Annotated in this window: 39 protein-coding genes and 4 pseudogenes; 29 read left to right on the top strand and 14 right to left on the bottom strand. The window is 58.3% G+C overall.

Features of this window, described 5'->3' with window-relative positions; all coding sequences use genetic code 11:
* Positions 1–745 precede the first annotated feature (745 nt).
* Positions 746–1,000, bottom strand: a pseudogene (locus P0D70_RS28325) (ISKra4-like element ISBugl3 family transposase); the annotation flags it as partial.
* 328 nt (positions 1,001–1,328) lie between these two features.
* The gene (locus P0D70_RS28320) at positions 1,329–2,228 is read right to left on the bottom strand and encodes a LysR substrate-binding domain-containing protein (RefSeq protein WP_408186891.1); all 900 of its coding nucleotides are present in this window, start codon (positions 2,226–2,228) and stop codon (positions 1,329–1,331) included.
* A 171-nt stretch (positions 2,229–2,399) separates the two neighbouring features.
* On the opposite strand from P0D70_RS28320, the gene P0D70_RS28315 reads away from it, so the two are divergent.
* From P0D70_RS28315 to P0D70_RS28300, 4 genes are all read left to right on the top strand, one after another.
* The gene (locus P0D70_RS28315; RefSeq protein ID WP_408186890.1) at positions 2,400–3,509 is read left to right on the top strand and encodes an enolase C-terminal domain-like protein; all 1,110 of its coding nucleotides are present in this window, start codon (positions 2,400–2,402) and stop codon (positions 3,507–3,509) included.
* 131 nt (positions 3,510–3,640) lie between these two features.
* A complete protein-coding gene (locus tag P0D70_RS28310) occupies positions 3,641–3,943 on the top strand; it encodes a hypothetical protein (protein ID WP_408186889.1) in 303 nt (100 codons plus the stop codon).
* Between the two features lie 11 nt (positions 3,944–3,954).
* On the top strand, positions 3,955–5,487 hold the full coding sequence (locus P0D70_RS28305) for a solute symporter family protein (protein WP_408186888.1): 1,533 nt from the start codon (positions 3,955–3,957) through the stop codon (positions 5,485–5,487).
* Positions 5,488–5,561: 74 nt separating this feature from the next.
* On the top strand, positions 5,562–6,629 hold the full coding sequence (locus P0D70_RS28300) for a carbon-nitrogen hydrolase family protein (protein ID WP_408186887.1): 1,068 nt from the start codon (positions 5,562–5,564) through the stop codon (positions 6,627–6,629).
* A 618-nt stretch (positions 6,630–7,247) separates the two neighbouring features.
* Here P0D70_RS28300 and P0D70_RS28295 read toward each other — a convergent pair.
* Both P0D70_RS28295 and P0D70_RS28290 read right to left on the bottom strand, forming a co-directional pair.
* The gene (locus P0D70_RS28295) at positions 7,248–8,219 is read right to left on the bottom strand and encodes a GlxA family transcriptional regulator (protein WP_408186896.1); all 972 of its coding nucleotides are present in this window, start codon (positions 8,217–8,219) and stop codon (positions 7,248–7,250) included.
* Positions 8,219–8,497, bottom strand: a complete 279-nt coding sequence (locus P0D70_RS28290) for a hypothetical protein (RefSeq protein WP_408186886.1) — start codon at positions 8,495–8,497, stop codon at positions 8,219–8,221. The genes P0D70_RS28295 and P0D70_RS28290 overlap by 1 nt, the downstream gene beginning before the upstream one ends.
* A 654-nt stretch (positions 8,498–9,151) precedes the next feature.
* Here P0D70_RS28290 and P0D70_RS28285 point away from each other — a divergent pair.
* Entirely contained in the window at positions 9,152–10,801 is a 1,650-nt protein-coding gene (locus tag P0D70_RS28285) for an FAD-dependent oxidoreductase (RefSeq protein ID WP_408186885.1), read from the top strand.
* 107 nt (positions 10,802–10,908) lie between these two features.
* Entirely contained in the window at positions 10,909–11,238 is a 330-nt protein-coding gene (locus tag P0D70_RS28280) for a hypothetical protein (protein ID WP_408186897.1), read from the top strand.
* On the opposite strand, the pseudogene P0D70_RS28275 reads toward P0D70_RS28280, so the two are convergent.
* Positions 11,202–11,841, bottom strand: a pseudogene (locus P0D70_RS28275) (IS3 family transposase); the annotation flags it as partial. The gene P0D70_RS28280 and the pseudogene P0D70_RS28275 sit on opposite strands and share 37 nt — an antisense overlap.
* 107 nt (positions 11,842–11,948) lie before the next feature.
* On the opposite strand from P0D70_RS28275, the gene P0D70_RS28270 reads away from it, so the two are divergent.
* Together P0D70_RS28270 and P0D70_RS28265 are read left to right on the top strand one after the other, a co-directional pair.
* Positions 11,949–12,623, top strand: coding sequence for a response regulator transcription factor (locus P0D70_RS28270; protein WP_408186895.1), 675 nt, complete (start codon positions 11,949–11,951; stop codon positions 12,621–12,623).
* Between the two features lie 2 nt (positions 12,624–12,625).
* The gene (locus tag P0D70_RS28265; protein ID WP_408186884.1) at positions 12,626–13,981 is read left to right on the top strand and encodes an MFS transporter; all 1,356 of its coding nucleotides are present in this window, start codon (positions 12,626–12,628) and stop codon (positions 13,979–13,981) included.
* Here the strand turns inward: P0D70_RS28265 and P0D70_RS28260 are convergent.
* A complete protein-coding gene (locus tag P0D70_RS28260; RefSeq protein WP_408186883.1) occupies positions 13,970–15,286 on the bottom strand; it encodes a sensor histidine kinase in 1,317 nt (438 codons plus the stop codon). The genes P0D70_RS28265 and P0D70_RS28260 overlap by 12 nt on opposite strands.
* A gap of 277 nt (positions 15,287–15,563) precedes the next feature.
* Between P0D70_RS28260 and P0D70_RS28255 the strand changes: the two genes are divergently transcribed.
* From P0D70_RS28255 to P0D70_RS28225, 7 genes and pseudogenes are all read left to right on the top strand, one after another.
* On the top strand, positions 15,564–16,538 hold the full coding sequence (locus tag P0D70_RS28255; protein WP_408186882.1) for a LysR family transcriptional regulator: 975 nt from the start codon (positions 15,564–15,566) through the stop codon (positions 16,536–16,538).
* A complete protein-coding gene (locus P0D70_RS28250) occupies positions 16,496–17,071 on the top strand; it encodes a DUF3331 domain-containing protein (RefSeq protein WP_408186881.1) in 576 nt (191 codons plus the stop codon). Before P0D70_RS28255 ends, P0D70_RS28250 begins: the two co-directional genes overlap by 43 nt.
* Before the next feature lie 162 nt (positions 17,072–17,233).
* Positions 17,234–17,593: a response regulator transcription factor gene (locus tag P0D70_RS28245; protein WP_408186894.1), complete on the top strand. Its 360-nt coding sequence runs from the start codon at positions 17,234–17,236 to the stop codon at positions 17,591–17,593.
* A 143-nt stretch (positions 17,594–17,736) separates the two neighbouring features.
* The gene (locus P0D70_RS28240; protein WP_408186880.1) at positions 17,737–18,600 is read left to right on the top strand and encodes an alpha/beta fold hydrolase; all 864 of its coding nucleotides are present in this window, start codon (positions 17,737–17,739) and stop codon (positions 18,598–18,600) included.
* 51 nt (positions 18,601–18,651) lie between these two features.
* Positions 18,652–19,698, top strand: a complete 1,047-nt coding sequence (locus P0D70_RS28235) for an alcohol dehydrogenase (protein ID WP_408186879.1) — start codon at positions 18,652–18,654, stop codon at positions 19,696–19,698.
* Positions 19,695–20,414, top strand: a complete 720-nt coding sequence (locus tag P0D70_RS28230) for a hypothetical protein (RefSeq protein WP_408186878.1) — start codon at positions 19,695–19,697, stop codon at positions 20,412–20,414. Before P0D70_RS28235 ends, P0D70_RS28230 begins: the two co-directional genes overlap by 4 nt.
* Before the next feature lie 160 nt (positions 20,415–20,574).
* Positions 20,575–20,688 (top strand): annotated as a pseudogene (locus P0D70_RS28225) (zinc-binding alcohol dehydrogenase family protein); the annotation flags it as partial.
* 221 nt (positions 20,689–20,909) lie between these two features.
* Here the strand turns inward: P0D70_RS28225 and P0D70_RS28220 are convergent.
* The 3 genes from P0D70_RS28220 to P0D70_RS28210 form a co-directional block, all read right to left on the bottom strand.
* Positions 20,910–22,604 (bottom strand): FAD-dependent oxidoreductase, encoded by a 1,695-nt coding sequence (locus P0D70_RS28220; RefSeq protein ID WP_408186877.1) that lies wholly within the window; start codon positions 22,602–22,604, stop codon positions 20,910–20,912.
* A 5-nt stretch (positions 22,605–22,609) separates the two neighbouring features.
* The gene (locus P0D70_RS28215) at positions 22,610–23,974 is read right to left on the bottom strand and encodes an FAD-dependent oxidoreductase (RefSeq protein ID WP_408186876.1); all 1,365 of its coding nucleotides are present in this window, start codon (positions 23,972–23,974) and stop codon (positions 22,610–22,612) included.
* 86 nt (positions 23,975–24,060) lie between these two features.
* Positions 24,061–25,500, bottom strand: coding sequence for a catalase (locus P0D70_RS28210; protein ID WP_408186893.1), 1,440 nt, complete (start codon positions 25,498–25,500; stop codon positions 24,061–24,063).
* 394 nt (positions 25,501–25,894) lie between these two features.
* Between P0D70_RS28210 and P0D70_RS28205 the strand changes: the two genes are divergently transcribed.
* The 8 genes from P0D70_RS28205 (at position 25,895) to P0D70_RS28170 (ending at position 33,515) form a co-directional block, all read left to right on the top strand.
* On the top strand, positions 25,895–26,263 hold the full coding sequence (locus P0D70_RS28205) for a BON domain-containing protein (RefSeq protein ID WP_408186875.1): 369 nt from the start codon (positions 25,895–25,897) through the stop codon (positions 26,261–26,263).
* A 51-nt stretch (positions 26,264–26,314) separates the two neighbouring features.
* On the top strand, positions 26,315–27,334 hold the full coding sequence (locus P0D70_RS28200; protein WP_408186892.1) for an alpha/beta hydrolase: 1,020 nt from the start codon (positions 26,315–26,317) through the stop codon (positions 27,332–27,334).
* 540 nt (positions 27,335–27,874) lie between these two features.
* On the top strand, positions 27,875–28,927 hold the full coding sequence (locus P0D70_RS28195) for a fumarylacetoacetate hydrolase family protein (protein WP_408186874.1): 1,053 nt from the start codon (positions 27,875–27,877) through the stop codon (positions 28,925–28,927).
* Positions 28,928–29,048: 121 nt separating this feature from the next.
* Positions 29,049–30,128, top strand: a complete 1,080-nt coding sequence (locus tag P0D70_RS28190) for a porin (protein ID WP_408186873.1) — start codon at positions 29,049–29,051, stop codon at positions 30,126–30,128.
* Positions 30,129–30,230: 102 nt separating this feature from the next.
* Positions 30,231–30,584 (top strand): BON domain-containing protein, encoded by a 354-nt coding sequence (locus P0D70_RS28185; RefSeq protein ID WP_408186872.1) that lies wholly within the window; start codon positions 30,231–30,233, stop codon positions 30,582–30,584.
* Positions 30,585–30,881: 297 nt separating this feature from the next.
* Complete coding sequence (locus P0D70_RS28180; RefSeq protein ID WP_408186871.1) at positions 30,882–31,517, top strand: YitT family protein; 636 nt, start codon at positions 30,882–30,884, stop codon at positions 31,515–31,517.
* 274 nt (positions 31,518–31,791) lie between these two features.
* Complete coding sequence (locus P0D70_RS28175; RefSeq protein WP_408186870.1) at positions 31,792–33,048, top strand: MFS transporter; 1,257 nt, start codon at positions 31,792–31,794, stop codon at positions 33,046–33,048.
* Positions 33,045–33,515 carry a VOC family protein gene (locus P0D70_RS28170; RefSeq protein WP_408186869.1) on the top strand — a complete coding sequence of 157 codons (471 nt, stop codon included), beginning with the start codon at positions 33,045–33,047 and terminating at the stop codon, positions 33,513–33,515. The genes P0D70_RS28175 and P0D70_RS28170 overlap by 4 nt, the downstream gene beginning before the upstream one ends.
* 85 nt (positions 33,516–33,600) lie before the next feature.
* On the opposite strand, the gene P0D70_RS28165 is transcribed toward P0D70_RS28170, so the two are convergent.
* Together P0D70_RS28165 and P0D70_RS28160 are read right to left on the bottom strand one after the other, a co-directional pair.
* Positions 33,601–34,107, bottom strand: a complete 507-nt coding sequence (locus tag P0D70_RS28165; protein WP_408186868.1) for a flavin reductase family protein — start codon at positions 34,105–34,107, stop codon at positions 33,601–33,603.
* 90 nt (positions 34,108–34,197) lie between these two features.
* On the bottom strand, positions 34,198–35,547 hold the full coding sequence (locus tag P0D70_RS28160) for an LLM class flavin-dependent oxidoreductase (RefSeq protein WP_408186867.1): 1,350 nt from the start codon (positions 35,545–35,547) through the stop codon (positions 34,198–34,200).
* A 436-nt stretch (positions 35,548–35,983) separates the two neighbouring features.
* Between P0D70_RS28160 and P0D70_RS28155 the strand changes: the two genes are divergently transcribed.
* Positions 35,984–36,262, top strand: coding sequence for a DUF4148 domain-containing protein (locus P0D70_RS28155; RefSeq protein WP_408186866.1), 279 nt, complete (start codon positions 35,984–35,986; stop codon positions 36,260–36,262).
* Positions 36,263–36,283: 21 nt separating this feature from the next.
* On the opposite strand, the gene P0D70_RS28150 is transcribed toward P0D70_RS28155, so the two are convergent.
* Positions 36,284–37,174 carry a LysR family transcriptional regulator gene (locus tag P0D70_RS28150; protein ID WP_408186865.1) on the bottom strand — a complete coding sequence of 297 codons (891 nt, stop codon included), beginning with the start codon at positions 37,172–37,174 and terminating at the stop codon, positions 36,284–36,286.
* Between the two features lie 98 nt (positions 37,175–37,272).
* Here P0D70_RS28150 and P0D70_RS28145 point away from each other — a divergent pair, with 98 nt between their 5' ends.
* Entirely contained in the window at positions 37,273–37,809 is a 537-nt protein-coding gene (locus P0D70_RS28145) for a MarR family winged helix-turn-helix transcriptional regulator (RefSeq protein WP_408186864.1), read from the top strand.
* A 91-nt stretch (positions 37,810–37,900) separates the two neighbouring features.
* Here the strand turns inward: P0D70_RS28145 and P0D70_RS28140 are convergent, their stop codons facing one another.
* On the bottom strand, positions 37,901–38,224 hold the full coding sequence (locus tag P0D70_RS28140) for a helix-turn-helix transcriptional regulator (protein ID WP_408186863.1): 324 nt from the start codon (positions 38,222–38,224) through the stop codon (positions 37,901–37,903).
* 1,280 nt (positions 38,225–39,504) lie between these two features.
* A pseudogene (locus tag P0D70_RS28135) lies at positions 39,505–39,789 on the bottom strand (catalase); the annotation flags it as partial.
* A 314-nt stretch (positions 39,790–40,103) separates the two neighbouring features.
* Here P0D70_RS28135 and P0D70_RS28130 point away from each other — a divergent pair.
* The 4 genes from P0D70_RS28130 to P0D70_RS28115 form a co-directional block, all read left to right on the top strand.
* Positions 40,104–40,904, top strand: coding sequence for an SDR family NAD(P)-dependent oxidoreductase (locus tag P0D70_RS28130; protein WP_408186862.1), 801 nt, complete (start codon positions 40,104–40,106; stop codon positions 40,902–40,904).
* Between the two features lie 37 nt (positions 40,905–40,941).
* A complete protein-coding gene (locus P0D70_RS28125; RefSeq protein WP_408186861.1) occupies positions 40,942–41,703 on the top strand; it encodes an SDR family oxidoreductase in 762 nt (253 codons plus the stop codon).
* A gap of 364 nt (positions 41,704–42,067) precedes the next feature.
* Positions 42,068–43,273, top strand: a complete 1,206-nt coding sequence (locus tag P0D70_RS28120; protein WP_408186860.1) for an MFS transporter — start codon at positions 42,068–42,070, stop codon at positions 43,271–43,273.
* A gap of 347 nt (positions 43,274–43,620) precedes the next feature.
* Positions 43,621–43,848, top strand: a 228-nt coding sequence (locus tag P0D70_RS28115) for a (2Fe-2S)-binding protein (protein WP_408186859.1), incomplete at its 3' end; no start/stop codon positions are given.

Here is a 43,848-nt window from a genome sequence, read left to right as displayed (position 1 = left end):
GATCCGAAATAATAAAGTCCGTCATGCGAGAATAAAGTCAGTCACGGGTTTTCCACCATGTGGACTCGCTTGGGACTGACTCGTGATCGGAAGAAATAAAGTCGGTCGGAGTGAAATATAGACGGTCGAGGTGATCCGAGAGAATAGAGTCAGTCGTGGCGCCTCGCTGCCCGGGCGGAAGTAAGAGGCTGACGGGACGGCGTGGAGAATCGACGGAATCTGACGAAGTCGGTGACGGTCGATGTTGCCTCATGTGGTGGCTTACGGACGTGTGTTCGCACCAAATGAAAGCGTTCCGTGACCTCGCGTAAATGCGTTCTGGGTAGGGGCAGAATCCCGTCAAACCCTTGCCGGACGTGGCGCGGAACGCTTCTACTGTGCGCTGTGTAATCGGCAAAAAATCAGGGCCTTCGACCCCCGGTTTTGAGAACAATCGCGGGGCTGTAGCGCACACGGAACGCTTATGCTTCCAGGTATAGGCGTGATTCAACTCCTGCAGCGGATTTGCCCGAAAATAGCCGGGACGCGAACCGGTAGACTGGAACCTCCACAACTTTCCGAGAATCTTGCGCATACAGCTCTTTCGGCAAGCTGGTGTCCCACTTCCGTTGCAACAGCCTAGCGGCTATCGTCAGCGCCGCGACTGCTGAGATGCGTTATTTTCGGTTACGTGGCTCTTCCGGGCCGCCGAGCCTTCCTTGGCAAGCGGTAACCAGAATTAATACCCAAGGGGCAGGCTGATAGAGTCCCCGTTGTCATTGTACGGCTCAGGCGTGCACAAGCAGGATACGACTCGCGGCACTTTAACCTGCACTCTGCCAAGTGCCGTCGAAAAGCAGCGGGGACGCCAATCTCTGATGCGCCGATATCGGCCACATTCTCGACAGTTCCGACGAAGCTTGTCGTAGGCATTAATCTGGTCGTGCGTCACGAGTTGTTGCAGCGTAGCCGGTAGTTGACGAGCTTCGGCGAGGGACAACCTAAAATCCACTGGGGTAGCACCATTCACTGGTCGCTTAACCGAACAAATCGGGACCGGCTGGTCCGTTCTCCCCGTTGCAGAAGGATTTTCCACTGCAATTCCATGGCTGTCTCCAAGGTAGGTCAACTGCTGCAGTTTAGACCAGAGTTGCCTCCCCCAGATTTCGTCCACTCCCGCCAATTTTGGGCGCCAACAGATGTGGTGCTTCAGAAATGACCGGTCGATGCCCGTGGGTGCTGCCGGTAAGCTAAAGGAGATGAGTACATCTCGGTCCGCGGCGGTTCTCGGCAGCTCAGGCCCGAGCTTCTTGCCATCATTGCCGGATGTCGCTTCGACGCGAGAAAAATCAATCGGCTTTTTCTCTTGCCAGGTCGGCCTTCAACCACTTCACGAAGTTTTCGACGTGGACATACTGAGGCGAGACACTCGACCATGTGGCGTAGTAGGCATGCAGACCTTTAGCTGTCGTTGGGAAGAGCGTTATTAGCATCCCCGCGTTTAGCCACGTTTTTATCATGTTGCGACGGGCAAGAGCGAGACCGTGTCCGCTTATCGCGGCCTCAACGAGGAGACCTAAGTCTACGTATTGGGGGCCGTTCCTAGGTTCGGCAAGATCCAAATCGGCAGCTTTGAACCACGGCCGCCATGGCTCTATGGGACAACGGAGCAAATTGGCCTTCGCAATGTCCGACGGAGCAAGAAACGGCCCAGCCTTTTCTAAGTAAGCAGGGCTGCAGATTGGTGTGACTGGCTCGTCCAAGACCGTCTCAACTGTAAGGCCGGGATATTCTCCGCTGCCGAAACGAATCTCAACATCCGCGTCATCCGCCTTCAATCCGACAAAGGGAACGGAGAGTTGCAGAACGACTTCGATATCCGGATGCTGTTCCTGGAACGTCGGAAGCCTTGGGACAATTATCTGTCGAGCGAACGTCGGAGGAGACGAAATCCGTAACATCGTTCGCTCCTCGTCAAGCAGGCCGCGAGTCGGGTACTGACTTAGCGATTCGAGGCACTCGCGAACCACCGGGAGATACTCGAGCCCCGCCGAAGAAAGGTTCAGTTCGTTCTGCGTTCGCGTGAACATGCTCACTCCCAACAACTCTTCGAGTTGCCGAATGCGATGACTGACGGCGCTAGGTGTGATCGAGAGTTCAGAAGCGGCGAGCGAGCCATTGCGAAGTCGTGCAAGCGCCTCGAAGGTGACGAGGCATTGAAGCGGTGGGATGCGGGCAAAGCGTTTCATGGTGTTCCAGTGACCAGCATACGAAACGTGAACACATCGGCGTCGCGGGGAAACCCCACGTTTGAATTTTCGTACAGTCGCCGGCTAAATAATTTCATTTACCTAACTTGATCAATTGCGAGCGTACCGGAAGAAAATGTTGAGATCAAACATGACTTCAAGGAGACGCCGGTGAATTCAAAAAACCAGATGTCAGAGCAGCATCCCACTGTCACACGGGTCAGTCTTCGTCCCGTTCTGGTGCCGCTCGATCCTCCTCTGCGCACCGCTAGCGGAGTCATGGCAAGCGCACCGCTCGTTTTGGTCGACGTAGAAACGGAGGCCGGCGTTACAGGCCACGCGTACTTCTTCACCTACTCCCCGACGGTACTACCGGCCGCAACTCGTCTCGCTTCAGACGTGGCGAAGCTTGTGGAAGGTCAGCTCCTTCGTCCCCGCGAGCTGATGCACTCCGTGCGTCGGAAGTTTGTACTGTTGGGCACACCAGGGCTGCTTGATATGGCTCTTGCTGGGCTCGACATGGCATTGTGGGATGCGCACGCTCGCATCGCGGGGCTGCCGCTGTCGAGGCTGTTGGGCGGCGAGCCGAAGCCAATCAAGGCTTATGCAAGCTTTGGCATGGACGGTTTGCAGAGAGCGATAACCGCTGCAGAGAAAAGCGTCGCGTCGGGGTTTCTCGCAGTCAAGATCAAAATTGGTTACCCGACCCTTCGTGAAGACCTGGAGGTGGTGAACGGCGTGTTGAAAGCCTTGGACGATAAGGCCGAACTGATGATTGACTACAACCAGGCCTTGTCCGTTCCTGAGGCTCTGCGACGAACGCGCGCTTTGGATGACCTGGGCTTGGCCTGGATCGAGGAGCCGGTGGCATGTGACGACCTCGTCGGGCATTCTCAAATTCGTTCGGAGCTACGCACATTGGTGCAGTTGGGCGAGAACTGTTGGGGACCGCGAGGAGTGCTAGCGATGATTCGTCACGGTGCATCGGATCTAGCAATGCCCGACCTGATGAAGGTGGGCGGAGTGAGCGGGTGGCTAGACGCGGCAGCCCTATGTGAGGCGCACGGCATGCCGATCTCCAATCACTTTTATCAAGAAGCGAGCGCTCATCTCCTTGCCCTGTCCCCATGCGCCCACTACCTGGAGTACTTCGGTATAGCCGATGGCGTCCTTGCCGAACCCCTTCGAGTTGAGGGAGGTTTCGCTGTTGCGACCAGTGCGCCTGGGAGCGGTATCACATGGGACGAAGGCGCCGTCAATAAATATGCTGTTGGCAAGTGAGATAAATTAAACGAGGCGACGAAATAATTTCAACTCTAATGAGTGGGCTGGTTTTTTTGGTTTGCCAATAATGAATTTATTGGCTGCATGGTGCCTAAAGCCGCGGCAAGATCCATTCATTGGAGGATAGTGTGATAAATGAGTCAGCTCTGGAGAGAGGCTTCGAAGATGGTGTTCAGGTAAATCGAGGCAGAGTCGCACTAGCTAAATATTTTTCGGCCTGTATTTTCATGTTGGTCGCAGTATTTTTTGGAATATTCTGCTTTAATCCTGAAATCATGGCAGTTCAAACCCACGTCGAAGTGCCGGTTAGCATTCTGATGTTTGTAGGGCTTATTGCCATGTCACTCGTTTTCAGCTCGCTCTTTGTGCTTTGCGCGGAAAAGAGCGACTCGCAGCTTTATCGCGTAGATGTCGCGGGGGTGGAAGAATGAGTCATTCGCCAATGAATAGCCCGATATCGGTCGGATGCTTTTTCGCTTTTTTGCTTGTGACTGTTTTTATAACTTGGTCAGCATCCCGTCGAAGCAAGTCGGCCAGTGAGTTTTTTACTGCTGGAGGTCGCGTCGGCGCTGCGCAAAACGGTTTGGCGCTCGCTGGAGAATATCTAAGCGCTGCTGCGTTGTTGGGCATGACTGGAGCGATTTCGCTTAAGGGTTTTGATGGTGTTGTTTATAGCATCGGCGTTTTCGCAGGCTGGCCGCTAATCCTGTTTCTCGTTTCGGGTCCGGTCAAGCGATTGGGGAAGTTCACCCTTGCCGACGTGATCGCGTGGAGACTCTCGTCGAAGCCCGTGCGGGTTGCCGTTGCGCTTTCCAGTCTGCCAATCGTGCTTCTCTATCTGATTACTCAATTGGTCGCAGCTGGCGGGTTGATCAAGTTGATGTTTGGGTTGTCATACGTGCCGGCGGTTGTATTGGTCGGCGTGGTGATGCTCTGCTACGTGTTCTTCGGCGGAATGCTCGGAACAACTTGGGTGCAGATCATTAAGGCCGTGCTTCTTTTCAGCGGAACAATTGTTCTTGCTGGTCTCTTGCTCGCAAAGTTTGGATTTCACCCTTCCGGACTTTTCAAAGCGGCGATAAGCAGTGCCGATGCGAGTGTGGTGGCACCGCATATACTTTCTTCGCTTGATCGATGGGACACGCTTTCGCTGGCAATTGCTCTGGTCTTCGGTGCGTTGGGCATGCCTCAGATTCTTACACGGTTCCTGACGGTTGGGAATGCAAAAGACGCGCGACGCTCAGCTTTGTACGCCACTTTTCTCGTCGGCTTCTTCCACGTATTCGTTCTCTTGCTCGGATTTGGCTCGATGGCGTTGATTGGGCGCGCGGCAATTCTCGGCGCCGGAGGAGCGGGAAACATGGCTGTTCCTTTGCTAGCGAAACTCCTGGGCGGGGATGCCTTCTTTGGATTTATCTGTGCGGTCTCCTTCGCAACAATGCTTGCTGTCGTGGCGGGTCTGACGTTGACGGCTGCAACGACTTTTGCACATGACATCTGGGCTGGCGTAATTATGGCGCGTCGGTCGACCGCGGGTGGCAAGCAGCCGCGCGTTGCCCGTATTGCATCAATCGTAGTTGCCACTGCCGCGGTGATTCTCGCGTTGCGCTTTGAAGGACAGAACGTGGCCTTCATGGTCGGGCTGAGCTACTCGATTGCAGCTTCCGCCAATTTCCCGGTTCTGATGCTTGCCTTGTATTGGCGACGACTCACGACGGCCGGCGCAGTGTGCGGCCTGTTGACTGGCGCTGCCGCCGCCGTCTTGCTGATCGTGCTTTCGCCCACGATTCAGGTAGATGTGTTGCATCGTGCATTGGGTGATGTCCAAAACCAATGGTGGTTTATGCCGCTGCGCAATCCCTCAATCTTTTCGTTACCGCTGTCGCTGTTTGTTGCCATTACGGTGTCATTGTTGAAGTCTAGTCCCGCAGAGCAACGTGGCTTTTCGGAAATGCACACCGTCCTTGAAAACTAATTTGCACCTAGCCGGGGTGTCCACGTGTCGGACGCAAGGAGCAGTCTGTCCAAGTCCATACCAAGGAGATGTTGATGAAGCAATACCCGAAGTACAAAGCCGCCGTTTGCCATATCGCACCTGTCTATTTTGACGCTGAGGCGTGCGTCGAAAAGGCCTGCGACTGGATTAAAGAAGCTGCTAACAACGGCGCAGAACTGATTGCATTTCCCGAGGCGTATCTTTCATCGTTCCCGGTGTGGTGTGGCGTTTGGGCACCGGTGCAAACGCACGAGTTCTTCGTAAAGATGGTCAGCAGTTCGGTCCTGATCGACGGTCCGGAAATTCAGCGCCTGCGTGATACCGCTCGCAAATACAATGTGTTTGTTTCGATCGGTATCAATGAAGCGACGCGGAACAGCTTTGGCTGCGTGTACGACACGAACGTGTTGATCGGAGATGACGGGGCGGTGCTTAACGTGCATCGCAAACTGATGCCTACGTATTGGGAAAAGCTGGCTTGGGCGATGGGCGATGGTAGTGGTCTGCGCGTGAACGACACTCGCATCGGCCGAATCGGCGCGCTGGTGTGTGGTGAAAACACGAATGCATTGGCCCGATTTGCTCTGCTCGCTCAAGGCGAAAACGTACACATCTCGTCGTTCTCCCCACGTTGGCCGACCCATCCGCTCGGCGAAGGCGGATACGACCTTGAGGCAGCTATTCGCCTGCGCGCAGGCGCGCACGCGTTTGAGGGCAAGCTGTTCAATCTGGTCGCGTCTGGCTTCCTGCCACCCGGGGCAATCGAGATGGTGTCTCGTGGGAACAAGGAAGTCCGCGATCTTCTTGAAACATCGCCCAAGAGCGTATCGATGATTCTCGGCCCGGATGGTCAGCCGATCAGCGAGGTAATCCGCGAAGACGAAGGGATCGCTTATGCGGAGTTGGATCTGGCGAAAACCATCGTCCCGAAGCAGTTCCAAGATGTCGTTGGTTACTACAACCGCTTCGACGTTTTCGAATTCAAGGTGAATCGTCGCGCGCACCGTCCGGCGCATTTCCACGGCGAAATCGATGACGACGACACCCGTGCAGATTTTGCCAAGCAGCGTGCTGGCAATCTCGACGCTATGGAAGTTCCGCCTATGACCTTGGCCTCATAAGCAAAGGCATGGCGAAGTAACTCGCACGCGCTGCCGTCATAGATTGCATAGGGCTCTGCGGATACTCGCATCGGTGTGCATAAAAGGCGTCTCGAAGGTCGGACGTGCGAAACCTCAAATGCTACGAGTTCAGACTCGGAGGAGCTTCGTGGTTTGGCCCCCTCACAAATCGTCGAGCCTTGCAGAGATTAAGTCTAACGCTCCGCTCAAGCTGAGTGGGAGAAGTAGAGTATTTGCGTGAAAGGCGTACTCTCGCACATACAGAGAGTACGGCTACTTCTCTCACTAACTGCTCTACGTTTAGCGCTCGTATTTCCCAACTGCGAAGACGAAGGTCTCTCCTGCACGGAACCGGATTTGGGGAAGACCATCGTTCCGAAACAGTTTCAGGACGTGGTCGGCTATTACAGCCGCTTCGACGTCTTCGAATTCAAAGTGAATCATCGGGCACATCGACGCACCATATTCATGGAGAAATCGTCGAGGACGACAGGGTTGCACATTCTTCGCGGTAGCTTGCTGGTGAGCTCGACGCTATCGAAATTCCGCCTGGTAAGCTGACCTCATGAAGAAAGGCACGGATAGTCACGCTCTCTGCGGCGATACTTCCACAACGCACTATTCGTCGAACTCACTTTTATCAACGGTCACATTGCGAGACTCTCTCCTTAACGACTGTGGAGTCGTCCGATAGGCCCGCGTAAAAACGTCTCGCAGGTGCCGCCTGTCACGAAATCCCGTTTCCCGAGCGATTGTTTCGAGCGAATGACGGCCACGCTCAATCAGGTTTCTTGCCGCTTCGAGACGCAAGCGTTCTATTGCCCTAGCGGGAGATTCGCCGGTTTCGGAAAGGAAAATACGCGTAAATTGTCGGCTGCTGAGATTTGCCGCCTTAGCAAGATCGTCGACGCGCAGGGGTTTGGATAAATTAAGGCGTGCATGCTCAAGCGCCATCTGGATCCGATCCGACTTCGGTGCAAGGGCCAACATTTCAGAGTGCTGCGACTGTCCGCCTGAGCGTCGATGAGGCATGACCATCGCACGCGCCACCGAGATTGCGAAGTCTGCACCGAAATCCTTCTCTACCAAGCCAAGGGCCAAGTCCATCGCCGCCGTCAACCCGGCTGACGTCCATATTTTGCCATCGACAATAAAGATGCGGTCGGCTTCGACCTGAATCAGTGGCCAACGGGCTTGCAAGGCGTTTGCGAACGCCCAATGTGTGGTTGCGCGCTTGCCGTCGAGAAGCCCCGCTTCGGCGAGAACGAACGCGCCTGTGCAAAGGCCTGCTGTGCGCCGCGAGCGTGCTGACGCATCGCTGATGAACCTGAGTTCTTCAGCGGAAGTGGTGCGGCCGGTCGGATTGGCCACGCCGCTGATCATCCATGTGTCCGCGGTCGCGTTCGAATCGGCCCGCTTTGTCATGACAGAGACGCCAAGCGACGAGCGAATTTCACCCCCTTGGAGTGAGTAATTCGTCACATGATAAAGAGGCTCGCGCGCGACGATGCTGGCGATTTCGAACACTGTCTGGGTTCCAATGGCCATGACCTGGAAGTCTTCCGTCAAAAAGTAGCCAACTCGATACATCAATTCCACCAGCCGTCATGTCCGAAAAGGTGATTATAAATGTCGTTGAAAAAAGCGTGTGTGGCGCGGATGATGAGCCTGTAGGTCGCGCCGAAGAGGTTCCATAAGCCGGGGCCTGTATCGAGACGATTGGGAGCGTTCCGGACTGGCTGGGGCGTCGAAAATTTCGTTAGCTCAACACAAACGGAAAAAATAGGTTCGTCGATGAAAAGTGCGGCGTCGTCGAAACTCAGGCCATGCGGATGTACAACGCCATCAGTACCGTCGACATTGACCAACTGCGACTCCAGCCCTGTCTACTAACCCATTACCAACCAGCGGCAGGTTTTAGCTTATGTAAACGTTGACTTGTATAGCGGCTTGTGCGTCGGACGGCGGTCAGAGTATCGACCGGGCGAGGATGAGTTTTGTTTCGTGCGACGCCTCCTTTACTCGTACTCCGCTTTTGGAGTCGTCGCTCGAAAAGAAGGGGGGCAGGGCAGACCGCGAGCTGTGCGGATGATCGCTACGTCGAATGGATCCTGCTGCCAGCCCGAAATGCCGCGCAAGAAATACTATGCGTCCAAACGCTCAGTATCTGCTGAAGCGATTCCGATCCCGGACATCGCGTAGATCAGAACCGGCGCCTGCGTCTACCGCGGGATGACAGGTTGCGCGGCCCCTGCGGTCGCCGTATTTTGACAAGCGACCAAGTGCTTTACCGCTGACGCCGAATGAGACTCGTCCCGGCGAACCGGCGCCGCATGATTCGCGCGTCGGCGTGATCTCGGCATTCGCTTCTACGCAGTTCGGGTAAGCCGCCGATAACGTCATGCGGCTTTGCGTAAGTGTTGCCCGTGCGTTCGGCACAACAGCGCTCGGTGTTGACGCAACGGATAGTCCTATCATCAGCGTGGATCTTTGCCATCGCTTACGTAACCGCAGGAATGCAAATGACCAACTCGACATGGTTAGCGCCAGCTACCGACCGTCATGAACAGAAGTATCCACAGCTGACCGATGGCGAGATAGCACGAGTGCGTGAATACGGCACCGTTCGTTCCTGGACATCGGAACGGATTTTTGAAGTCGGTGCGCCAGGATTTGGGATGTGCGTAGTATTGCGCGGGATGATTCGCGTGACTAGCCGCGACGCGTTCGGGCGTCATGCCGTCGTTAGCGAAAATGGTCCGGGACAATTTGTTGCGGAAGTCGGGCAGCTATCTGGAGGACGATGCATAGTGGACGGTGATGCGGTCGGCGCCGTGTCGGCAATTCACATCCTCCCTGAGCAACTCCGAGCGCTTCTAATCGCCGAAGCGGAGTTGGGCGAGCGCATTATGCGGGCTCTCATCCTTCGACGGGTCGCTCTCATCGAGCGCGGCGATGGGATCGTTATAGTGAGCAAGCCACATAACGCTCGCCTCCACGCTTTGCAAAGCTTCCTGCGCCGTAACAACGTTCCCCATGCGGTCATCGGCGCCTCGTCGGAGGATGACGAGACCGCCAGCTACGTAGCAAAGTGGGTACGAGATGACTCGGACTACCCGCTCGTGTTGCATCCAAACGGCACTATCTTACGAGCGCCTGATGAAGTGGATCTTGCCAAAGCTTTAGGGTGGCTGCCTGATCTCGATCCGGTTTATGTTTATGACGTTGCAATCGTTGGAGCTGGTCCAGCGGGTTTGGCGACGGCCGTCTACGCCGCGTCCGAAGGGTTGCGAGTCATAGTGCTCGATCATAGTGCTCCAGGAGGACAGGCAGGCGCCAGTGCTCGCATCGAAAATTTCTTTGGGTTCCCGACAGGGATTTCCGGACACGCGCTCACCGGACGCGCATACGTACAGGCACAAAAATTTGGAGCCGACGTAGCAATTCCTGCTCAGGTGGAGAGTCTTGATTGCGGCACGACGCCGTTCACGCTGCGCTTATCCTCCGCCGTCACCATCCGCTCGAGAACTATTGTTATCGCCTCGGGCGCTGCGTACCGCAAGCCGGACATTCAGGGCCTGGAACGCTTCGAGGGAAGAGGGACGTATTATTGGGCTTCGCCCGTCGAGGCAAAGCTCTGTGCAGGGCAAGACGTATTGTTGGTCGGCGGCGGGAATTCCGCGGGGCAGGCCGCCGTGTTCCTCGCGTCGCGGGCGCGGCGAGTCTCTATGCTAGTACGCGGAAAAAGCCTTAAAGCCAGTATGTCGCAGTATCTAATCGATCGCATTGCCGCTTTGGACAATGTCGTTGTGATGCATGGCAGTCAAATTACCGCCCTTAGGGGTGGTAAGACGATCAACGAAGTGGAGGTCTTAACCGGGACTCAGCGATCAACCTTACTTGCAGAACACGTGTTCTTATTTACGGGTGCTTCTCCTAACACCGCGTGGCTTGGCGGCTGCGGCGTCGTCGTCGATGAGAACGGCTTCGTGCGTACAGGTGAGGCCGCCAGACCTGGGGCGCAAGAGCACGAAACAAGTGTGCCTGGTGTGTTCTGCGCGGGAGATGTCCGATCCGGCTCGACCAAACGAGTTGCTGCGGCTGTGGGCGATGGTGCTGCCGTTGTTGCGCAGATTCATCGTCATCTGGAGCGCGCGGTCGCTCAAGCATAGGCGCCGCCAGCGAGGGTTTGGCGTGCAATACGCGGGGCTACTATTCCGCACTTTCAAGGTGCTGCCCTACCGGGCGATTTCAATTGACGGAAAAAGGGAAATTCGCGATGGCAACGATCGAGCACTTCGAGCATGTATTTTTTGGCTGTGGCAAGGGCGGAAAGACTCTGGCTATGGAACTAGCGCAGGAGGGCCGCAAGGCTGCAGTGATTGACCGAGGCGTGATCGGCGGTTCGTGCATCAAGGTTGCGTGCATACCGGGCAAGACGTCGACCCAAACAGCGCGCACTGAACACATCCCTCATCAACAGGATGGTGCGTCCGCAATCATGGCGAACGTATCGTCGCGTATAAAAGCCGTGGTCGACGGTGCGGTGGAGATCAATCGCAATGCCTTTCGCGACTTCGGCCTTGAACTTGTGCAAGGTTGGGGGTAGATACCCATTCCTTTTTTTCCTGGTCCGTTCGCCTTCGTGAGGATGTCGCGCTCGAGCCGCAACCATTGCATGTCGGGTCGAAGCAATTCCACCTGTCGTTCCAGTTCAGCACGCCCAATGTCCGGTGCTGGATTCTTCTGGCGTTTCATGGACGCTGGAACCTCTCGACCGAGTAGCTGATTCTTGAAGTTGTACAGCATCGGCCCGCTCACGCTTGTTTTCTGGGCAACCCCGGGCGCGCTTTCGTCTCTGGCGCACAATTCGATGACTGCTGGCCTGTTTGACCGTCAGCGATTTCGGAACGATACGAGCTACTTTGCCGACAAGGCGTTTTCGGATTTCGCGACACAGTTCTTTAATCCAGGTTTCAAGCGGCCTGCGAACCGGATAGCCCAAGGCCTTCAGGGTTGCGGCAGCGCAACGGTCATGGCTTAGATAATGATCGACGGCGGCCTGCTTCTGTTCGGCCGAATACCTCGGCGTGGCACGAACATAACCAGTTAGTAAATCATGACGCTGTTCGTATTCACGATGCCCGGTCTTCAAAGCATTCTTTGTGGGGTAACCCAACTCCTTGATGGTCGCATTGATGCGTTTCCCCAAATTCGGATAGAGCCGAACCGCTCGAACGCGGTCGTTTTACGAGTACATGGACTACCTCCAGGTAGTCAAACATTTTGTCCGCAAGCCCTGATCATGGTGAGGAAGATATGCTAGAAACGGAGAACAAGGCAGATGTCGTTCCCATCGTGTACGTGGTCGACGACGATCCAGCGATGCGGGCTGCGCTCGACACGCTCTTGCGTTCGGTGGGATTTCACGTCGTCGCATTTGCCAGTACAGCTGAATTCAGGGCGGCGGGTTGGGAGAATATCGAGAGTTGCTTGCTGCTCGACGTCCGCCTGCGTGGCGAGAGCGGCCTCGTATTCCAGCAGCAGACCGAAGGCCGTCCGCTAATCCCGATCGTGTTCATGAGCGGTTTCGCCGATGTGCAAGTGTGCCGGACGGCCATGAAGGGAGGCGCAGTCGATTTTCTGGTCAAGCCCTTCGCAGACCAGGAATTGATCGATGCCGTCAATTTGGCGTTATCGTTCGACGCAAAACGTAGAACGCAGAAGAACGCAAACAACCAGCTTCAACAATCGTTCGCTCTTTTGACGCGTCGCGAGCGCGAGGTGCTCTCGTATGTGATAAGCGGCGCTCTCAACAAGCAGACTGCGTCATACCTCGGGCTAAGTGTGATCACCATCAAACTGCATCGTGCTTCCGTGATGCGTAAGATGAAGGCCGCTTCGCTTGCCGATCTGGTTCGCAAGTCCGCGGCGATCGGTGTGCAAATGCCCGTGCACGATAGCCGTCACATAGATATTTCATCGAAGGCCTGAATATGGATATTCAGCCGCAAAGCGGGCATCTGCGATTTGAAGGCGCCGGAAAGGCCTCGTCTCCATCGGCCGGCATTGGCCTAAGCCTGATTCAGATAGCGGCTCTCCTGGCCGCAAACGCGTTCGAATTCTTCGACTTCTTCATGTACACGACGCTCGCCTCTTTTATCGGGCGTGCGTACTTCCCGCCTGGGACAGCGGTGAACAGCGCCTTTCTGCCGCTCGTCATTTTCGCTGTTGGCTATCTATCGCGGCCCGTCGGCGGTGCAATCATCGGGCGTTATGCCGATACGCGCGGGCGCAAGCCCGCCATGCTGCTGACCGGCTCGCTGATCACACTCGGCACGGTTGGCATTGCGATCACACCGACGTACGAAGTGATCGGCGTATTGGCATCGTTTCTAATACTCGTGTTCCGCATGCTTCAGGGCGTGGCTATCGGCGGAGAAATGGGGTCGTCGAGTGCGCTGTTGATCGAACGCAGTCCAACGGGAAGAGGGGGCCTCTTCGGAAGCTATCAGATGGCAGGACAAGGCATTGCCCTATTGACCGCCGGCCTGTGCGGGCTTTCGCTCTCCATTGCGCTATCTCCCTTGGCACTTGCCGATTGGGGCTGGCGATTACCGTTCGCGCTAGGCGCGGTTCTTGTTCCTGTCCAACTGTTTCTACGGAGGTCGATCGTTGAGTCTGCGGCGCGCGTCGAATCTGTCAAACAAGCGACCGCCGGTAAGGTACGTGCATGCGATTGCGGGGTGCCACTGATTCTCTCTATCCTGTTGATCCTGGGCGGCACAGTGCCGACTTATATCGTGATCTACGTCACGAGCTTCGGGCTGGGCGGTCCTGTACCTTCTGCAACCGCATCATTCGTCACGACGGGCGTCACCGGAGCGGTCACGCTGGCAGCATCGATTGTCGGCGGTGCGCTAGCGGACGTCGTTGGCATGAACGCCGTGCTCATTGCATCGCGGGTTCTAACCGCGCTCGTCGTTTATCCTGCCTTTGCTGTAGCCGTCTCGCATCATTCGGAAACCGTGTCGATGCTCATGATCGCGTTGATCGCCGGCCTTTCTGCGCTTGGCGGAGGTCCGACAATCACGCTGATCCTTCAAAAGTTCAGGGCACATCATCGCGCAACCGGCCTTTCTCTCGCTTATGCGACCGGCGTCGCGCTCTTTGGCGGTACGGCACCGCTCGTCGCAGCGAGTCTGACGCGCTGGAGCGGCAATCCGCTCGGGAGCGCGTGGTACGTGATGCTTGCGGCGGGTTGCGCCGTCGTCGCGCAACTGGTGCTGACGAGGTGGCCAAGCTATCCGTTGCGGCGCTCACACGAAGCCGTGGGGGCGCTACGCGGCTAGCCTCGAAGGATCGGAAGTCGCCGGAAGTGTAAAGCTAAAGCAGGTCCCCCCTCCACGCTCGCTTCGTGCCCAGATGCGCCCCCCGTGAGCCTCGACGATAGAGCGCGCTACAGGTAGACCCATGCCCATGCCGTCGGGCTTGGTGGTAAAGAAGGGCTGAAACAGCGCATCGATTCGTGTTGGGTCGATGCCTGGCCCCGTATCGCGCACTTCGAAAACGACTTCTTTTGCCTCGGGTTTGACGGTAGCCGTGAGTATTCGTGCGGTGGAAGGCCCCGAATCGATTGCGTGAATGCCGTTCAATAGCAGGTTCGCGAGCACCTGCTGGATCTGGACCCGGTCACCAAACACGTGGACCTGCGGATCGACCTCGCTGACGACACGTATGTCTTTTGCGTTGGCCTCGGGCGATATCAGGAACAGCGCGGCGTTCACCGATTCCACGGCCGGAAACTGGACCAATTGCACCGGCACCTTGCCAACAAAGCCGCGAATCTTGCGGCAAATCTCGCTTGCGTCACGTGCCCAACGCGCCGTGTCGCGGATCGCAGTCACGGCTTCTCTGACGTCTGGCGTATCGCGCGTGAGCCAGCGCAATGATGCATCGGCGGACGCGCGGGCAGCCGAGAGCGGCTGGCTGATCTCGTGCAGGATCGAGGCCGACACTTCGCCGAACAGCGATATGCGGGATGCTCGCGCCATTTCGGCGCGCATGGCCTCCAACCTGTCGCTGTTTTCCTTTTGCTCGGTGACGTCGAATGCGTAGAAATGGAGCCGCCGATAACCATTCTCGTCTTGGGGCAGCGAGCAGCGCCAGATAATTGGTACGGCGCGTCCCGTGAACGTGACCAGGGTGCGTTCGCCCCGGCATGCTGGTTTGTTCTCGAACATGGCGCGAAACACTGCACTGTTGCTGATCCGGTCAGCGGGCAATAGCACCTTCACCCGCTCGAAGAACTGCGCTTTCGATTGCGCTTCGAAGAGACTGACGACTGCATCGTTGGCGTCGACGAACGAGTGCAGCGCACGCAGTTGTGACACGACTTCGGGATGGTCGTCAAAATAGCTGTCGATACTGGTAATGCCAGACGCCTGCAAATCTTTGATGGCGCGATAGATGCGCGACCAGTCTTCGATCAGGATTGGAATCGGCGCTGATCGAAAAAGATTGTCCTTTGCCGGACCGACAGATGCGGCGCGATCAGAATTGGGAACATTGTCCGTCGACAGTGGGCGCATTGTGCACATGCTGAAACCCGGCGCTGGGCGCAGGCCGGATGGCCGAAAAAAGAGGAGTTGGCTCACGGGCCGCAGCCTCTGGCTGTTGTTCGAAGTAGCCACAACTATACCCGAGGGCAGGCGTGTGCTGCTTGGCGTCTTCTCGCTGCCGACGCTTGCCGGAACGCCGACGCGCTGTGCGCTTTTCGCGGGACGAAACTTACCTCGAAAGTCCCGGTGAGCGGTTGTCGCAAAGCAAACCTTGGTATAGGGAGCGTTCGACCACGGACTGATAGAGCGGGATGCCGCCTTCAACTAGACTTCATTTCAACATTGATGAAGTCGCGCAACCCCGGAGATAAGCATGGATCGTGTTCTACACGCGATGTCGGTATTTACGCATGTCGTCCGGGCGGGGAGCTTCACCGACGCGGCGGAGTCACTCGGCATTTCGGCCGCGTCTGCGAGCACCCTCGTCCGGCAACTCGAGGCGCGGCTCGACGTGATGCTCCTGCAGCGCTCGACGAGGTCCATGTCGCTGACCGCCGAAGGATCGCAGTACTACAAGCACTGTTTGACCATTCTGGGCCAGATGCGCGAGATGGAGGAGCATTTGGGCGGCACAAGCCGCTTCGTGCGAGGTCGCCTCTACATCGAAGTCGATCAGGAAGCGGGCTCGGTGCTGCTGCCCTCTCTGACGGACTTTCGGTGTCTGCACTCCCAACTCGATCTGCGTATTGAAGTTGGGGGAGAAGGCGAACGGCTTATCGAGCAGGGTATCGATTGTGCGATCGTGATCGGTCATCTTCGTGATTCGTCGCTTCAATGTCGACGAGTGGGATCATACCAGGCAGTCACCGTGGCGAGTCCCGCTTATCTGAGAAGAAACGGCATGCCGCGCGAGGTCGCGCAATTGCATAAGCATGACTTCGTGCATCACTCGCCGAGACGTTCCGGCAGCGCCCGCCATCCACGTTTTCACGGTGAAACGGGAACTCAAACCCTGAGGCTGCCTGAGCGCACGCTGGTTGGTGACGTGCAGACTGTCGTCGACTGTGCGACGCGCGGCCTCGCGCTTGCGCAGGTCGGACTGCCGCTGGTTGACCGGCTTCTTCGAGCGGGCGAGCTTGTCGAAGTGCTTGCGGACGCCCGGCCAGCGCCGCTACCGATCGCCGCGGTTTACCCGCAGCGCCGGCATGTGCCGATGTCGTTACGTGTATTCATCGAGTGGGCGACGAGCCGGTTCAAGACAGATGCGCTCGTCGGTTTGCCGCATGCCGGCACTGATGCGGGCGAATGGCGCGCATCCTGCAATCTCGATCACGCCGCAGCAGCTTGAGTCGCGTACCGCGGTTTGAGTGGGTCAAACCCGGAATCCCACGAGCGCTAGACGAGGTGCAAATGACACAAGCAACTCATGCCGGGCAGGATGTGTTCGAAAGCGCGCTAATGCGCCTGCTGGATCCATCGAGGGCGACGGCTGTATGCCAGGGCGCGACCCCCTGGCTCCGCGGGCCGGGCAGAAGGGTCGGCACCGTGCAGGAGGGTGCCGCGCCAGACAAGGCGGCGCGCGTGGCCTCGCAGATTCGTGTGATCGAGGTCCTTTCGAGCTCTACGGTCAGTGTTCGTTGGAGCGATCCGCTCGGCGGGCACATCGGCGAGCAGGTCTGGTGCTGCGTGACCGCGCGAAAGCGGTCGTCGTGTGCGTTGACGGGCGAGCCGATCGGACGCGGCGACCGGGTCTATCAACCGCGCAGGCGTGGGAGGAACACGCCTTGGAACTGGGATCGGATGATCCACGCGGCGGCGATCCAGGCGTTGCCATCCATTTCGTCCGCTAGGGAGCAGATGTTATCAGGAACTGCGCCATGACAGAGGCGGACCGCGGGCCAGCGAATGCTAGCTCAGGTCGGTGCAGCGATACCAGAGGATGGTTGTGGCTATCAGGGCTCTCCGGATAGTCTGCCGGACAGAGCGACGCTTGAAGACTCGGATCCGCGAGCTTGGCGTCAGGCGAGAGAATCCGTGCGTGATATGACTGTTTGCATTGTTGACGATGAACTGTCCGTCAGGCAGTCGTTGGAGTCGCTCGTCCGTTCCATGGGAGGCCAAGCGCGCGCGTACGAATCGGCAGAACTGTTCCTGGCACATGGGCGGGAAGCGCCGTTCGATTGCGTCGTGTGCGACATACAGATGAGCGGCATGACCGGCGTTGAACTGCTTGCACGGTTACGCGCCGACGCTTGCGAGGTGCCTTTCATCTTGGTGACCGGACATCTGACCGTGCGCAGTCGTGAAGAAGCCGGTGTCTACCGCGCGCTATGCGTGCTTGAGAAGCCCTTCGATCCGGAAGAACTTGCGCAATGGATCAACAAAGCGCTGGCAGCCATGTGATTTCGTTGCCTTACCCGCTGTTCGAATACAGGCCGCAGGTCGGATCGTTTGAAGACGGCTGTAGCCAGGGCCGCTGATGCATTGCCGTCAATCAACACCGGCAGTTTTTGTTTTTCACACTTCGTATAAGGACTCATACATTCATGGCTAACGTATCGCCCAGCAATAGTGCGAGGACTCAGTTCGTCGAAGTAGAGGGTCGGCGACTTGCCTATCGCAGATTTGGCAGTGGGATACCGCTCGTGCTGTGCGTCCGCTTTCGGGGCACGATGGACGCGTGGGATCCGCTGTTTCTGGATAGTCTCGCCGCGCGAGGCTTCGAGGTCGTGACTTTCGACTACAGCGGCCTCGGGCAGTCAACGGGCGAGCGAACCTACAGCCCGGCGTCGCTCGCGAGAGACGCGATCGACCTTGTAGTCGGACTGAAGCTGGGCAAAGTGGTGATGGGCGGATGGTCGGTCGGCGGTATGGCCGCGCAGATCGTACTGGCTAAAGCGCCTGAACTGGTGAGCCATGCCGTGCTGATCGCGACCACGCCGCCGGGTCAGCTCGTTGAGCCCGGCGAGCCGCTGTTCTACACGCTGGCCAGGCGCGAGAACGACTTCGAAGACTTCGTCACGCTGTTCTTCGAGCCCGCAGACCCGGCCAGCCGCGCTGCGGCAGAACGCTCGGCGAGACGACTCGCCGAACGCACTGACGATGTTAGTCCCGCAGTGCCATTCGAGTGGGCAGGGCAGCAACTCGGCGATGGCCCACAGAACCCGGTGTTCCCCGCGGATGCGGTGCTCCATGCCCTGAAATCCACGTCGGTTCCGGTCCTTCATCTCGGCGCGGATCATGACATCGTGTTCCCGGTTGAGAACTGGTATGCACTTAATGGTCAGCTTCCGACCTTGCACCTCGTGACGCTACCCCGCACGGGGCACGGGCCGCAGCTTGAGTACCCGGAGGCTTCTGCCAGTCATATCGCCGCATTCGTTAGATCCGACGAGCAGGCCGCCCCCTGATCGCGCGTGTCCGTCCCTGTCCGATTTCAATTTGTGAGTGAAGAACAAGACATGACCTTCCCATCAACGTATCGAGCTGTAGTCGTCAAAGCGCCCGGCCAGTTGCAACTCGTTGAGCGGCCGATTCAGCAACCGGCTCGTGGCCAAGTCCGAATCCGTGTCGAAGCCTGCGGCGTGTGCCATTCCGATAGCGCCACGGTCGAGCGCGAGGCAGCCGAAGGCGCCCGCCCTCGCGTGCCCGGTCACGAAGTGGTCGGCCGCATCGAGGCATTGGGCGAAGGCGTCGAGGGCTGGAACATAGGCCAACGGGTCGGTGTTGGCTTTCTTGCCGGCGAAGATCGCACCTGCCCGTCGTGCCGGCAAGGCGACATCGTGAACTGCCAGAACCCGGTCATTACCGGGATGACCACCGACGGCGGATATGCGGAAATCATGCTCGCCGAAGCGCGCGGTCTGGTCCGTGTGCCCGACGACCTGAGCGCAGCCGAGGCTGCTCCGTTGCTGTGTGCCGGGCTCACCACCTTCAATGCGCTGCGCAATGCCGGTGCGAGAGCTGGTGACGTAGTGGCGATCCACGGACTCGGCGGCCTTGGACATCTCGCTGTGCAGTTCGCACGCAAGATGGGTTTTTACACCGTCGCTATCGCGCGGGGCGCTGACAAGGCCGAACTGGCGTCGCAACTTGGCGCGCATCGCTACGTCGACGCGAAAGTCGAGGACGTTGCTGCGGCCCTGAAGCAACTCGGTGGCGCCAAGGTGGTGCTCGGCACCGCGCCGACTGGTGCCGGCATGGCCGAAACCGTCCGCGGGTTGGCGCCACGAGGCCGGCTGGTGGTGGTCGCTGTCCCCGGCGAGTCGATTGCGCTTAATGCCGTCGACCTCGTATTCGGCGGGCGTACCGTGGTGGGCGCATTGACCGGTACGGTGACCGATAACGAGCAAACGCTCGCCTTCGCCCAATTACAAAACATTCGCCCGCTGATTGAAACCTTTCCACTCGAACAGGCACAGGCTGCCTACGATCGCATGATGCGCGCTGATGTGCGTTTTCGTGCGGTGCTATTGATGAATGTCGATAAAACTGGAGTTCAAGCATGAACGTCATTGCGCAATCCATCATCGAGGCACATGGTGGCCTCGAACAGTGGCGCAAGTTTCACACGGTCCGCGCCGATCTCGTACAGGGCGGGGCGCTGTGGGGGCTGAAGGGCCACGCCGGCACATTGGATCGGACGACGGTTACGGTGGCCACGGACCGCCAATGGGCGTCGCACGCGCCGTTTGGAGCGCTTGCGGCGCGCAGCGAATTCACCGGCGGCCGTATCGCTCTTCGGGACACAAGCGGCGGCGTTGTGGCAGCTCACGACAATCCGCGTGCCTCGTTTGACGGCCACACGCTTGAGACACCGTGGGAAGCGCTGCAACTTGCATTCTTCGCGGGCTGCGCGATGTGGACCTACCTCAACACTCCGTTTGTCCTCGCATGGGATGGCGTGGAGTGCGAAGAAGAGGGCGTGTGGAGCGAACAGGGCGAGGAGTGGCATAAAATACGCATCGATTACCCGGACGAACTGGAAGTGTTCAGCAAGGCCCAGGCTATTTACGTGGGGCACGACAACCTGGTTCGCCGTCTCGACTACGACGTCGAGATCGCGGGCAACACGCCTGGTGCGCACTACGTTACCGACTATGCGACCGTCTCCGGAATCCGGTTTCCCACGAAGCGGCGCATTTATCCTCGAACGCCTGACGGAAAGTCCTTGCCCGAGCCGCTCGTCGTGTCCATCGACCTGCATGACATCACCCTGAGCTAAGGTTGAAAAACGAGGCGCTGCGCGCGCCTCCGGACGAAACCAACGGTGACTGCAATCGCTTCATCCAAGCTGAGACGCGTTATGCCGATGTATCCGGTCTGCGCTATGCGCATCGCCGTCTTGGCAAGCAACAGCGCCCTGCCGCTTGTTTACCTATGGGTTGGACGACGAGCGTATCGCGGGCCACCGGCACATGTCGGTTTCCGCTGCCGAAGCGGCGGCGTTGCCGCTCACCTGTATCACAGCGTGGGAACTGCTGTTCGCCCGCCTGGGCAGCATATGGGCACGATCGGCGCGGACAATCTGCAGAAGGCGCACACGCCGATCGAAAGCAACGGGGCCTTGGGGAATATCGTTCTCGAAGACTTCTGACATCAGCCTACTGTGCGTGCGCTCATGGACGCTCCAGAAAAAAGCGTGCGCTGCCCAAACGTAGCGCACGCTTTTGCGCCGATATTGAAACAGGGAAAGAGTGCGGCGCGTAGGCGTGTATGCCTAGGCTTGCATGCTTAACCGACCCAGATGCTGATGGATCTGTGAGACAACAGCGGCGCCATCGCCGACCGCTGCCGCCACGCGCTTGGTTGAGCCGAATCGAACGTCGCCGGCGCAGAATACGGCCGGTACGCTTGTCTCGTGTTCAGCCGCGTGCGCCGAGGCCGCCGGCCCGGTAAGAACGAAGCCGCTGCGTTCCACCAGCACACCGCATCCGGACAGCCATGCGGTGTTGGGCGATGCGCCGATAAACAGGAATACATGCTCGGTCGGGAAAACCGCGCATTGCCCATCGTGTACGATTTCCGCGGACTCGAGGTTCTCCGCCCCGTGCAACGCAGTGATCTGCGTATTGTATTGAACGTCGACATTGCCGAGAGACGCGATGTGCTCGACCAGATATTGAGACATGCTGGACTTCAGGTCTCGTCCGCGAACGAGCATGCTGACGCGTCGCGCGTGCGAGGCGAGATAGACGGCCGCCTGACCCGCTGAATTGCCGGCTCCGATCAGAAGGATGTCTTTGCCTGCGCATGCCTTGGCTTCCACTGGCGACACCCAGTAATACGCGCCTTTGCCTTCGAATCGCTCCAAACCCTGGATGTCTGGCTTCCTGTATGCCGCGCCAGATGCGATGACCACAGTGCGCGTGCTGATCTCGGCCCCGCCTCGAAGCCTCAGCCGGAGCGGTGATGCCGCGCAGTCGAGCGACTCGACTTCTGCGGGTATTGCCATGCGTGCACCGAACTTCTGGGCCTGAACGAAGGCGCGAGCAGTCAGTGCGTACCCGGAAATTCCCGTTGGGAAGCCGAAAAAATTCTCGATGCGGGCACTGGCCCCAGCCTGCCCTCCCGGCGCGCGATGATCGAGGACAGCGACGCGCAGTCCTTCGGAGGCGGCATAAACTGCCGTCGCGAGACCTGCGGGGCCGGCGCCTACCACCGCGACGTCGAACACCTCGCCGGCAACGAACTCGGGGAGCCAGCCGAGTGCGGCGGCTAGTTCGGATTCGCTCGGCGCGCGCAAGATGATGCCGTTCGGGCTCAGGACCAGGGGATAGTCTGAATCGTCAGCGGCCCATTGGCCGACGTACTTCGCCATGTCACCGTCGGAGGCCGTGCTCACCACCGTGTGCGGAACGTTGTTGCGTGCGAGGAAACTCTGCAAGGAATTGAGCCTCGCGTTGTTGGCCCTGGTCACCAGGATGAGCCCGCTGCCGCCTTCGATCAGTCCCACTCGCCGCAGGATCAGCGCGCGCAAGATCCGCTCGCCGAGCTCCGCTTCCGCGATCAGAAGCGCGCGCAGCCGTTCCGGCGGCACATGAATAGCGTGTACGTCGCCCGCTGCGTCGCCGTCAACGAGGCAGCGGCCGCTCGAGATCTGCCCGACTTCCGACACGAAATGGCCGACGCCCTGTTCGTTGATCACGAGTTGCCGGTCGAACGCATCGCGACGGGTCACCTTGATCCTGCCGGACAACACCACGTACATCCCAAAGCCCGGATCGGCGACCTTGAAGATACGACTGCCATCGGGCCAATGGCAAACTTCGCCGAATCGCGAAATCCGGGCAATTTCCGCTTCGGTCAGCACCGGGTACTTCTGTTGACGGCGCGAGGTGTGTACGTCCGATTCGGGGCTCAGCTGCGACGATGACTTGCCGGTCGGGTCATCCGTGTCTGAAGGACGGCTCATGGGATTTACTTTAGGGTTGCAAACAGAAGGTTCAGTCCCTCGGACATCAGCGGGTGAGCGATGATCGCATCACGCAAAGCCGTATAAGGCAAGCCGCCGAGCATTGCCATCTGGACAGCCGTGGTGACCTCTCCCGCGCCCGAGCCTAGCATGGTGAAGCCGAGAATCTGCCCGGAATCCGGATCCACAAGTGCCTTCATGAACCCGCGCGTCGCACGGTTGGTGCGGGCACGCGGCACGGCCGCCATCGGCAGTTTTGCGACTCGATGAGGCAGGCCGCGCGCCCTGGCCTGCGATTCGTTCATGCCGATGCGCCCAAGCTCGGGGTCGATGAATAGTGCATAGGGAATCGTGCGCGACCTGACGCTTCGCGAGTGTCCTTCGATGCCGGCTTTGAGAACACGATAGTCGTCAAAAGACGCGTGGGTGAACATCGGCGTGCCGGCGACTTCGCCAATGGCCCACGTTCGTTCCGCCGTCGTGGCTAGCCGGTCGTCGACCTTGATGAAACCGTGTTCATCGCATTCCACACCTGCAAGATGCAGGTCCAGGATGTGGGTAGCCGGCGTCCTGCCGGCGGCGACGAGTACATGAGTTCCTTCCACCATGCTTTCGTCACTGAGCCTGATGCGCACGGTGTCACCGCTTCGGCCGTGAGCTTCGACAGGCCGTACATCGAGATTCACGTTGATTCCGTCGTCTTGGAAGGCTCGCAGGATTTCCACGCTGACGTCTTCGTCTTCGCGCGTCACGAGGCGCGGCCCGTCGTTGATCACCGTGACATCGCTGCCAAGGCGTCTGAAGGCCTGCGCCATCTCCAGTCCGATGTAGCCACCGCCGAGCACGATCAGGTGCGAGGGCAGTTCCGGCAGTCTCAGTGCTTCGACATGGGTGAGGGGCTGAAGCTCACGAAGGCCCGGAACATCAGGGATCGTAGCGAACGTGCCAGTGTTGATATAGACGCGCTCGCCTTCGAACAGCTGTTCGCTGCCGTCGGCGGTCTGGACCAGAATCTTGCGCAAACCGACGAAGCGCCCCGTGCCTGTTACGAGGTGTAGTCCCGAGTCCTGAAACGCACGGCGATTCAGATCGACCATTCCGTCCACAACGGCTTTGACACTGGCGCTCACTTGGGCCATGTCCGTCTTCGATACGGGCTCCTTGTCGACCAGACTTCGTGCGTGGTGGTTGCGCGCGATCTGGATGAGGGTCTTGCTAGGAATGCAAGCCACGTTTATACATGATCCACCGATCATCCCTCGCTCGATCACCGCGACGCGCTTTCCCGCTCGGGCCAGATCCATGGCGAGCGACTTGCCACCCTTGCCGCCGCCGAGAAACAGATAGTCGTAATGCTGGACTTTATTCATTCAATTCTCCGATTCATGATAAGAACAATCGCGGCACGGCGCTGAGCCCGGCTTGCGCGTTCATCACCGTATGGACGGCTCAGTTGCTATTCGCGCCTGGAAATGGCGGCGCGAACGCCACTAGCGTATGCCGGATCGATGCGTTCAAAATGCGTGAGAGTTCGCTCGACGATCTGCTGCGGAACGCCGTGGAGGGCGCGAGCAATGTTGCCGAACAGGCGCGACCGCTCGCCCTCATCGAAAAGGCGGAACAGCCGTGCCGGCTGACTGTAGTAATCCGTATCCTCCCGATGGTCGTAGCGATCGACGGGACCCGCCTCGAGCGGCGGCTCGGCGACGCTCAGGTCTTGCGTGAAGTCGCCGAAGCGGTTCGGCTCGTAGTTCACCTCGTCTCCCAGATTGCCGTCGACGCGCATAACACCGTCGCGATGGAACGGGTGCAGCGCCGCCGCTCGCGAAGCGTTCACAGGAATCTGGTGGTGATTGACGCCGAGACGATAGCGCTGTGTGTCGCCATAGGAAAAAAGTCTGCCTTGCAGGAGGCGGTCCGGTGAGAAGCCAATGCCCGGCACGACATTGGCCGGTGTGAATGCCGCCTGTTCGACATCGGCAAAGTAGTTTTGCGCATTACGGTTCAACTCGATCATGCCCACGTCGATTAACGGGTAGTCGGCGTGCGGCCAGACCTTCGTGATGTCGAACGGGTTATACCGGCAGGTGACCGTTTCGTTTTCAGGCATGACCTGAATCTGGAGTTTCCAGCGCGGGAAGTTCCTCTCTTCGATGTTCGTCACGAGATCGCGCTGCGCGCTCTCGCGGTCTTCGGCGACCACTTGGGCGGCTTCGTCGTCGGTGTAGTTCTCGATCCCCTGCATCGACCTGAAGTGGAACTTCACGTAGAAGCGCTCGCTTGCCGCGTTGATGAACGAGAAAGTATGCGAGCCGAAGCCGTGCATCTGCCGGTAGTTCTTCGGAATACCCCGGTCGCTCATCAGGATTGTTACCTGATGCAGCGACTCCGGATGACGCGACCAGAAATCCCAGGCTGCGATGTTGTTGCGCAGATTTGTATAAGGGTCGCGTTTCTGTGTGTGGATGAAGTCCGGAAACTTCAAAGGATCGCGAATGAAGAACACAGGCGTATTGTTGCCGACGACGTCCCAATTTCCCTCGTCGGTATAAAACCTGATCGCGAAACCTCGCACGTCGCGCTCCGCATCAGCTGCGCCGCGTTCGCCTGCTACCGTCGAAAAACGCATGAAAACCGGTGTCTCCTTTCCGGGTTCGGCGAATACCTCTGCCTTCGTGAAGCGGGAAATGTCGTGTGTCACCGTGAGGGTGCCGAACGCGCCCGATCCTTTTGCATGGACGCGCCGCTCAGGGATGACTTCGCGGTCGAAATGCGCCAGTTTCTCCAGCAACCAGACGTCTTGCAATACGACGGGTCCACGGCTGCCGGCCGTCATCGAGTTCTGGTTGTCTGCCACCGGTGCACCGCTGGCGCTCGTTAAATATTGCTCGGACATTCTGGCTACTCCTCGTTGCTCTATTGATTGCACTGGACTGTCGATCCAGAGTCCGCCGTTTGCGGTAACAGATCGGGTTAATGCCCGGTCGCTCCGATATCGAAACGCTAGTGTCGAATCTCGCTCACGGAAATGTACACAATCGCCATAACGCGAGAAACCGTGCCTCAGTTGGTATTGCAATGACCAAAGAGGTCTTGAACCCTATGCCTTGGTATTGGTTAAGAAGCGCGGCGCCCGCCGCCCTGTACGTCGTGGGGAGCCTTGAAAGTGTTTTAGCAGAAAAGTCATATAAGCCGGCACATAAGCTGACTATGATTGAGCGCGAAAAATGGTTCTTTCTGAAAGTGGCCCCTACCACCATTCTCGCAACAACAACCCAATGGAGTCTGTAATGAAGAGGACGATCGCATCTGTCTTGTGCATCAGCTATGTCGCTTTCGGCGTCGCGGCCCATGCTTCTGTTTCTACTTATTCGCCACCGGTCGAAGATCACGCATCGAAGTCTGGATTCGCCAGTCCCGAGCGCAAAGCTGAACGCGCCGCAAACCGCGCGCTGGCAAAAAAGGTTCGCGTAGCGCTGACACACACTCAAGGTCTTGACGTATCGAACCTGTCTGTACTCGCGCGCAAGGGGGCTGTCACGCTTGCCGGTACGGTTCCCGATGACCAGCAGATCGTCCTCGCAGAGGCTGTGGCCCAAGGTGTTGATGGCGTCTCATCTGTCAAAAATAATCTGACTCCGGGGTACGCCGGTCACTAATTTGAACGGCTGATGGCGCGCAGTTCAGTTCAACGAGGAGAAAAAATGAAAATGATCACGCCGCGGGTTACTGTCTGTTTGGCAATGGCGAGTGCAGCGTTCGCTACGTCGGTTGGGGCGGCGCCTGTTCTGGAACCGACAACACAAGGCTTCATCGACGCGCTCGCGGCGCAGTCAGGGCCCCCGATCTACACCCTCGCGCCGGGAGATGCGCGCAACCTGTTGGCGGAGGTGCAGTCCAGGCCGACGGCAAAGCTTCCGGCCAGGATCGAGAACCGCACTTTGCCTGTAGGGCCAACAGGATCGGTGAAGGTTCGAATCGTCAAGCCGGAACATGCCGGAGGGCCGCTGCCCGTCGTCATGTACTTTCACGGAGGCGGTTGGGTCTTGGGCGATGCCGACACACATGACCGGCTGATTCGTGAGATTGCGAACGGCGCCCACGTCGCTGTTGTGTTCGTCGAATACGACCGCTCACCTGAAGCGAAATATCCGGTTCCTGTCGAGCAGGCTTATGCAGCGACCGAATATGTCGCTAAACATGGACGGGAATTAGGCGTTGATCCGTCGCGGATGGCAGTGGCGGGCGACAGTGTGGGCGGCAATATGACCGCAGCGGTGACGCTGCTCGCGAAGCAGCGACATGGTCCGGCTCTTCGATATCAGGTGCTGTTTTATCCGGTCACGGATGCGGATTTTGACGACGGTTCGTATCAGGAGTTTGCGAACGGGCCGTGGCTCACCAAGCCTGCCATGGAATGGTTCTGGAACGCCTACGCTCCGAACGTAGAGGACCGGAAGAATGTTACGGCCTCGCCGCTTCGCGCAACGATTGAGAGCCTTAAGGGACTGCCGCCGGCGCTCGTGATCACGGATGAAAACGACGTGCTTCGGGACGAAGGCGAAGCTTATGCCAAAAAGCTCATTGAGGCGGGAGTGAGGGTCACGGCGACTCGTTACGTTGGCACCATCCATGACTTTGTCATGCTCAATGCATTGGCGGACTCGCCGGCGACCCGCGCTGCCATCCGGCAGGCAACTGATGCATTGCGTTACGGTCTGGCGAAGTAAATGCGTGAGCGCAGCCGCGGCCGCATTGCGCGGCCGCCGTGATGAAAATAACGAAGCGATACTTATCCTGAGCTGCGTTCGACTATCGCAATCGCCCGCGGCGAATCACAACGTATCTTTACCGACGCCTAGCGCGTTCCTCGTTGCCGGGCAGGTCGGCTACGGCGGCGCGACCGTTCATCGGACCGCTTTGCGATGCAGAACGGATCTGCCAGTGGCGTCTCTCACGGCTTCCGGGCGGCCACCTTCAAGGCGCACCGTCTCGATTGGCAAACGTCGCTCCTGAAGCTGGGTTGGCCGAGAAAGTATTTCCGTTATGGTCAATTTCGTCTGGCCTCGCGGTCGTCATCTCGAACTACGTGTCTGGCGGGCCCCCTTTCGTCTAGCAAGAAGTGCGTCCCCTCAGTACTCGACGGGACCCTATCGATTCGACATCGGACGGGCCGGGTCGAGAACTGTGGCCTGTGAGAAACGCTAACAGAATGCATTTCGAAGCTGTCGGCAGCAGATAATGCAACCGGCGATTCTAACGAATACCTCATGTTTGGCCGCGAGGCGTTCGAGCCGACGTCACATGTTTATGTGATTTCGGGACATCAAGCTGATTCCCATAATGGGCACCAGGCGAACCGTTACGCGAAGACGGGTCTATTCACCAACTGGAAGCCCACGATGAATTTTGGTATTGCTACGGTCATGAAGCCTGACCCGATGGCCGCACTGGAAATCGAAGGTCAATACTGGCCTTTTGACGTCTTGAAGCAGCGCGGGATCGATCTGCCAGCGCTGGAGGTCAAAGCGCTTTTTTCTGACTGGTTCACACATATAGAGCACCTTGCGCAGATTGCGGAGCGTTGCGTGGAGGAGCCCGCGCTAGCCTCGCTCGGCCTGGCTGCGGACGAGGTCACGCTCGGCGTGGCAATACAGTTTCCGAACAAGGTTGTTGCTGTAGGTGCGAATTACGCGAGTCATCTTGCCGAGATGGGATTGCCGGTTGCTCGCTGGGAGCCGCTGCCGTTCTTTTTCAAGCCGCCAACGACCACTATGGTGGGTCCCGGCAAGACCGTTGTGCTGTCAGCCAGAACGCGCCAGCTCGATTGGGAGATTGAGCTTGCTGTTGTCGTCGGGAGGCGCTTAAGCGACGCGAGTCGCGACGAAGCCATGCAGGCGATTGCGGGATACGCAGTGGGCCTCGACATGAGCGCGCGCGACTGGATACAGCAGCCGGATTCTCCGCTCAAGGTGGATCTGATGCGAGGCAAGTGCCAGGACACGATGTGCCCCTTCGGACCAGTTATTCGGCCAGCCCACCTGATCAAGGATCCGCATCGTTTGCGTCTGCAATTGTGGGTGAACGAACAGCCTCGACAGGACGCCACGACCAACGAGATGTTGTACCGGATCGATGAGCAACTCAGTCTGATCAGTCAGTTCATCACGCTCGAGCCCGGCGATGTCGTATTGACCGGCGCACCAGCCGGATCTGGTGTCTCGTACGGAGCCTTCCTCAAGCCAGGTGATCGCATAAGAGCGTCCATCGAGCAGGTAGGCGTTCTCGAAGTAGAAGTGACTTCGCCGCCGAAAAAACTCTAAGTCGCTGCGCGGTGGCTGTTCTCGTACGCGTACGTCGGGTCTGAAGGAACCTGACGGCGCCGACAGCCTCACCGATTCGCCGACATACGACAAAAAAAATAGTTCTGGTTTGGAGACACCCATGAAAAGTTACCTCTCGACAGCACTCCCGATCGCGGCGCTACTCATCATGCCGACAGTCGCCGAGGCGCAAGGCTCAGTTACGCTGTATGGTCTGATTGATACAGGCATAACTTACGTTTCGAATGCCGGGGGGAAAAGCAACGTTGTTGCTAACGACGGAATCATCCAGCCTAGTCGTTTTGGCTTTCGAGGAAGCGAGGAGATCGGGGGAGGTACCCGGGTGATCTTCACCTTGGAGAATGGATTCTCGCTAAATACCGGTGCTTTTTCTCAAAGCGGCCTGATATTCGGGCGGCAGGCGTTTGTCGGTCTTGCCAATTCCGGATGGGGCGCGTTGACGATGGGACGTCAGTACGACTTCGTTTGGGATTACATCACGTTGTTCTCGATGGGTTCGCGCATTGGTGCCTTTGGTTTCCACCCTGGCGACTACGATCACCTCGGTGGTTCCTTGCGCATCAATAATGCAGTGAAGTATGCGGTAGAGCCGTTTGGCGGGTTGAGTCTGGGTTTGCTGTATGCCTTCGGAGGCCAGCCCGCTAGCGCGAGCAACGGTCGTGCGGTTGCTGCAGGCGCAAGGTACACGGGTGGCATATTCAGCGTTGCGGCGGCATATAACAACGTACATGACATGCCGCTTAACCCATCCGCACAGATTGGCACGTCCCTTGGGCCATCGTTTCCGCGGGGATTGTTCGTCGCGAATAACCTGCAGAATATTGAACTGGCTGCCAGCGTAACGGCCGGGCCGTCGTCCACGCGTGCGCTGTTCACCGATACCACAATCGACGCACCCGGCACCTCGGTGACAATGCGCTCCTACGAAGTCAGCGAGGTATACCAGTTCACGCCCGCGCTAGCTTTCAGCGCCGGCTACTCTTTCACCAGAATGTCCATCGCAATATGGCGCAATACGAGCGCTGTGCTTGACTATTCCTTGTCAAAGCGCACCGATGTCTACGTAAGTGCGGCCTATCAGAACGCCAGCGGTGGCGCTCATGCAGCCTTTCTTACCGTACCGGCGTCGAGCAACGGTCACGAGACTGCAGTGCGAATTGGCATGCGAACGTTCTTCTAACCTTCCAGCGCCGGATTCGGCGAAGGCTGGACGGCGCCCATTGTGCTGCGCCGGGAGGTCCCGCTGCGCCAACCTTACACGTTTTCTGGGGTAGGAAGAAATATGAACTATATCCGTAAGAACAGGCTTTTCCTCGGAGCACTGATGGTCTTTGTGTCCTTCAGTGCAAACGCAGAAGTCGCTGGCGACGCGACCCCGACTGCGTCGTCTGTAGTAATGCGCACGAAGACAGTCAAAGCAGCGGACCGTACGTTACAGCGCAATGTACGGCGCGCGCTTGCGAAAACGAAGGGGTTGAATATTGCGAACCTTACGGTTCGTGCACGCGATGGCTGCGTAATGCTGGAAGGCTCGGTTCCAGAGCAATCCCAAAGCGATCTTGCTGCACAGGTCGCCAGCGCGGTGGTTGGTGTGAAATCGCTGAAGAACGCGCTGACGCTACGACCGATTCAATAGCGAGGGGAGGGCGTTGTTGGCTCGAGCGCGCCTGCGTTGAAGAAGTGTAGTCACACACCCGTCGGTTCTTGATGTGGGATGGGACTACCGCTACCAGAAGCGTGCGCGCACTTCGGAAAGAGCTGCCCCGGTCGTTGACGAAAAGTCAGTCGATTTCTTCTAAAACCACAGTTTCCCGTTGAAAATGAAGTGATTCTCCTTGCGTGATCGCTGGATACTGAGGCGTTTTGCATCCCACGACGCGCGTATCGCTGGTCCAGCCCATAGCCGTGGCTTTTCGCCACCGACGTGCTCCCGATGACATCAGCTCAACCCTCGCATTCCACCCGGCCCGCTTCTCTTTTGCGGCATCGACTGTACGAGGACGCGTTTGCTCTGATAGTGGGTGCGCTGCTCGTCTCGACAGGCATCAATCTGTACAGCAGGGTGGGGCTGCTCACCGGAGGCACAGCGGGGCTGACCTTTCTGATTCACTATCTGAGCGGCTTCCCGTTCGGGCCGGTCTTTTTCACCATCAATCTTCCGTTCTGCTATTTCTCACTACGCCGAATGGGCAAGCGATTCAGACGAAAGTCTCTGATCGCTTCCGCGCTCGTCTCCGGATTTTCGATGGCCCATCCATACCTGGTCCAGTACGAGAAGCTCAACCTTTTCTATTCAGCGGTACTAGGGGGCGTCCTCATGGGCACGGGCTTCGTCGTACTCTTTCGCCATCAGGCAAGTCTGGGAGGGGTCAACGTGGTCGCACTGTTCCTGCAGGAGCAGTACGGGATTCGTGCCGGCAAGCTGCAAATGTCCGTAGATATTTCCATTGTGCTGGCATCCGTATTCCTAGTGAAGCCTGTGGTATTGCTGGCATCTCTCGCAGGCGCAGTGGCCCTCAATATGGTGATTGCGCTTAACCACCGTCCGGGTCGGTATACAGGAGCGTAGGCAGTTCCCGTAAACCGCGTGCAATTGGCCACGTTGCTTCTATCGAACTATCAGCATCGCCGTCCCTGTCACAGTATTGTGTGATTGGAAACGCTCTGACGCCGGGGGATACTCGGGCTTAATGTTCCAGTTTGCTGGACGAATCATGCAAGTTGCAGCGACTCGCGTAACGCATGCCATCCAGGCCTCGGAACGGTGCGAGCCAATGCTTCCATCCATCTAACCGACGCGCGACGCCTTCGCATCGAGAGCGGCAGTTACTTATCGTGTGACCATGACTACTTTCAAGAACGAACTGCGTGACGGATGGCGCGACATTGCCGGTGCTGCAATCGGACTAGGTTGCGGCATTGGCGCATATACACCGGTCTCCAGCCTTTTCTTTCGCGCACTCGAACATCAGTACGGCTGGAGCAAAGCGGCGTCAACAGCGTCGCTGGTTGCGCTGCCGGTGACGGCGGCCGTGCTGCCATTGGTGGGCATGCTGCTTGACCGCTATGGAGTGCGCCGGATAGCTGCAGCATCTGCGCTGGCGGTTGCGCTTTGCTACCTTGGTCTGTCAACCATGACGGGCGAACTCATCCAGTTCTACGTTCTCATTCTACTGCTCAATGTGTTCGGTGCAGGGACGGGACCGATTAGCTACACTCGCCAGATCGCCGCTCGGTTCGTGGCCGGCCGGGGCGCAGCGCTGGCCTGTGCGTTGGTTGGCATTGCGGCGGCTGGCATGATTCTGCCAGCAGTGCTGTTTCATACCCTATCCCTCGGCGGCTGGCGATCCGGCTATCGTCTGATGGGCTGGCTTACTCTTGGAGGTGTATTCGTCGCGCTGCTTTGCATCGGCAATCGTCGGTCAGATTCGTCGGAACTGGCTGCCGAGCAGACAGGACTGAGCGCCGGTCAGGCGGCCCGCACGACAGCGTTCTGGTGTCTCGGCATAGCGATTTTCTTCGTCAGCGCAGCGACGATAGGCTTCGTTTCGCAAGCTCAGTCTTTGGTGATTGAAAAGGGGATCGCACCCGCTCGCGCGGCGTTGTTACTCTCGGTGCTCGCGGGGTCCGTACTCATCAGTCGCGTCGTAATCGGAAGAACGCTGGATTTGGGCCACCCAAAGCGTGTTGCGGCGGGCGTATTGACTTTGGCTGCACTCGGCGCAGCCATTTGGCTCGGCCGACCCGAAACCGTGGGCGCGATCTTTGGCGTGGTACTGCTTGGCTTCTCAATCGGCGCAGAGCTCGACTTGCTGTCGTTCTTTATTGCGGCCTGTTTCGGATTGCGCCACTACGGTGTTATCTACGGTTGGCTTGGCGCATTCTTCTATACCGGCATGGCAGCGGGCGGTCTTGGCTACGCCATCGTGCACGACCGTACAAGTTCATATCAAGGCGCGATCCTCGGTTCGGTGTTCCTGCTGCTGGCGAGCGCCGGCCTGTTTCTCATACTGCAGGTACGCGGCACGAAGGACGCGAGTCCCAATCGCACCGCCGAGGTAGCCGTTAATCCAGCCCTCAACCAAAAGGAATTCCCATGACGCGTCCGTCCATTGATGGTATTCATCACCTTAAATTTTCGGTCTCCGATCTCGAAAGCAGCCTGCGATTTTACGAGGTCGCGCTCGGCGCGCAGCGTCTGAGGGAACTCGACCATCGCCGTCCCGACGGGGAATTGTTCGCGTACATTCTGGCAATCGAGGGTCTCGGCACCCACCTCGAAATCAGGTTGTCGCCGACGGCTGCGGCGGCCGAAGCGGGGCAGGACCATCTCACACTGACTGTCGATACACGCGATGAACTCGAAGCGTGGCGTCAGCACTTTGCCGACGTTTCTGTGCCGCATTCACCCGTGCTGACGGGGATCGTCGGATGGTTGCTGATTGTCGAAGATCCTGACAAACGACGGATCCGGTTTTATACGCGGGAGACGCATGCGCCCGGAGAAGGCGTTTCTTCTGACGCATATTGGCTCGGTACTGACCACGAATCTCAAAAATCGTCCTGATTGTAAGTATCTGCTGCACGGGGCATAACTCCAGAACCATGCTCGAGGCATTCGCGGCTTAGCGCGGCGAATGCTTTCTTGTTTATCACGAAGGTAACTCTGCAACCGATGCGTAACGTCCATTTGCATAGAGAAGCGGCGCGACCGGCGCGCTCGCATCGGCGTTGACGATGCTGTCACAGGTACCGATGAAGATGTCATGCGTGCCGTACGAAAAGACCGATGCGACTGTGCAAAATAAGTTTGATTGCGAATCGGTAAGGTAAGGTAGTCCGGTTGGGTTGGTTGCCCACCTGCCGACAGCAAATTTTTCGGTTGGATGGACGGTCTTGCGGCCAAACGCAGCCGAGACGTCCCGGTGCTGTGTACCCAGAATGTTCACGCAAAAGCTCGACGCATTACGTAACGCCGCATGAAAGATGTTGGTGCGATTCACGCACACCAGCAACGCTGGTGGATCAGCACAGAGCGACGTGACCGCAGTTGCTGTCATGCCGTACCGCAGGCCACGGCTATAACACGTCACAATATTCACGGAGGCAGCGAGACGCCTCATGGCGTCGCGAAATTCGTCTTCAATTGCTGGCTGCATGGTGGGTATCCATCGGTGACTGTGGCATGCGAAGGGCGTCCTGTGAGCAAAGCGAGTTCATCGACGTACGCCGTCTCCCAGGACCCCGTATCATTGGGCGGGGGTGCCGACGAAGCTATTGGTGGGTTTCGGGAGGTCAAGGTTCTCGCGCAGGGTTGTGCCCTGATACTCGCGTCGGGCGACACCGCGTTCTCGAAGGATTGGTAGGACGAGGCGGTCGAAATCGTCTTGAGCCTGGGGCATGACGCCCGGTATCAGCATGAATCCATCAGCAGCATCGTCACGATGCCAGTCCATCAGGGTCTCGGCCACCCGTTGCGCGGAGCCAACCAACGTGTAGTGGCCCCGCCCCGGTGCAAGACGCGTATAGATTTCGCGAACGGTTACCTTCTCGTCGAGTCCCATCGCGCGGATCATATCCAGTCGACTCTTGGACGTATTAACGTCGGCGATCGGAGGGAGCGGCTGGTCGATATCAATGCTGTCAAAATCTGCCTTCCCGAGCAGCTTCGCCAGTAGTTCAAGCCCCACTTCAGGATGAACGAGTGACTGCAGTTCCGCAAATTTTTCCTGCGCTTCTTTTTCGGATTCACCCACTACCGCGTAGACCCCCGGCATGACAATCAGCGAGTCCGGGGAACGTCCGCGTGCCGCAAGACGACCTTTCAACGATCTGTAAAACTGCTGTGCATTGCTTTTATTCGCCTGTGCGGTAAACACGATGTCGGCGCTGGCGGCTGCAAGGTCCTGTCCTGGGCCCGACGATCCTGCCTGGATAATCACGGGATGTCCTTGAGGTGGGCGCGGCGCATTGAGTGGCCCTTGCACGGCGTAGTACTTGCCCCTGTGGTTTAACGTGTGAAGCTTTCTGGTGTCCACTGCAACGCCCGTTTCCTTGTCGCCGATTAAAGCACTTTCTTCCCAGCTATCCCAAAGACGCCTTACAACATCGACATATTCTGCGGCGCGGGCATAGCGGTCCGCATGCTGTGCGTGAATGTCCAGTCCGTAGTTGCGTGCCTCGAGATCCGACTGTGACGTAACAACATTCCAACCAGCGCGTCCGCCGCTCAGGTGGTCCAACGACGCAAACGTTCTGGCGGTGGTGTACGGCGCCGAATAGGTTGTCGAAAGCGTGGCGGCCAAACCGATATTTCGCGTAACGACCGACAGTGCGGAGAGCAAGGTCAGCGGTTCGAATTCCAGATGAGGATGGCGCGGGTATCGGCGTGCTCCCCCGCGCTCGCCATGACTCATATAGAGCGAATCTGCGATAAACAGAAGGTCGTAGCGGGACCGCTCCGCGTTTTCCGCAATCCTCCTGAAATAGCTGAAGTCGGTCGCAGCGTCAGTCTGGACGCCCGGATGACGCCATCCGGCGCTGTGGGTACCAGTTGTCGTCAGCAGCAGTGCCAGAGGCATTGGCTTTGGAGCATTCATCGTCCATTCCAGGGGGGGCGGTTAAGGTCCGGGTATCCGGGCATCACGAAGCTTCTCGCGAATACGAACTCGCGAAGTGCAGGGCGCGAGCGATATTGGTATGGGGCCTAACGATTTAAGTATAGTCACCACGATAGTGGTTGCAATCGCTGGAAAACCCTGATCCAGTAAGACCCGAGAGGCAAATTTATACGCGGCGCAGGCCTCGAATTGATTTTGTCCGGGACTTGTATCTCGTCGAACCTGGGTGCTCATCCCGCGTCCATTGCCGGTATCGCGGCATGCCAACCGCCAGCCGGCGGAGATGCGAATTTCGGGGAGGAGGCGATTATTGCCACAATGTTCGCAATGCATTGCAAAAGACGGGGCCACTTGCTGAACTCAAAGCCCTATACTTGGAAGAAATCAATTCGGTAAGGGCTTGAGTAAATCTGTCATGAAAAGAAACATTGCCGTCTGGCTCGGGCTGCTTTCATGCAGCGGTACGGTCCTTGCACAAACCAGTTCCGGTTCAGAGCCGGTCGCTGCGACAGTCATACGGGAAAATGGGCTAAGCCGTGCAGAGGTCCAGGCGGAATTACTTTCGGCGGAAAAGGCCGGCGTGTTGCCAATGAACGATTCGAACTACCCGTCCGCGCAGTTGGCGCATGCGCGCGGCGCGGACGTGCGCTCTCTTACCGCGCCGCAAACGCTGGCCCGCCGGACGCAGCAATAGCCTGGCGATTCGCTGCTGGCGTCAGGCGAAGTAAGTCACGGCGAGATCAATGAAACTTCGTACTTTCTGTGGGACAAACTGCCGACTTGGGTAGACGAGAGCGATTTCGACGTCTCCATTAGCAACGCGATATGTTGGTAGCAGGCGGATCAGGTTGCCCGCCATCAGGTCGTTAGCGACAAGACTTACCGGCAGAACGGCCACGCCCATCCCGGCGAGCGCCGCCTGTTTGAGCATCATTGCATTGTTGACAGTAAAAGAGGGATTGAACGGCACGCGTTCTTCGGTGTCGTTGGCGAAGGTCCAATGCTGCAGTCCCGTCTCTTGGGGCGGACAAAGGAGACGATGCCGGACAAGGTCGGCTGGCACAATCGGCGAACCGGCGTCTGCAAGATAGCGCGGTGATGCGACAGGAATTCTGGCCGCACGAACCAATCGCCTGGCGACCAGCGACGAGGAGCTGACCATGCGGTCAACGACGATTCCCACATCGAAGCCGGCGTCCAGCATGTCAACGTGCTGTTCGGTCAGAGTTACGTTCAGAACGACTCGCGGGTATTGCGTCTGGTACGCGGCAAAAAACGGCGCAAGCTGAAACAGCGAGAAGCTTCCCGACGCTACCACTCTCAAGTCGCCTGCTACTTCTCGAGATGTCATTGTCGCGCAAGATTCGATGTCTTCAATTTCGGCGAGTACGGAACGACATCCCACGGCATACTGCGCTCCCGCTTCGGTGAGGACCACCGTGCGGGTCGTGCGCTGGAGCAGTCGGATGCCAAGGTGCGCTTCGAGGTTGGCCACGTGACGTGTCACGATCGAAGTCGACAGATTAAGTTGCGACGCTGCCTGTGCGAAGCTGCCGGTATGGGCGACCCGATCGAAGACGCTCATAGCCTGAAGAAGATTAATCATTGTCGTGTTGAACCGAGGCGGCGTCGAACCTATCCAAAAGATAGTATGCTTGTGTTGATTCTGATCCCGACCCACGTTCCGAGATTCAATTCCATCGCATGGCAAAGAAAGATCCACTAATCAAGCACGGGCAATATGCGCTACCGCCGACGTGGACGGCGCGTTATCACCAAAACTATCCGGATTTGCCTGTGGTGATTTTCGATGCTATTTATGCATTGCGTCGGACGGCGCAACGCATGGACAACGCGTTCGCCGCTTGGCTCGCGGACACTGGCTTGACGCCGGCCAAGATGGGCGTGTTGATGTTGATCTGGGCGGCGGGCGACGAAGCAGTAAGTTTTTCGCAACTTGGCAGCCAATTATCGGTGACACGTGCCACTGTCTCCGGGCTCATTGATGGTCTCGTAAAAGACGACTTCGTCGAGCGTGTGGAGGATTCTGTCGACCGGCGTAATCTGCGTGCCCGGCTTAGCAAGAAGGGACGCGCACGTCTGAAGCGAATCATGGACGATCATTGCCAGCGACTGTCTCACGCTTTTGGAAGCATTGATGGCAGTGAACTCACGACGTTGACAGATTTGCTCAATCATCTGGCTGATCGCGCGGAAGCGACTAGCGAAACTGTGCGCTAAGCCGGGTGACCGCCGCCAGAGGTCATTGCACTCGCGACAGTTGTTACGCTTCTCACACGGCCCGCGACTCAGCGTGTCGCACTTGGCCCGCTTAGGCACTCCCCGATGGCACTTCGACGCTTCTTCGCGTTATCAAGTGTCGGAACGTGAGCATGAATAGCTCGTTCTGAGACGTGATACGCAGCTTTTCGTAAATGCGCTTCCGATAGGTCAGCACGCTGTTGATCGAAATCCCCAAATTAAGCGCGATTGCCTCTGACGTATAGCCTGTCAGGATGCCCAAACAAACGGTGCGCTCGCGAGCAGTGAGCGGCGAAAATGCTTGCGTGTCCGCGAGAATCCAGTCATCGCTCAGTCCAACGGGACGCGCTGTCGACTGCTCGTTTCGCAGCGCAGTGCCTTCCATATTGCTCATCACATTTGCTCCTTCCCACCTGCGCCCTCGTGAATCCGGCGGCGCCGGTTATCTCCCGTTTAGGTAGTCACGGCCTCCTTCTCAATTCGTAAGGAGCCTGACGGTTACGAGTATAGAACTCCGCCATTTGTTGGCGCAAGGCATGGAAAACCCTGCAGCAGGGTCTTTTCGTTAGAACGGGTGACCGGGTAATGAGCAACTCTTGCGACTTTTGGCATGTGCGACGAGGGGGGGCGACCTGGCGCGTTACGACCTGCCGGCATCCACTTTGAGATCCCTATCTGGAGCCAGATCGCCAGATCAAAGACGAGTTGCCGAGTGACTCGTGCAAACTCGGTATAACCGGGAAGAAAGGGATCGGCCTCGGTCAAACGGTCGGATCCGTGGCTAGGCGTCGGGGATTGCGGTGCCCTCTGTCTTCGCCGGTCATTTGCATCACGGAACGAAGTACCCGCCCTCTGCGAAGCGACAATCTCTAAGGCTGCTTCTTTCGCACGCAGCTTCCTGCATGGAACGCGGAGTGTAGCTGCCGGGCATAGTCAACGCGTGGTCGAAATCTCCGAGGAGAGCAGGAATTAAAGCGTCGGGCGTCCGGTTCTTTCAAGCGAATGCTGCCAGGTAGCGCGAAGCAAAATCGAGGTGGTGTATAAAACTAGATGGGCGCGCAAATTCGGACAGCCGGATTAGAGGAACGTTCTGGGCTGAGCCGGCGATAAGATCGACAAAGGGACCAGGCAGATGGCGAAGAGAGCCCGGCGGACTCACCCGGCCGCGTTCAGAGCGAATGTGGGGATGGGGGCGGTCGAGGGTGAGCGGGCGCAAGCCGAACTGGCGTAGCTGTTCGATGTGCACCCCACCCAGAACACCATTCGCGACTCGTTGGACGCCATCGATCCGGATAACCACGAAAACCGTTGTTTGCCGCCGAGCCGGAGCCCCTCTGGAACGATGCGGTAGCAACTCAAGCCCAGCGCACCGGCGAACTCGACGCGCTGCGCGAACAGCCGGTAGATTCACTCAGGAACGCCGCTCGCGACGAACTCATAAGCTTCGGAATGGACCTGTCCCGGCGTTGGAATCACCGGCCAGTACCTTCGAAATCAAGAGACGTATCTTGCGTACTGTTCTCAAGAAGCTTGGTTACGAAGCCGGACCACATCATCCGAGCGCTTCTTCACCGGCAGCGAGGCCAACACATCGAACTCGAACTCCGACGAACCGTACTGGGCAACATCGCTGGGTCACCGATACCGAGACGATTGATACCATCCGCGCGTTGGCGTCGCAAAGCGCATGAAAAGCGGCGTGTCCTTACCGATCTGGGCGAACACCTTCGCCTTCGTGTAACGCGAAACGTGATATGTAACTTTCAGCGTGCCGAAGGCGCATGACCCCTTCGCGTGAACGCGACGCGCCAGAAACACGTCGCGGTCGAAGCGAGCGAGCTTTTCCATGAGCGAGACGTCTTGCAATACGACGGGGCTGCGACTGCCCGCTGTCATCGAATTCTGATTGGCTGGCACGGGCGCGCCGCTCGCGGTCGTTAGTTTTTCGCTCTGAAATATGCACTATTGCGCGAGGGTGGGTCACGCTGGGGAAATGTTCAGGAGCGCTATGTCGTGTGGAACTGTCTTGCAGTTGGTATAGGAGTGCCTAAACGGATCATGAACCCTATACCTCGGTATGGCTTTAGACGCAGGATGCGAACCGGTGAGAACATCGTTCAGCAGATATCCAGCGCTCAGCAGATATCCAGCGCGAAGCATATCCGTTGCGGGTTCAAAGAGAATGTCCTAAAACACTACCTTCTACGTCGTTTGCACCGCATGCTGTTTGCTCCACAATTCGCGCATACCATCTTCTGAACCGGAGCGAAAGCATGACGCAAACACATCTGGGTACGGCGTTGATCACGGGCGCCTCGTCGGGAATCGGCGCGGTGTATGCCGACCGTCTCGCGCGTCGGGGCTACGACCTCTTGCTCGTTGCACGCAACCGTGAACGGCTCATGACGCTTGCCAGCAGCATCACGACCGACACCCGGCGACACGTCGAGATTCTCGACGCTGACCTCGGCGACGGAGTTGCACTGGCGAGTGTCGAAGCCAAGCTGAGGCAGGACGCGAGCATCACTCTGCTGGTTAACAACGCAGGCATCGGCACGCACACTCCACTCGTAGATAGCGACGTCGACGCGATGTCACGCATGATCGACCTTAACGTGACGGCCTTGATGCGCCTCACCTACGCTGCCGTGCCGGGCCTTCTTTCCCGTGGCAAGGGCGCCGTCATCAACATCTCGTCGATCGTTGCGCTCGCACCGGAAATGCTCAATGGCGTGTATGGCGGTAGCAAGGCATTCGTGCTCGCCTTCACCCAGTCGCTGCATCACGAACTGGCCGGTAAGGGCATGCAGGTGCAGGCCGTATTGCCTGGCGCGACGGCCACCGATTTCTGGCAGACAGGCGGCCTTCCGCTCGAAAGCCTCGACAAGTCGATCGTGATGTCCGCCGGGAACATGGTCGATGCCGCACTGGTCGGGTTCGATCGCGGCGAACTCGTGACGATCCCGTCACTGCAAGACGTGGCCAGGTGGGAGGCCTTTGCAGACGCCCGGCGGGCGATGTCAAACCTGTTGTCGACCAACACGCCGGCGCCGCGTTATGCGGCATCGCGCTAAGCACCATTCGCATTTCATCGTCAAAGGAGCAGTAATAATGAAACTCACAAACAACACAGTCTTTATCACGGGCGGAACCTCGGGCATTGGCCGTTCGCTCGCCGAAGCATTTCACAGCCGCGGGAACAAGGTCATCGTCGCTGGGCGCCGCAAGGCGTTGCTGGACGAGGTTGCAAGTGCGAATCCGGGCATCGACACAATTGAGCTCGATATCGCCGATGGCGCACAGATCCAGCAGGTCGCGCAACAGCTCATCGCGAAATATCCGAAGCTCAACGTTGTCATCAACAACGCGGGCATCATGCCGTTCGACGATGCTGGCGGCGTACTCGACGACGCGCAAGCTGTTCATCTGATCAACACGAACCTGCTCGGACCTGTTCGGCTGAGCGCGGCACTTGTCGAGCATCTGAAGCAACAGCCGGAGTCGTACATCATCAACAACAGTTCCGTGCTGGCCTACGTGCCGCTCGCTACCACTGCGCTCTACTCGGCGACGAAGGCCGCGCTGCATTCGTACTCGATGTCGCAACGTTTCATGCTGCGTGACACCAGCGTGCGGGTACTCGAAATCGCGCCGCCGTGGGTCGATACGGATCTTGTCCACAAGAGCGGCGACCCGCGAGCGATGCCGCTGGCTGCGTTCATCGCTGAGACAATGGACAAGCTCGCCACGGCGACGACAGAGGTGGTCGTCAGCGTCGCGCAGCCGCTGCGCGACAACGCTGGACCGAACGAGCACGCGTACGTCGACCAGTTCAATCTCTCGCTGCGGGACAACCCGATCCCCGTCGCCTGACGCTCGCGCGCCCTCGAAATTAGGGTTGCGATGAGCCGAACATCACAGCGAACCGCGCAATGTCGACGCTCGACGAGTTGCGCGCGGTCAAGCGTGCGCTCGTTATCGGCCTCTTCCTGTTGGCGAGCCACGATGCAGCTGAGCGGCGAGAAGATCGTCGCCACGATGAAGGATGCGGTTTCGAGTCCACACACCGGCGTCGCGAACGCAGGCAGCTCTACGCCGGTGCTGAACCGCTGAGTGCGTCCGGTGCGTCAAACGCCGGACTGGCTGATCGTTGCTGCGGTCGTGCTCTTCGTCGCGGCGAATGTCGTCCGGTACCCGCTCGGCGTTTGATGCCGTGCGCCTCAATCTTGGAACACTCATGACCACATCATTTTCCGCGCCGACCACGCGCGCGCTCCGGGCGCTCAGCCTTGCGTATTTTGTGCAAGCAACGGGTGCTCTGTCCGTCGTCGGGAGTCTCGATTCGATCTCGCGTCAATGGGGGCTCGCCGATTCGCAAAGTGCCTATTTGATTTCGGTGTTCGGCGTCACGTTCGCTTTTGCCGCGCCGCTGCTGCAAGTGGGCTTCGGACACTTGCGCCGGCGTCGCCAAGTGTTGATCGGCTTGGCACTCTTCAGCGCTTCGGCGTTGTTGTTCGCCGCCGCGCCGGACTATCGCGTGCTCCTGCTTTCGCGCGTGCTCATGGGGCTCGGCGCGGGTTTTATCGGCCCCGTGCTCGGCGCGTTGGGTTCGAGCCTGGTTGAGCGAGAGCACCAAGGCAGCGCGATCGCTGCCGTCCTGCTCGGACTGAGCGTCGCAGGCCTTGTTGGCATGCCGCTGTCCGCGTGGGTCGCTCACGCATGGGGTGCGCGAGCGCTGTTCCTGGCGGTCGGAGTGGCGGGCGCGGCGACCGCAGCACTCATCGCGTGGGTGGTACCCGACTCCAGCGAAGGCGAGCACGTCAGGCTCGCGACGGTCGTCTCGCTTTTGACGCGCGTCGACACCCTCACCGCGTTCCTCGTAGTGTTCTTCATTGCGGCAGGCGTTTATTCGACGTATTCGTTCATTGCGCCCATCATCCGTGACGTCTTTCATGCGGGGCCTGGAACGGTGTCGACATCGCTTGTTGTGCTGGGCGTGGCAGGCGTCGGGGGCAATCTGTTCGTGACGCGCGCTGCACGACGCTATGGCTCGGAAACGATGCTGCTAGCCGGCCTCGCGCTGCTTGCGGCGGACCTCGTCTTTCTCTGGTTTGCATCGCCGAGCGTGCAATGGCTGTTCGTCGCGCTGACGGCGTGGGCGTTCGCGACCGATCTGCTGTGGCCTTCGCAGCAACGACGCATCGTGGAACTCGTGCCGCACTTACGTGGCGTATCGTTGGCATTGACTGCGTCGTTTGTGTTCTGTGGGATTGCCCTCGGTTCGGCTGTCGCAGCATGGATCTATCCGGCGCTTGGTTTCACTGGAGTGATCGCCAGTTCGCTACTTTTTCTCGCGCTGGCTACCGCTAGCCTTACCATTTCGCGAGCGTCCGTTGCGGCGAAGGCGAAACTGGGAACTTGTCGTAGCTCGCTTCGATCATGAAGCCATCGATTCAGGACGCGACTACACCCGTGCGATGCCTCTGTATTCATCGTCACGGATTGTTTCTCGGTGCATTGCTTCATGTTCGAAGCGTTCCTCTTCGACGCAGGGCCCCGAGGCCCGCGGCAATAGCGGCCATTGAAGCGACGGAGCTCTCTCTCACCGATTACACTCTGCCAGATGTTTCCAGCATGCCGCGGATGTGGCCAAACCGGCCGACTGGCGCGCGACTGCGGGAATTTTAGTGTTATTGCATCTTTTCGAACAAACGCAACAATCCTGCCCTTTGATTTAACGTCTTGGTCTAAACAGACTCACAAAACAACAACCCCACCCGGAGCCGCTCAATGACAACGCTCAATATCAACGGCCAGACGCATACCGTCGACGCGCCACCCGACATGCCGCTACTGTGGGTCTTGCGCGATCTGGTCGGCCTGACCGGCACGAAGTTCGGTTGCGGCATCGCGCAATGCGGCGCCTGCACCGTGCATCTCGACGGCGTGGCGGTGCGCTCGTGCGTGTTGCCGGCAGCGGCCGTCGGCGACCGCAAGATCACCACGATCGAAGCGGTA

The organism is Paraburkholderia sp. RL17-381-BIF-C (assembly GCF_046026435.1).
Lineage (GTDB): Bacteria > Pseudomonadota > Gammaproteobacteria > Burkholderiales > Burkholderiaceae > Paraburkholderia.
This window is presented reverse-complemented; position numbering and strand designations above follow the sequence as displayed.

What these genes read in the sequence shown, in the direction of transcription:
- P0D70_RS28320 (WP_408186891.1), bottom strand. Translation starts at nt 2,228, where the DNA reads ATGAAACGCTTTGCCCGCATCCCACCGCTTCAATGCCTCGTCACCTTC.
- P0D70_RS28305 (WP_408186888.1), top strand. Translation starts at nt 3,955, where the DNA reads ATGAATAGCCCGATATCGGTCGGATGCTTTTTCGCTTTTTTGCTTGTG.
- P0D70_RS28300 (WP_408186887.1), top strand. Translation starts at nt 5,562, where the DNA reads ATGAAGCAATACCCGAAGTACAAAGCCGCCGTTTGCCATATCGCACCT.
- P0D70_RS28295 (WP_408186896.1), bottom strand. Translation starts at nt 8,219, where the DNA reads ATGTATCGAGTTGGCTACTTTTTGACGGAAGACTTCCAGGTCATGGCC.
- P0D70_RS28285 (WP_408186885.1), top strand. Translation starts at nt 9,152, where the DNA reads ATGACCAACTCGACATGGTTAGCGCCAGCTACCGACCGTCATGAACAG.
- P0D70_RS28280 (WP_408186897.1), top strand. Translation starts at nt 10,909, where the DNA reads ATGGCAACGATCGAGCACTTCGAGCATGTATTTTTTGGCTGTGGCAAG.
- P0D70_RS28270 (WP_408186895.1), top strand. Translation starts at nt 11,949, where the DNA reads ATGCTAGAAACGGAGAACAAGGCAGATGTCGTTCCCATCGTGTACGTG.
- P0D70_RS28265 (WP_408186884.1), top strand. Translation starts at nt 12,626, where the DNA reads ATGGATATTCAGCCGCAAAGCGGGCATCTGCGATTTGAAGGCGCCGGA.
- P0D70_RS28255 (WP_408186882.1), top strand. Translation starts at nt 15,564, where the DNA reads ATGGATCGTGTTCTACACGCGATGTCGGTATTTACGCATGTCGTCCGG.
- P0D70_RS28250 (WP_408186881.1), top strand. Translation starts at nt 16,496, where the DNA reads ATGGCGCGCATCCTGCAATCTCGATCACGCCGCAGCAGCTTGAGTCGC.
- P0D70_RS28245 (WP_408186894.1), top strand. Translation starts at nt 17,234, where the DNA reads ATGACTGTTTGCATTGTTGACGATGAACTGTCCGTCAGGCAGTCGTTG.
- P0D70_RS28240 (WP_408186880.1), top strand. Translation starts at nt 17,737, where the DNA reads ATGGCTAACGTATCGCCCAGCAATAGTGCGAGGACTCAGTTCGTCGAA.
- P0D70_RS28235 (WP_408186879.1), top strand. Translation starts at nt 18,652, where the DNA reads ATGACCTTCCCATCAACGTATCGAGCTGTAGTCGTCAAAGCGCCCGGC.
- P0D70_RS28230 (WP_408186878.1), top strand. Translation starts at nt 19,695, where the DNA reads ATGAACGTCATTGCGCAATCCATCATCGAGGCACATGGTGGCCTCGAA.
- P0D70_RS28220 (WP_408186877.1), bottom strand. Translation starts at nt 22,604, where the DNA reads ATGAGCCGTCCTTCAGACACGGATGACCCGACCGGCAAGTCATCGTCG.
- P0D70_RS28215 (WP_408186876.1), bottom strand. Translation starts at nt 23,974, where the DNA reads ATGAATAAAGTCCAGCATTACGACTATCTGTTTCTCGGCGGCGGCAAG.
- P0D70_RS28210 (WP_408186893.1), bottom strand. Translation starts at nt 25,500, where the DNA reads ATGTCCGAGCAATATTTAACGAGCGCCAGCGGTGCACCGGTGGCAGAC.
- P0D70_RS28205 (WP_408186875.1), top strand. Translation starts at nt 25,895, where the DNA reads ATGAAGAGGACGATCGCATCTGTCTTGTGCATCAGCTATGTCGCTTTC.
- P0D70_RS28200 (WP_408186892.1), top strand. Translation starts at nt 26,315, where the DNA reads ATGATCACGCCGCGGGTTACTGTCTGTTTGGCAATGGCGAGTGCAGCG.
- P0D70_RS28195 (WP_408186874.1), top strand. Translation starts at nt 27,875, where the DNA reads ATGTTTGGCCGCGAGGCGTTCGAGCCGACGTCACATGTTTATGTGATT.
- P0D70_RS28190 (WP_408186873.1), top strand. Translation starts at nt 29,049, where the DNA reads ATGAAAAGTTACCTCTCGACAGCACTCCCGATCGCGGCGCTACTCATC.
- P0D70_RS28185 (WP_408186872.1), top strand. Translation starts at nt 30,231, where the DNA reads ATGAACTATATCCGTAAGAACAGGCTTTTCCTCGGAGCACTGATGGTC.
- P0D70_RS28180 (WP_408186871.1), top strand. Translation starts at nt 30,882, where the DNA reads ATGACATCAGCTCAACCCTCGCATTCCACCCGGCCCGCTTCTCTTTTG.
- P0D70_RS28175 (WP_408186870.1), top strand. Translation starts at nt 31,792, where the DNA reads ATGACTACTTTCAAGAACGAACTGCGTGACGGATGGCGCGACATTGCC.
- P0D70_RS28170 (WP_408186869.1), top strand. Translation starts at nt 33,045, where the DNA reads ATGACGCGTCCGTCCATTGATGGTATTCATCACCTTAAATTTTCGGTC.
- P0D70_RS28165 (WP_408186868.1), bottom strand. Translation starts at nt 34,107, where the DNA reads ATGCAGCCAGCAATTGAAGACGAATTTCGCGACGCCATGAGGCGTCTC.
- P0D70_RS28160 (WP_408186867.1), bottom strand. Translation starts at nt 35,547, where the DNA reads ATGAATGCTCCAAAGCCAATGCCTCTGGCACTGCTGCTGACGACAACT.
- P0D70_RS28155 (WP_408186866.1), top strand. Translation starts at nt 35,984, where the DNA reads ATGAAAAGAAACATTGCCGTCTGGCTCGGGCTGCTTTCATGCAGCGGT.
- P0D70_RS28150 (WP_408186865.1), bottom strand. Translation starts at nt 37,174, where the DNA reads ATGATTAATCTTCTTCAGGCTATGAGCGTCTTCGATCGGGTCGCCCAT.
- P0D70_RS28145 (WP_408186864.1), top strand. Translation starts at nt 37,273, where the DNA reads ATGGCAAAGAAAGATCCACTAATCAAGCACGGGCAATATGCGCTACCG.
- P0D70_RS28140 (WP_408186863.1), bottom strand. Translation starts at nt 38,224, where the DNA reads ATGAGCAATATGGAAGGCACTGCGCTGCGAAACGAGCAGTCGACAGCG.
- P0D70_RS28130 (WP_408186862.1), top strand. Translation starts at nt 40,104, where the DNA reads ATGACGCAAACACATCTGGGTACGGCGTTGATCACGGGCGCCTCGTCG.
- P0D70_RS28125 (WP_408186861.1), top strand. Translation starts at nt 40,942, where the DNA reads ATGAAACTCACAAACAACACAGTCTTTATCACGGGCGGAACCTCGGGC.
- P0D70_RS28120 (WP_408186860.1), top strand. Translation starts at nt 42,068, where the DNA reads ATGACCACATCATTTTCCGCGCCGACCACGCGCGCGCTCCGGGCGCTC.